The following is a 57,671-nucleotide window of genomic DNA, read 5'->3' as shown; positions in this document are numbered from 1 at the left end:
GGCCAGCGCGATGGTATCGCCGGGATGCAGGGGGCGTGCCCCGCCCGCACCTTCCTCGAGGGACATGAAGCGGCCCCGAATCAGGTTGTCGTACCGGATGACTGCCCGGCTTCCCTGGGTGAGGACAACCTCGGGGTCGACGCCGAAGGTGACCAACAGTCTCGAGTCACCGACGATCGTGATGTCGCGAATCTTGCCCACTTCGACGCCGGCGATTCTGACAAAGTTTCCCTTTTCCAGCCCGGATACGTTGCTGAACAGAGCCTTGTAGTCGGTCAACTTGTCGAACCGGAGCTGGCCGAAGACGGCGAACAGCCCGAAGATTCCGAAAACACAGATCGCGACGAACGCTCCCAGCCGCAGCATCGTTGCCGATAGGGATCGCTTCACGGGGTCCCCTGTGGGGTGTCCGCACCGACCGGGGGCGCCGGGGTGGCGCCGGCTGCCGGCGGCGGCGGCGGTACACCGGGGGCAAGCGGTGTCCCGTCGGGCCCGTACCAGGGCGCCCCGTAGGCAGGGCTACCGGGTGGGACCACCGGACCCGGTGCGGGTGGACCGAAGCCGCGCACGGGGGGTGGTTCGGGCACTGCTCTCGTGACGGGGAAATAGTTGATCCACCACGGATGTCCGATGCCCGGATTCGGTCGCAAGTCAAGGCCGGTACCCCAACCCGTGTTGGTGACCAGATAGCGCTGCGGCCAGTTGTTGTCGACGATCGGCAGTGAGCCGCAACCGGGTTTGCCGTCCGGGCCGCCCTTGGCGGCCACGATGGGCAGGTTCTCCGGGTAGCGATACATGTCGTCGCCGAACAGCAATGCGCTGTCCAGCTGGACGGCCCGTCCGTTTCCGCCGAGGGCTCCCGAGCCGTGGTCGTGGAAGAACTGGGCGCCCAGGATTGTGCAGGCGTATTCGGGGTTGTACTTCAGTAGCAGATCGGCGGTCGGGGCGAGGACGTTGAAACCGTTGACGAAGTTGCCCAGATTCGGTGCGAGTAGGTCGATTCCGCTGTTGGAGAACCCAATGACGCTGAGCAGCAGTGCGTCCATTGAGGACGCTTCGGCGGTGATCGTCTGGCTGGTTGTCGTCGCGGCGTCGAGGGTGGCGACGATATCTGATGCGGCAGCGGCGTAGGTATCGCCGAATCCCTTGAGCGCGCGCCAATCGGCGTCGATCGTCGTCTTACGGTCGTTGAGCGCGATCAGTACTTGGTTGGCCGCGGTGGTAGCCTCGCCCATCTTCTGGCCTTTGCCCCGGACTCCTTCGGCGAGAGCGCTCAGCACCGCGTTCAACTTCGAAGTGTCGACCTTGTGCAACAAGTTGACGAGGTTTTGGAAGATCGTGTTGACCTCGGTGCTGACGTTCTGGCTTTTGAGGACCTCGCCGGCGGAAATGTGTTGCGGGCTCGGATGTTCCGGGTACTCGAAGTCGACGTACTTGGCGCCGAACGCCGTTGTCGCGCGGATCTTCGCCCTGACATTGGACGGGATCAACGGAACCTGTTCGGGGAAGATCTCGAGCTGCAGCCGAACCCGCTTTGTGTCGTCGGTGATCTGGCTGACGCGCCCGACTTCGACGCCGCGCATCTTCACCTTGCCGCCGGGCTCCATTACCAGGCCGGCCCGGTCGGAAATCAGCGTGACGACGATGTAGGAGTTGAAGCTTCCGCGGTAGAGCGACGAGGTCAGGAATACCAGCCCAGCGACGGTGGCGATCAAAAACAGTGTCCACCACGCCGGGTGGAGTCGCCGGTCGTGGCCGGGCATTAGGCTGTCCATCGCTATCCCGACAGGTTGAAGTTGCCTGACTGCCCGTAGATCGCAAGCGAGACGAACAGCGTGACCAATACTGCTGATACCAAAGAACTTCGGACGGCGCGGCCGACCGCCTCACCGACGCCTGCCGGGCCTCCCGAGGCAGTGAATCCGTAGTAGGTGTGCACAAGCATGATGACGATCGCCATCGTGATGGCCTGAAAAAACGACCAGATGAGGTCGGTCGGGTTGAGGAACGTGTTGAAGTAATGGTCGTACACACCAGTCGATTGACCGTAGATGAAGGTCGTGCCGAATCGGGCGGCCAGGAACGACATCAGGACCGCGATACAGTACAGCGGGATCACCACGAGGACACCGGAAATCAGCCGCGTGGAAGCGAGGTAGGAAATCGATTGGATGCCCATGGCTTCCAGCGCGTCGATCTCCTCGTTGATCCGCATCGCGCCGATCTGCGCTGTCGCGCCCGCGCCGATCGTCGCGGCCAAACCGATGCCCGCGACCAGCGGTGCGATCAGGCGCACGTTGAAATAGGCGGAAATGAAGCCCGTCAGCGCTTCCACGCCCATCCCGGACAACGAGTTGTAGCCTTGCACCGCGATGAGCGCACCGGCTGAAAGGGTAAGAAAGCCAACGATTACGACGGTTCCGCCGATGATCGCGAGGGCCCCGGTTCCCCCGAGGCTCATCTGTGCGATCAGGCGCAGCAATTCGAACTTGTATCGTGTAGCCGCGTCGACAATGCCCCGCAACGTCTGCACGTGGAATTGAACCTGAACCCCAACGCGATTCCAACCGCCCGCATAGCGCTTGACGCTGTAGCTGGTGCGGGGAAACACCGACTGTGCTGTGAGAATCACGTTGTTGCCTTCACCCCGACTGCCGTCGCGATCACGTTGATGACGAACAGGGCGACGAAGGTGAACACGACGGTTTCGTTGACGGCATTGCCCACCCCGGCGGGACCGCGGACCACCGAGATGCCCTTGTAGCAGGCGATCAGACTCGCGGCCAAGCCAAACAGCGCGGCCTTGATCAGGCAGATGATCACCTCTGGCGCACCGACGAGCAGTGTCAGGCCGGCGACGAACGATCCGGGCGTCACGTGCTGGATGAACACCGAGAACGCGAACCCGCCCGTGATGCCGACGATCGTGACAAGCCCGGACAGCAGCAACGCGACCACCGTCGCGCCCAGCACTCGTGGAACGACCAGGGCCTGAACCGGATTCACGCCGAGCACCCTGAGTGCGTCGAGTTCTTCCCGGATGGTGCGTGCGCCGAGGTCGGCGCACATCGACGTCGCGCCCGCACCCGCGACGACAAGAACCGTTACGAGCGGGCCGATTTGGGTTACCGCACCCAAAGCTGTGCCGGTGCCGGAATAGTCGGCGGCACCGAACTCCACCAACAAGATGTTCAGCGTGAAGACGGTAAGTACGGTAAACGGAATCGAGAGCATCAGCGTCGGAACGAGCGATACGCGTGCCACGAACCACGCCTGCTCCAGCAGCTCTCGCCACGCGAACGGACGCCGGAACATCAGCACGATCGTGTCCAGGGCCATCGCAAAGAACCGGCCGATGTCGACCAGGGGCTTGATCGCGGCTAGCTGCATGGTCCGCACCCACCTCGACGAGGGGCCCTAGACGACATTGCGCTGTTGGCGCGGGGGCGAAGGCACACCGCCCGAACGTGGTCCGAGCGCAGCGGGTTAGCGAAAAGGCCTGCGGCATTACATGATAAGTAGGCACCCGCGCGCAGGTTGCGACTACGCCGACGTGATCTGACGAGCACGGCGGGCCGACCGCAGGTACCGAAGCGGGTCATCCTCAATTCGCTCCCTCCCGGTGGGCGTCGCGTTGCGCGGCTGGCTCTATATTGTACAGTAGTAACCAAAATAGCAAGGGGTTCCGATGGACTTCGAACTTTCCAAAAATCAGCAAGAGTTGCGAGCACGGGCGACCGAGGCGGCCAAGCCGTGGCGTGCGCACGTCGACGAGTGGGACCGCGCCGATGAGGCTCCCTATGGGGAGGTCGCCGCCGCGATGGCCGCGGCGGGCCTGTGCGGCTTGACGATGCCGGCCAAATACGGCGGGGCCGAACTGACCGTCGTCGACTATGTGGTGGTCGTGGAAGCTCTGATCAAGACGTCGCAGTCCTGGATCGTCGCCGAACCAACGTTCGGCTCGACCGGCCCCGGACCGGCAATCGTGCTGCGAGCAGAACATGAGGCGACCCGCGAGAAGTTCCTACCTGACATTGTCAGCGGGCACAAGGCGTGCGCGATCGCGCTCACCGAGCCGGAGCACGGCTCGGATCTCACCGCCCTGACGACGAGCGCGACGCCCGATGGCGACAACTACCTGATCAACGGGTCCAAACGCTTCATCACCGGCTCCCCCGTCAACGAGCTGTACGCGACATTTGTGCGGTTCGACGACGAACCGGGACACCGCGGCATCGGCGCGGTGGTGGTCGAAAAGGGAACCCCTGGACTCAGATTGGAAAGAGGCGCCCACTTTTCCGGCACGCGCGGACTCCCCCACGGCGAGGTGCACTTCGATAACTGCCTGATACCGAGCGAGAACGTCGTTCGCGGACCGGGCCACTTCGCGGACCTGATGATGGCGTTCAACATGGAACGCATACACAACGCGACGCTGAGCCTCGCGCTCGCCGAAGCCGCGTTCGAGGATGCGGTGAGCTACACGTCAGGTCGGCAGGCGTACGGCAAACCCATCATCGAGTTCCAGTCGGCCTACCACAGCCTGGTGGAGATGCGGATGGCAATCGACGCTCATCGGCTGCTGACCTACCGGGCGGCGTCGAGTTCCGTGGACGGTCGATTTCCCAATGCGAAGGATTCGACGTTCGCCAAGCTGTCTGGCTGCACGATGCTGCCCACAGTGACACACGAGGCGATGGTCCTGTGTGGTGGTGACGGAACAACGCTGGACTACGCCGCGCAGCGGCTGCACCGCGATGCCATGGCGGCGTTGGTGGCGGGAGGATCGCCGCCGGTGCTGAAAAATGTTCTCGCCACCCAGATTTTCCCAGAGCACCGGTTTCGCCAGTGACACCGACAATCGATCACGACGCCTTCGGGCGAAGATGCCGCGAGTTCCTCGATGCTCACGCCGACGGCCTCGGCGACGCGGCCGAGGACCCCGTCGAACTGCCCGACACCATACCGATCTTCGACAGCCCGGAACGCTCGGTCGAAGAGCAGCAACTCAAACGAGCGCGCGCGTGGCAACGAGCCTTGTTCGACGAGGGGTTGGCTTGGATCACGGGTCCTCGCGATTACGGTGGCGCCGAACTTGACCAACGCAGTCAAGAGATTTTCGACGAGACCTGCAAGCTCTACCGCTTACCCAAACTCAACACGCTGTTCGTGACGTTGCACATCATTCTTCCCGGACTGCTGGCCGCGGCGTCGGAAGAGCTCAAGCTGAAGTTGGTGCCCGCGATCTTGCGCGGTGACATCATCGCCTGTCAATTGTTCTCCGAACCTGGCGCGGGCTCCGACCTATCGGCGGTGTCCACCCGCGCGGTACGTGACGGCGGCGAATGGGTCGTCACCGGCCAGAAAGTGTGGACGACGGGGGGCCACTACAGCGACATCGGCTTGCTCCTGGCTCGTACCGGAGACGATGCGGTCCCCCATCGCCGACTCACGATGTTCGTCGCCGATATGCATGACCCCGCGATCGAGGTACGCCCGCTGCGCGAGATGAGCGGTGGAGCACACTTCAATGAAGTGTTCATCGACGCACTGCGCATACCCGACAGCCATCGGGTCGGAGATGTCAACAAGGGCTGGGGTGTGGCCATGGCGACACTCGGTGGCGAACGCAAAGCAGTCGGAAACAGTTCGGAAGACCCGAATTGGGTTGTCGTACAGCGTCTTGTCGACCTCGCCGCCGTGGCGGCCAGAAAAGGGCAATTGCCGGCGGCGATCCTTGACGCGGTCCTCGACTGCTACGTTCTCGGTGCAACCGTCGAACACACCGCCGCGAACCTGTTGGCCGCCGAACGCCGAGGTAATTTGGCGGGCCCCGAGATGTCCATCCTGAAACTGCTGCGCAATCGTCTGCTGCGAAACTGCATCAACACCGCCAGCCACATCCTCGGGATGAACATGTTGGCCGACACCGGCGAATGGGGCACCTTCGCGTGGGGACGTGCCTCGACCCTCGCGCCCGGTCTGAGGATCGGCGGTGGCACCGACGAAATCCAACGCAACGTGATCGGCGAGCGCCTGCTGGGCTTGCCGCGAGACCGCTGATGAGGGAACGAGAACCGTGGCGCTGGCGAAAAGTCGTTGCGAATTCGGCCGATCGGACCGCGGCCTGCCGGTCACCCGCATACTCTAATTGGTTTTGTAGCAAGGGAATTCCGTGATGTCGTCTACACCTACGCATCGGCGCAGCTGGGCGCGCAATCAGTCGGCGAAGCTATTGGTCGCTACTTTCGTGGCGGTGTGCGGTCTCTTTGATGCCGCACCGCAGCTCGCGCCTCGGGCGGGCGCTGCACCGGCGCCCGAGGTGGAGTATGTCTACGACGTGGCAGTGCGGCGGCACTACAACTTCCCGAACAACGATGCGATCGGGTACGGCCATGGAATCTGCGACAAAGTCACCCAAGGCGACAGCTACGCCCAAGTAATGGGCGACGTGAAGCGCGACGTGACCCCCAACGACGAATTCGCTGCCAACTACCTGGTTTCCTACGCCGTCAATCTGCTGTGCCCTGCCCAAATCTGGCAGCTGCGCAACTCCGCGGCGAACTATCAGTCAACGGCTGGGTAGTCGCTGCTGCATCCCTGGCGGTTACGGCGACTGCGGGTTCTCGGCTCTTCCGATGTCCGGATATATGACATTGGTCGGGCTGACAGGATTTGAACCTGCGACCACTTGACCCCCAGGCTAATCGAGTGTGTTCGCTGATATTCGTAGAATGCACGTTGTCACAGCTAGATGCCGATTCGTGTAGCTAGCGAACTTTGCCGGATAGGGGCGGATTCGAGGCTGGTTTGGGTACCACTTTGGGTAAGGACAGTGGTTGCTGCGCGTCTTCAAGCGCAGCGGCGATCGCTTGCCTTAACTCCGCGGGAAACCACGCCAGCGACGCGGTTCGCCTGCCCGAATCTCGGTGTCATACCACGTCACAACGATTTGCGGGCTCGCGTCATCGCCAGCTAAGACGTGGAACATTTCCGATTCGTCAGCCTCGATTAGCTCCCAGGCAAACCCTCCGGGTGCCCTCACTTGCTCACCGTCTGCGGTGACGTGGAAGCGCGGTTCGGGCGAATTGTTCATCAACAGCACGTTGAACTCACCTTGACGCATCAGGTCCCATGGCGGCTCGTCCGCGGCCGCCTCGCGCTCCGCAGCTCGAATGCGGGCCTCATTTTGGTAAGCGGCCGCGAACTCCTGTGCGGCGTCGGCTGCTTGGCGTTGGGCTTCTACCGACTGAACGGCTGCGTCGGCGGACCGAACGGCCGCCTCGGCAGCATCCTTGGCACGCCGGTCAGCCTCCGCGCGGGACTTACGTGATCGAATCGCAGCCAGCGCTGACACTGCCGCGGAAGCGAGAGCCACGCCGGCACTAACTGCTGCCGGTACGTTTCCCCAGTCCAACGACACAGGGTCACCGTTGCACCTGAGCACACGACTGGCAAGCAGAACACGCGGCCAGGCGGACACCTAATGCCGCTCGGCGAGCTTCTCCACGGCCTTGACCAAGTTGCGCCAATCGATGTCACTCAGCGGCGGAGTGAAAGGGGCCATTGGCGGGATTTCTGTCCACGTCATCGGTTCAGCTCCGGGGAGGTCCGGGGTCCACGTGATGCGTATTTCGCCGCCTTTGTCACCGAAAGCCTGTGCGACCATGAACAACCGAGACTCGCCAGCCGCAATGTCAGAGCCGGACCCGTCCGCGCTCATCACGATACGTAGGTAGTCCCCGGCCAACGTAACGTTGCGGGCATTCACTGTGCCGACGTTGCGCAACGTGTAGTTCCGAACAGCTGGATTGTTCGTCCGAGCTTCGATCCGCCAGCCGAAGTGCCTACCTCGCTCGACTATCTCGGCGATGTCGGCTGATCGAGTGGCCGCTTCTGCCGACGTGTGTGCGTGCTCAACGGCATCTTTCGCGACCCTCGCCTGGGCTCGTGCATACCAGACTGATCCGCCAGCAGCGAGCGCCGCAACGATCGAAACAATGAAGGCGGCAATAATCATGCGGGGACTTTAACGCCGCTGGCCGAGCTGTCGAAGTGTCCACCGCGGCGCGGCGTGGCTCCGCGAGCGCGAATTGCGCCGCCGTTAGGGTATGTCGTCCGCGGGGGTAGATATCGGAGGTAGTCATGGCGGTTGCAATCGGTGACGTAATCGAGGCCGTGGAACGGCTTGAGGGCACCCCAGCGCTCTCGGTCGACCAGGAGATACAGCTCAATATCCTGAAGGCGCTCGTGGTGATCGCTCGTCGACTGAACATGAAGTAGCGGCCCGGCCCGCCAGCGGATACCGCTTGCCTCAAGCGAATGACTGGCGGAACCGAGCCGCGTGCCGGCACGGTCGCCGCGGTGCTGAAGGCCGCCGAGGGTCTGCGCTATTACCGGGTGCTGGTGCTGATCGCCGCCACGGGATTGCGCCGCGGTGAAGCTCTCGGCCTGCACTGGCAGCACGTCAACCTCAAAGACGGGTCGCTGAAGGTGGCGGCCACCCTCGGCCGCGTCGGCAAGGAGCTCGTCGTCACCGAGCCCAAGACGGAACGATCGCGCCGCACAGTGCCGTTGTCAGCCCCCGTCGTCGCGCTGCTGAAGGCTCAGCGGGCCACCCAGGCGGCCGAACGGCTGCATGCAGGCGACCAGTGGACGGACAGCGGATTGGTTTTCACGACCGAATTCGGCGGCCCTGTCGACCCGCGCAATCTGTTGCGGGCTATCGAGATCGCCGCCGCGAAGGCAGGCGTCGAGGGCGCCGGGGTGCACACGCTGCGGCACTCGGCGGCCGTGGCATGGCTGGAATCGGGCGTGCATATCAAGGCGGTCGCGGACCTGCTCGGGCACAGCTCGATCAGCATCACCGGCGACATCTACGGGCACACCAGCGACGACACCGCCAGAACGGCAATTGACGGGCTGAGCGGGGCGCTGGGGCTCTGATCAGGGGCTCGGCAGCGCCAGACCGTTGGCCGGCAGCCACGCATCCCAGGCGGCTACGGCATCCCTAGCGACGTGGAGCGCGTAGTACTCGTCGCCGCTTGTGCGAACACGTATCGTCCAGTGGTTCCCTGAAAGATGGTGCGGAACGGGCGCCGGAATCGAGGCGCCTTTAGAGTGCTTCACGATTTCGGCTGGTCCGCCAGGCGTGTAGCACCCGTGCCTGTCGCGATCCACTCCGCCGTGTTTGAAACCGTTGGCAATGTCCGCACACATCGCCAGCTCAAGAGATGGCGGGTCCGGATGATTCTTCGGCAGGAACGCCCTCACCGCTTCCTGAATTTCGGGCTTTTGGTCGTCCGCGTGCAGGATCCAGTCTTTCAAATGGAATGCGTCGCAACAGAAGTGATAAAGGATATCGCGCGCACGATCCGAATTGTGAATCTCTTCGTACTTGTCAGAAGCGGCGGTTCTGGCCAGTAGGCCGTACTGCCGGTGCATTCGCAGGTACTGGTCTTCCCACGTTTCACCGAGCATCGCCGTCAGCCTGCCGCGTATTTGCTGGCCGATGGCCGGCGAAAGCTGGTTTGGGTACTACGTTTGGGTATTGCCCATACTGTTGGCATCTCAGTAACTCCAAAAACGCCGTCTGACCTTTTGTCGGGCTGACAGGATTTGAACCTGCGACCACTTGACCCCCAGTCAAGTGCGCTACCAAACTGCGCCACAGCCCGTGTGCTGATGAGTCCACCAGCAGCAGGTCGACAGCCTACCGTAGCCGCGGGCCCGGGCCGCCATTGCCTCGCTGACCTGCGTGTCTCCTAGTCGTCCGGCGTCGCGAACCAGGCGTCGACCTTTTCTACCCAGGCCAGCAGTGCCTGAGCGAGCTCGGCTTCGCGGCGGTAGAAGCGCTGCGCAGGGACGGGCACGCTGACCGCGACCATCTCGTCGCTCACACCCTTTAATACGGCGCCGACCGCGCAGACACCCTCGCTCTGCTCTTCGCGGTCATATGCGACGCCCCCGGTCCGGACGCCGTCCAGCTCCTTGCGCAGCGCCGCCGGCGCCGTGATCGTGTTCGCGGTGAGCCTGGCAAGCCGACTCGGCAGGGCTCGGGCCTGCTCGTCGGCCGACAGATTGGCCAGCAGGGCCTTGCCGTTGGCGCAACAGTGCAGCGGAAACGACTCGCCGACCGCGCTGATGGCCCGCAGGCGGTGCGGGGAGACGACCTGGTCGACGAAGGTCGCGCGATCACCGTCCAGGATCGACAGGTCAACGGTCTCCTCCAGTTCGCGGGACAGCTCCTCGATGAAGGGGTGCACGTCGAACACGACGCTGCGGCGCACGGTGGTAGCCATGCGGGCGATCTCGGGACCCAGTCGATAGCGGCCCCGCGCCGCGCGCGCGGCCACCAGGCCTTCGTCGTCGAGCGCATTGAGGATCCGGCTCACCGTTGAGCGCGCCATGCCCAGCCGCTCCCCGATCTCGGCCTGGCTCAGCCCGCCGGGATGCGCCTGCAGCAGGCGCAACATTTCCGCTGCGCGGGCGATGACCTGAATTCCGCTGCCGCGGGCCTCATCTGAGTCGACAGTCACCTCAGCCCCCGGTCTCGATGCGGTAGCTGCCCGTGGGATCGACGATCGCCACCAATCGCACGATACAGCCGTCGCCGCCGACCCACCGCCACGGGAACGCCGCGAAGGTGACCCGCTTGCCGGTGACCTTGTCCAAGTCGCCGCCCACATTCTCGAAGCCGTAGATGCCTTGAGACAAAATCGCCCGGTGGCACGGCTCCCACTCCGGGAAGTCGTCGAGCACATTCCGGCCGGTGTGATCCTCGTATTCCTTTACCGCCCAAGGCAATAACCCACCCGTATGCTCGGCCGGACCGTGCGGGGCGATCGCGGTGGCCATCGGATGGTCCAACGCTTGGGTGTCCGTGCCGACGGCTTTGACGCCCTTGGCGGCGAACCACTCCCCGGCTTCTTTGTAGAAACCCGGCGAATAGGCGTAATACTCGGCACCGTCGGCGTAGGTGTGGTGCCAGCCGGTATTGACGATCACGATGTCACCGGGCCGAATCTCGGGCGTGGCCTGCTCCAAGTCCTCGGCGGTGACGACCTCCCACTTCTTTTTCGGGATCGACACCACCACCCCGGTGCCGAAGAACGCGCTCAGCGGGATCTCGTGCAGCAGCGGCGTGCCTTCGATGACGTGGCCCGGAGCGTCGATGTGCGTGCCGGAATGCATGACAGTGGTGACCTTTTGGGTCAGCACCCGGCTTTTGGCCATGGTGTGCAGGCGTTCGATCTTGACGTCCTCGAAGTACGGCCAGGCCGGCACGCCATGACCCCACGGGTGCGACAGGTCGTAGAATTCCAGCTTCGATTCGGCTTCGCCCAGCGGCCAGGCCATGGTCACGACGGTTCCTTTCGGGTCAGCATGCGGTGTAGCCGCCGTCCAGGTACATGACCTGGCCGGTGTAGAAACTCGACGCGTCGCTGAGCAGATAGATCAGTGCGCCGACGAAGTCTTCCGGTTCGGCGAAGCGGCGCAACGGGATTCGGGCGAACATCGCCTCGCGGGTTTGACGCCCCTTTTCGTCGTCGGCGTACATCCACTCGGTCAGCTCCGACCGGAAAACGGTGGGCGCCAAAGCATTTACCCGAATGCCTTGTGGGCCCCACTCGGCGGCCAAGGATTTGGCCAACAAGTCGGTCGCCGCCTTCGACGGGCAGTAGGCGCTGTAGCCGGCGGCATGCCCGAGGCTGCCGCGCACCGAGGAGACGAGCACGACGCTGCCGCCCCCGCCCTGCCGCAGCAGCACCCGACCGGCGGCCTGACATACCAGCCAGGCGCCGCGCGCGTTCGCCTTCATCACGTCGTCGAAATCCTCGACGCCCATCTCGGTGATGGGTGCGACGTGATTCATGCCCGAAGCGACCAAGACGCCGTCGAGCCGACCGTGCTTGGCCACGGCCCCGTCGACCATGGCCTGCGCGTCGGCCGGGGTATCGGGCCGGCGGACCACGACCGCCAGGTCATGACGACCGGTCTCGTCGACGAGCTCGGCCAGCCGCTCGGTGTTGCCCCCGGTCAGCGTCAGCCGAGCCCCGGCTTCGGCCAGGGCCTTGGTCGCCGCGCTGCCCAGCGATCCGGTCGCCCCGGTGATCAGGATCGACTTGTCCCGCACGCTAAACCGCGCCGCGCTCACTAATCCTCCGATAAATTCCTGCGATACGGGTAGATTCTCCCGTTATATGAGAGAACGGTAGCACGAATGTGAGAGTTAGTACTCGGCCCAGCGCTGGGTGTGTACCCAGGGTGGCGAGTGTGAATGGAGGGCGGCCTAGGCTCACACTCGCCGCAAAAGCGGTGCGTTGAGGGCGGCCGACGCGCACACTCGACGCAAAAGCGAAAGTCAGCGGCGCTTGGCTGTCCCGCGCTTTTCGCGCACCCGCACATTGATGCGGATCGGGCTGCCGTCGAACCCGAACGTCTCGCGCAACCGCCGCTCCAGGAAGCGGCGGTAACCGGCCTCGAGAAAGCCGCTGGTGAACAGGACGAACGTCGGCGGCCGGGCGGCGGCCTGGGTAGCGAACAGAATTCGGGGCTGCTTGCCGCCGCGCACCGGGGGCGGCGTGGCCGCGACGACTTCCTTGAGCCAGGTATTCAGCGGGCCGGTCGCAATCCGGGCGTCCCACGACGCCAGCGCGGTCTCCATCGCCGGCACCAGCTTCTGCACGGCCCGCCCCGTCTTGGCCGAGATGTTCACCCGCGCCGCCCACTGCAGCTGCGACAGCTCACGGTCGATCTCGCGGTCCAGCAGCTCGCGCCGGTCCTCGTCGACCAGATCCCATTTGTTGAAGGCCAGCACCAGCGCCCGGCCGGCCTCGATCACCATGGACAGCACCCGCTGGTCCTGCTCGGTCAGCGTCTGCGAGGCGTCGATCAGCACCAGCACCACCTCGGCGGCATCGATGGCCGAGTGAGTGCGCACCGACGCGTAGAACTCGTGTCCACTGGCCTGTCCGACCTTGCGCCGCAGACCCGCGGTGTCGACGAAACGCCATATCTTGCCGCCCAATTCGATCAGCGAGTCCACGGGGTCCACGGTGGTTCCGGCGACGTCGTGCACCACCGAGCGCTCGTCGCCGGCCAGCTTGTTGAGCAGCGAGCTCTTCCCGACGTTGGGCTTGCCGACCAGCGCTACCCGGCGCGGCCCGCCGACCGCGGGTGCCGCCTCGGACACCTCGGGCAATACCGCCAGCACCTCGTCGAGCAGATCGGCAACGCCGCGACCGTGGATCGCGCTTATCGCATGTGGCTCGCCCAGACCCAGCGACCACAGCGCGGCCGCGTCGGATTCGACCTTCTCGCTGTCAACCTTGTTGGCGGCCAGGAAAACCGGCTTGCCCGAGCGCAGCAGGATGCGGGCGGCGGCCTCGTCGGCACTGGTCGCCCCGACCGTCGCGTCGACCACCAGGATGATCGCGTCGGCGGTGCGCATCGCCACCGACGCCTGTTCGGCGACCAGCTGCTGCAAGCCCTTGGCGTCGGGCTCCCATCCCCCGGTGTCCTGGACGACGAACCGGCGTCCGGTCCACAGCGCGTCGTAGGAGACCCGGTCGCGGGTCACGCCGGGAATGTCCTGCACGACCGCTTCACGCCGGCCCAGGATCCGGTTCACCAACGTCGACTTGCCGACGTTGGGACGGCCGACGATCGCGACCACCGGCGCGGGACCGGGCTCGTCGAAATCTCCCGAGTCGGAATCGACTACTTCCCAATCGCTTTCGTCGGCCCAGGTGCCGTCCTGAGTCACCGCATGGCCTCGCTTCGCTGCCGGACCACTTCCAGCAGGTGATCGATCACCTGGGCCTCGGTCATGTCGCTGGTGTCGACGGTCACCGCATCGGATGCTGGGCGCAGCGGCGACAGCGTGCGGGTGGAATCGAGATGATCGCGGCGGCGCACGTCGGCCAGCACGCCGTCGTAATCGTCGGGCAGGCCCGCGGCGACGTTCTGGTCGTTGCGGCGCCGGGCCCGGGTTTCGGCCGACGCGGTCAAGAAGATCTTCACCGGCGCGTCGGGCAAGACCACGGTCCCGATGTCGCGGCCCTCGACGACGACATTGCCCGGCCCCTTGGCCATTTCGCGCTGCAGAGCGACCAGCCGGGTCCGTACGGCGCCAACCGACGACACCGCCGACACCGCTCCGGTGACCTGGTCGCCGCGGATCTCTGCCGAGACATCCTCTCCGGCAAGGAAGTAACGGTCGCCGTCGGGGTGGTAGTCGACCGACATCTGCACCGTCTCGGCAACCCGTGCGACCGCGTCCGCGTCGCCCGGGTCGATACCGTCGCGCAAGACGGCCAGCGTCACCGTCCGGTACATGCCCCCGGTGTCCAGGTAGCGCGCACCCAACGCCGAGGCCAATCCCTTTGACACCGAGGACTTTCCGGTTCCCGCCGGGCCGTCGATCGCCACCACGATGCCGCCCGTCACAGGCCGATGGTTCGCTCTACTCCCGTCACTCACTGCGTTCGTTCCGCTCGTTCCGCTCACAGGCCCACCGCTTTGTACAGCTGGCCGATCTCACCCTGGCTCAACGCCCGGATGTGGCCCGGGCGCTGCTTGCCCAGCGAGACCCCGCCGATGTCGGTTCGCACCAGCGCCTCCACCGGGAAGCCCACGGCCGCCAGCATCCGGCGCACGATCCGATTGCGGCCTTCATGCAATGTCAATCGCACCAACGTCTTTCCGGGAATCGCGTCCACCACCGCAAAATCGTCGACCCGCGCCGGGCCGTCCTCCAACTCGACACCGGCCCGCAATTGCTTGCCCAGCCCGCGCGGGACGGTGCCGGAGACCGTCGCCAGATATGTCTTGGGCACTTCGTGAGAGGGGTGCATCAACCGGTGTGCCAGCTCGCCGTCGTTGGTCAGCAGGATCAGCCCCTCGGTGTCGGCGTCCAACCGTCCCACGTGAAAGAGCTTCTTGTTGCCCCGCACTCGCCGCTCGACCAGATCGCCGATGCACGGCCGGCCGCGGTCGTCGGACATCGTCGAATGCATTCCACGCGGCTTGTTCAGCGCCAGATACACCTGCGCCTCGTCGACGACGATTCGGGCTCCGTCCACGCGAATCACCGACGCATCGGGATCGACCCGGGTGCCCAGCTCGGTCACCACCTGACCGTCCACCTCGACGCGCCCGTCGACGATCAACTTCTCGGCCGCCCGACGCGACGCAATTCCGGCTTGGGACAACACTTTTTGCAGCCGAACCCCTTGATCTTCGGCCATCAATCCTGGTCCACGTCAAACGACAACGACTGTTCGGTCGTCTGTCCACCCGACAGCTTGATGAAACGTGGTTCGCTGTCCAGGGATTCGCTCAGATCCTCGATCGTGTCGACGTCGGGAAGCAGCGGTGCGATATCGGGCAGGTCGGCCAGCGACTCCAGGCCCAGGCGTTCCAGGAACAACTCGGTCGTCGCGAAAGTGGCCGCACCGCTGTCCTCGTCGACGCCGGCCTCGGTGATCAAGCCGCGCGCCAACAGGGTTCGGATGACGGCGTCCACGTTGACACCGCGGACCGCGCTGACCCGCGCGCGGGTCACCGGCTGGCGGTAGGCCACCACGGCCAGGGTCTCCAGCGCTGCCCGGGTGAGCTTGGAGCGCGCTCCATCCAACAGCAGCTTCTCCACGTAGGGGGCGTACCGGGCCCGGGTGTACATCCGCCACCCCTCGCCGGACTTACGCAGGTCGATGCCGCTGTCGCGTGCGGAGAGTTCCTCGGACATCGCCTGCAGCTTGGCGGCGATGCGGTAGACGGGTTGCTCGGTGGCCGCGGCCAGCGCTTCGTCGGTGACCGGGGCGTCGACCACCAACAGCAGCGCCTCCAGCACGGACCCGAGTTCCTCGGGATCCATCGGCACTACCTCGGCGATATCGGGGATGCCACCGTCGGGATCACCAAGATCGAGGTCGGGCAGGTCTTCAGTCATTACTCGTCCCGTATTTCGGTGCTCGGACGCTCGCCGGTCCACGAAATCTGGAGCACGCCGAGCGGCTCCGACTGGTCGAATGCTACCGCCCGGGACCGATACAGCTCGAGCAGCGCCAGGAAGCGTCCGACCACCTCCATCGGTACCTCGCAGTCGGCGACCAGCTCGGAAAATGTGGCCCATTGACCGGCGCCCCGCGCTTCGAGCATCGACAGCAGTTGCTGGGCCTGCTCGGGCACCGAGACCATGAGGTCGTGCAGGTGGCCGACCGCCACCGTCGGCACCGGCCGCGGGGTGAATGCGACCGCGGCGATCTCGGCGAAGCGCTGCGCGTCGACGCCGATCATCACCTCGGGGAGCAGTTCGGTGAACCGGTCCTCGAGCGACACCGCGCGCGGGTAGCTGCGCAGCGCGGTGGCTTCCAGCTCGGCGAACATCTCCGCGACGTGCTTGAACGCGCGGTACTGCAGCAGCCGGGCGAACAGCAGGTCGCGCACCTCGAGCAGCGCGAGGTCTTCCTCGTCGTCGATCTGCCCGGCTGGCAGCAGCCGCGCGGCCTTGAGATCCAGTAGGGTCGCGGCGACCACGAGGAACGCGGTGGTCTCCTCCAGATCCAGCTGGGCGCCGATCTCGCGGGTGTAGGCGATGAAGTCGTCGGTGACCTGGTGCAGCGCCACCTCCGTCACGTCGAGCCGATGCGCGAAGATCAGCTGCAGCAGCAGGTCGAACGGCCCCTCGAAGTTGGTGAGGCGGACCTGGAAACCGGTTGAGGAGCCGGTCTGCGGTGGCGCCTCACCATTAGCTGTGTCGTTCACGCGCCGAATCGGTCGATGAACTCGCGGGCCAGCGCGCGATAGGCGATGGCGCCCGTCGACTTCGGCGCCCAGGTGGTGATCGGTTCGCCCGCCACACTGGTCTCCGGGAAACGCACGGTCCGGGTGATCACGGTGTCGAACACCAGGTCACCGAAGCGCTCGACGACGCGGGCCATCACCTCGCGGGCGTTGACGGTGCGCGGGTCGTAGCGGGTCAGCAGGATGCCGCTGATCTCGAGCTTCGGGTTGAGCCGGTCACGCACCTTGTCGACGGTATCGGTGAGCAGCGCCAGGCCGCGCAGCGAGAAGAACTCGCACTCGGTGGGGATGACCACGCCGTCGGAGCAGGCCAGCCCGTTGACGGTGAGCAGGCCCAGCGACGGCTGGCAGTCGATCAACACGTAGTCGTAGCGGTCCAGCACCGGGTGCAGCGCCCGGCCCAGCGTCTGCTCCCGCCCCACCTCGTTGACCAGTTGAATCTCGGCGGCCGACAGGTCGATGTTGCTGGGCACCAGGTCCAGGTGCTTGACCCGGGTGGACAGCAGCACGTCCTCGATCGAGACCCGCGGCTCCACCAGCACGTTGTGAATGGTCTTCTCCAGGTCGTAGTGCGGGACGCCCAGGCCCGCCGACAGCGCGCCCTGCGGGTCCATGTCCACCAGCAGCACCCGCCTGCCGTACTCGGCGAGCGCGGCGCCCAGGTTGATCGTCGACGTGGTTTTCCCGACGCCACCCTTCTGGTTGCACATCGCAATCACCTTGGCCGGGCCGTGCGACGTGCGCGGCTGCGGTTCCGGGATCGCCCGCGGCGGACGCCCCGTCAAGCCGATCTCGACGGCGTCGTCCGGGTGCTCGGTCGTCATGCCCGGGGTGTTGCAGAGGTGAACATCGTCGGAAAGTCTAACGGGTAGGCGCGCGTAAACCGGGCGACCCGCAGGCGAGATAACCAGGGAATATGCGCAAACAGCGCGGTGAGCGCCCGGCGGGGCATCCAGAGTTAACTTCAGTCACACCAGCAACATTCGGCCCGCGGCTTGCCGGGTCTATCGTTAGGCCCATGGACCTCAAACGACGGGTACCGCTGCTGCGGTGGTCGGTGTGGCGGATGGCCGCCGGAATTCGCAACATCAGTACGACGGGCCAGATCGGCGACGGGCGCGAGGCGGCCGCGGTCGACTACGTCGTCAACAACGCCCGCGCCGGTGACATCGACGACGTGCTGGCCACCATCGACAAGTTCGCCTACGAGAAGTCGATCCTGATCAATGTCGGCGACGAGAAGGGCCTGCTGCTCGATGCCGCCGTGCGCCGGGCCGACCCCACGCTCGCGCTGGAGCTGGGTACCTACTGCGGCTATGGCGCGCTGCGGATCGCCCGGGCCGCGCCGAACGCCAAGGTGTTCTCCGTCGAACTCGCCGAGGCCAACGCGGTCAACGCTCGGCGGATCTGGGAGCATGCCGGTGTCGCCGACCGGGTGACCTGTGTGGTCGGCACCATCGGCGACGGCGGGCGCACGCTCGACGCGCTCGCGGGACACGGATTCGCTTCTGGCGCACTCGATTTCCTCTTCATTGACCACGACAAGGCCGCCTACCTCGACGACCTGCTGAGCATCATGGACCGGGGCTGGCTACACCAGGGCTCGATCGCGGTCGCCGACAACGTCCGGGTGCCGGGCGCACCGAAGTACCGCGAGTACATGCGCCAGCAGCAGGGCAAGCTGTGGAACACCGTCGAGCACAAGGCTCACCTGGAATACCAGTCGATGGTGTACGACCTGGTGCTCGAGTCCGACCTTTTGGGTTGACCACTGTCCGTCGAACGTCGACTTGTTGTGGGGATTTCCGCGTTTTCGGCCCGACAATTCGACGCTCGGCGCGAAGGATCAGGTGGCGCGCGGGTGGGCGCCGGCCCACACTTCGCGCAGGGCGTGCACGGTGACCAGGGTGTAGATCTGGGTGGTCGTCACCGAGGCGTGGCCGAGCAGCTCCTGCACGACGCGCACGTCGGCCCCGCCTTCCAGCAGGTGGGTGGCGAACGAGTGCCGCAGCATGTGCGGCGACACCCCGGAGGTGATCCCGGCGCGCTCGGCGGCGTCCTGCAACACCTGCCACGCGCTTTGCCGCGACAGCCGTCCGCCGCGGGCGTTGAGGAAGATCGCCGCCGTGCCGCGGCCGCGGCGAGCCAGCTCCGAGCGTCCCCGCACCAGGTAGGCGTCCAGCGCCGCCACGGCGGGCCGACCGATCGGGACCAGCCGCTGCTTGCCGCCCTTGCCGCGCAGCAGCACCGACCTGGCCTGGGTATCGATGTCGTCGACGTCGAGGCCGACGGCTTCGGAGATCCGTGCTCCGGTCGAGTACAACAACTCCAGCAGCGCGCGGTTGCGTAGCGTCAGCGGACCGTCGGACGGGCTGTCCCCGCCCGCGCCTTCCAGCAGCGCCAGTACCTCGTCGATGGTCAGGCTCTTGGGCAGTCGCCGGCCCGGCGTGGGCGGGCGCACCGCGCGTGCCACGTCCAGCTCGGCCAGCCCCTCGGCGGCGGCGAAGCGGTGCAGGCCGCGCACCGCGATCAGCGCCCGCGCCGCCGACACCGCCGACAAGCCCGCCGCCCCGGAATCGGGATCGCCGCGGCGCAGCGCCACCAGGAACTCGCTGACGTCGTCCTCGCCGACCTTGGCCAGGTCGTGAATTCCGCGTTCTTCCAAGTGCTTTGAATACCGGCGCAGATCGCGCCGATAGGAGCTGAGGGTGTTGGCCGCGACCCCGCGCTCGATCGTCAGGTGGTCGAGATAGCCCTGCAGTTGGGTCTCGAGCGTCAGCGCGGTCGTCATCGGTCGACCGCTTTCCGGGCGGCGAAAGCGCTGGGCTTGTCTTCCCACGGGATGTCCACCGGGCGCGGCTGCGCCACCCTGGTCGTCACGGCGTGCACGGCCAGAATCCCGGATACCGCAATGGAATTGACCACTTCCCCGCTGAAAACAAGGCGCACCGCGTCGTTCACCGGGACCCAGCGCATCGTCAGATCGGCTTCCTCGTCGTGCGCCTCGGGGCGGCCGATCTCGGTGAGCCCGGTGGCCAGAAAGACGCGTACCGATTCGTCGCTGTATCCGGGCGCGGTGTCGAGGTCGACGAGAACCTGCCAGGTGTCGGCGCGCAGACCGACTTCCTCCTCGAGCTCGCGGGCCGCGCTGAGGTGAGCCGGCTCGCCCGCGAGGTCGAGCAGACCCGCCGGCAACTCCCACAAGCGCCGGCCGAAGGTGTGCCGGTACTGGTAGACCATCGCGATGCTGTGATCGTCGCGCATCGCCACGATGGCTACCGCGCCGTAGTGCTCCAGCACCTCGCGTGCCGCGGTGTTGCCGCCGGGCATCCGCACCTCATCGCGGCGCAGAGTGAAAATCTTTCCGGTGTAGAGCGTTTCGCTCGACGCCGTCTCGAATACATGCTCAGCCACGAGTGGCGGGTTCGGGTATCGACCGCTCGGCAGTGTCTCGATGCTGGTTGCCGTTGGAGGTGTGCTCGGGGATCTCCACCGGCAGCAGCTCGCCCTTCTGATAGTCGATCGCCGCACCGACGAATGCCACGAACAGTGGGTGTGGCCGGGTGGGCCGGCTCTTCAGTTCGGGGTGCGCCTGGGTGCCGACGACGAATGGGTGGATGTCCGAGGGGTATTCGACGAACTCCACCAGGTGGCCGTCCGGCGAGGTCCCGGAGAACCGCAAGCCGCTTTCGGCGATCTTCTCCCGGTAGGCGTTGTTGACCTCGTAGCGGTGCCGATGCCGCTCGGACACCTGGGTGGCACCATATGCTTGCGCCACAATCGAATCCGGATCGAGTACTGCGGGGTAGGCGCCCAGTCGCATGGTGCCGCCCAGGTCGGCTTCGCCGGCCACGATGTGCTCCTGATCGGCCATCGTCGAGATGACGGGATCCGGTGTGGACGGTTCGAATTCGGCCGAGTTGGCCTCGGTCAGACCGACCGAGCGGGCGGCCTCGATCACGATGCATTGCAGCCCGAGGCACAGCCCGAACACCGGTAAACCGCGCGACCGTGCATATCGGATGGCGCCGATCTTGCCCTCGATGCCACGGATGCCGAACCCGCCGGGGATCAGCACCCCGTGCACGTCGGCCAGCGCCGACGCGGCACCAGCGGTGCTCTCGCAGTCGTCGGAGGGCACCCAGACCATCTCGACCTTGGCGTGATGCCTGAACCCGCCCGCGCGCAAGGCTTCGGTCACCGACAGGTAGGCGTCGGACAGATCAACGTACTTGCCCACCAACGCAATTCGCACGGTCTCGTGCGGCTCGTGCACGCGGCGCAGCAGGTCGTTCCACTGCGTCCAGTCCACGTCGCGGAACGGCAGGTTGAGCCGGCGCACCACGAACGCGTCGAGCTCCTCGCGGTGCAGCACCTTGGGGATGTCGTAGATCGACGGCGCGTCCGGAGTGGAGATGACACCGTCGATGTCGACGTCACACATCAGCGCGATCTTGTTCTTCAGCGGCTCGGGAACGGGACGGTCGCAGCGCAGGATCAAAGCGTCGGGGGTGATACCGATGCTGCGCAGCGCGGCCACCGAGTGCTGAGTCGGCTTGGTCTTGAGCTCACCGGACGGCGCCAGGTACGGCACCAGCGACACGTGCAGGAAGAAAACGTTCTCCCGGCCGACGTCGTGGCGGACCTGCCGCGCGGCCTCCAGGAATGGCTGCGACTCGATATCGCCGACGGTGCCGCCGATCTCGGTGATCACGACGTCCGGGCGGCGTCCGTCGGCGTCGGGTTCGGCCATGGCCAGGATGCGGCTCTTGATCTCGTCGGTGATGTGCGGGATCACCTGCACGGTGTCGCCGAGGTATTCGCCGCGGCGCTCCTTGGCGATGACCGTTGAATACACTTGCCCGGTAGTGACATTCGCCGAGCCGGACAGGTTGCGATCCAGAAACCGCTCGTAGTGGCCGACGTCGAGGTCGGTCTCGGCGCCGTCTTCGGTGACGAAGACTTCGCCGTGCTGGAACGGGTTCATCGTGCCGGGGTCCACGTTGAGATACGGGTCGAGCTTTTGCATCGTGACGTGGAGTCCGCGGGCGGTCAGTAGCTGGCCGAGGCTACTGGCGGTCAAACCCTTGCCGAGGGAAGAAGCGACCCCGCCGCTGACGAAGAGGTGCTTGGTGGTGGTTTGCGGATGCCTACGCACTTAAGCGACCTCCGTGAAGACGGGCAGGGCGTCGTTATGTCTCGCTTTTAACCAGCTGGGCCTGCCGACCCACGGAAATCCACCCTAACACCAGCGACCCCAGGGCGCGGCTAACACGCCCAGCGACAGACGGGTGGCGCGCGATTCGCTACTGCGCAACGGTGATCGACGTGGCGCCGTGACCGGTGCCGTATTGCCCGACATGGCCGCCGTTGAGCAGGTCATGCAGGCCGAGGATCGCGGTGATCCGCCCGGGTGCGGCGTCGACATCGTCGACGGTGCTGATCGCGGAGTTGATGCCGGAGTCGGCGCGCGCGACCGCGACCGCGGCGCCGCCCGTCGACGATCCGTCCCGCCCGGCCAGCAGCGTCCCCGAGCCGTGCGGCGCCAGCGCCGCCGCGAAGCGGGCCACGCTCACCCCCTGATTGCCGGCATCCTGGGGCAGCGCGCCGCCGGTGACGATCAGGGCGGCGTTGGCCGCCCCCATGTGATCGCTGGGCTGGTATGTGACGAATCCGCTCTCGCGCAGCGCCGCCAGCACGGTGTCGCGCGCAGTGTCATCGACGGGTGGGGCCGCCGGGTTGGCGTTGATCAGCAGGGTGATGCCCAACAGGTCACCGGCCTGGGATCCCTGGTCGACTAGCTTGGTGCTGAGCTGCTGGCCGGCGGGCAGCACCGACGAGTTCACCACGGTCCGCAGCTTCTCCGCGGAGTTGGCGTCGACGAACTCCTGGGTCAGTGCCACTGTCCCGGTGACGGTCCCACCGGCCTGCCCGACGATCTTGGAGACCGCGGCGACGTCGTCGTCCTTGGCGTCCGGGGTGCGGAAGACCACGACGGATTTGCCTGCCAGCCCGTCGCGCACGATCCGGCCCATCAGCTGGTTGTCGAAATTGTTTGCCGCGCTGAGCTTTTCATTCAGAACGTTCTTCTGGTCGTTGAGCCCGTTGATCTGCGTGTAGAGATCCCGCTTCTCGTCCCGCAGGCTGGACAGCAGGGTGTCGGACAAGAAGCCCGACCCCAGCACGACGCCGACGGCCAACGCGAGAAAGACCGCGGCCAGCGAGAAGGCATGTTGGCGTAACGAGATCATGAGCGCACGTCCTTACGGCTGACTACGTGACCAAGTGCTGAATCCACAGGGAGAAGTGATTCCAGTAGTCGGTGACCCAGTGCAGCACCACGCCGTCGGTGCGCGACACCCACAGCGCGACGATGACCGCGATCAGCATCGTCAGCGCCAGCAGCGCGATGGCACCGCCCGAGATGTGGTTGCGGTACAGCGTGGCGACCGCCTTGGCGTCGACCACCTTCTCCCCGACCCGAAGCCTGGTCAAAAACGTCGACGGGTTGCTCTGGGTCCGCGTCCGGTCGAAGAACGTCTCGATGTTGGCGGTGTGACCGGCCGTCACCAGCAGCGCCGCGCCGTGGTGGTCGGCCAGCAGCAGCGCCAGGTCGACGGCCGAGCCCGCGGCCGGGAAGGTCATCGCCCCGACTCCGAGGTCCTGAATCCGCTCCAGCCCGGGCGCGTGGCCGTCGGCGTCGGCCGGCAACACGACGTGGGCGCCGCACTTGAGGGCTTCGGTGCTGATCTGCTCCGGGTCGCCGACGATGAGCTGCGGCCGGTAACCCGCCTTGCGCAGCACGTCGGCGCCGCTGCCCACGCCGACGAGCACCGGCTGATACTCCTTGATGAACGGCTTGAGCGAGCGCAGGTCGTCGGCGGCGCTGTCCTCGTCGGCGACGATCACCACGTGGCGGCGACGCAGGTCGAGGTCGATGTCGGGAATGCCGATGCCGTCGATCAGCAGCGGGCTCTCGCTCTTGATGAACTCAATTGTGTTGCCGGCGAACGCCTCCAGATGGGCGGCCAGGCCGCTCTTGGCCTCGCGCATCAGGTCGGCGATGTCGTGGTCGGTGCGCTCGGTGCCGCGGATCAGCCGACGCTCGCCCGCGTACACCCCGCCTTCATGCAGGCGAATCTTGGCGCCGTCCTTGACCTTCTTGAAGATGTCCGGCCCGGTCTCGTCGATCAGCGTGACGCCGTTGTTGACCAGTACCTCCGGGCCCATGTTCGGGTAACGGCCGGAGACCGACGGCGAGGCGTTGACGACGGCGGCGATGTCGGCCTCCACCAGCGCCTCGGCGGTGATGCGGTCCAGGTCCAGGACGTCGAGCACCACGATGTCTCCCGGGCAGACCCTTCGCAGCAGGCGGTCGATATTGCGGTCCACCCGTGCGGTGCCGGTCAAACCCGGCCGGGAAGCATTTCGTGTGAGCAGCCCTGACATCTTCATGGGGGCGATTCTGGCCGCGATCACCGGCTCAGGCGTGGAGGCGCGCCGTAACATCAGCCCCAGAAGTTATCTAGAGTCACATCAGTAACAGGTGGGTGTCGATGCGGTCTCGAGTGTCGACTTGTTGGGCTCAAAGGGGCCGTTTTCCCGCAACAAGTCGACGCTGGGCGGGACGGGCGACGCTTAGATCTCGTCGTTCTGGGCGCCGTCGAGCAGTTCGCGGGCGTGGGCCCGGCCGCTGTCGGATTCGCCCAGCCCGGCCAGCATCCGCGCCAGCTCGGCGACCCGCTCGTCGCCGGTGACCCGGCGCACCACACTGGTGCCCCGCGGCCCGGCCGGATGCACCACCAGGTGCACGTCGGCGTAGGCCGCGACCTGAGGCAGATGGGTCACCACGATGACCTGGTGGGTGCGCGCCAACCGTGCCAACCGCCGCCCGATCTGGACGGCAGCCCTACCGCCGACGCCGGCGTCGACCTCGTCGAACACCATCGTGGTGCCCCTGGAAATCTTGCGCGACGCGGCCAGCACGACTTCCAGCGCCAGCATCACCCGGGACAGCTCGCCCCCGGAGGCGCTCTTGGCCAGCGGCAGCACCGTCATGCCCCGGTGGGCGGCGAAGCCGAACTCGACCTGGTCGACGCCATCGGCGCCGGCGTGGACCAGCTCGCCGGAGGGCAGCGTGAAGGTGGCCGGGTCGTCCTTGTCGACGGTGACGTCGGTGCTCACCTGGATGGTGAAGTCGGCGTCGGCCATCGCCAGCCCGGCCAGCTCCGCGGTCACCTCTTTGGCCAGCCGCTTGGCCGCCTTGCGCCGGCACTTGCTGAGATCGACTGCGGCTTGGGCTAGTTCACCGGCGAGCTCGTCGGCGCGGCGCTGCAGTGCGGCAAGCCCCTCCTCGGAGACGTCCAGCTGCGCGAGCCGCTCGCGGGATTCGGCCGCCCACTGCAACACCCCGTCGACATCGGCGGCGTACTTACGGGTCAGCGTGCGCAGTTCGGCTTGGCGGGCCAGCTTGGACTCCAGCGCGCTGGCATCGACCGGCAACTCGTCGAGGTAGCCGCCGAGCTCCTGGGCCGCGTCGTCGACCACCGTCTGCGCCTCACGGACCTGCTCGGCCAGCGCCCGCAGCTTGGCGTCGTCGGTGGATTCCAGTGCGGCCCTGGCCCGCCCGAGACTGTCGGCGGCGCTGGTCCCGGACAGGTCCTCGCTCGACAACGCCGCGCGGGCGGTGGCCGCGGCCTCGCGCAGGGTGTCCAGTTCGGACAGCCGCACGATGTCGGCGATAAGGGCGTCGTCCTCCCCGGGTTGCGGGTCGACGGCGTCGATCTCGCCCAGCGCGAAGCTCAGCCGGTCGGCCTCCAGCGCAAGCTCGCGCATCCGGTTGCGGCGGTCGAACAGGTCGCGCCGCGCCGTCAGCCAGGCGTCGCGCAGTTTGCGATAGCGCTCGAGGGCGGGGCCGGCCTTCGCGAAGCGGTCCAGCGCGCCGCGTTGCGCCTCGGGCTGCATCAACCGCAGCTGGTCGTTTTGCCCATGCAGGGTGAGCAACTCGGTCGTGAAGTCACCCAACGACTTCGCGGGCACGCTGCGCCCACCCAGATACGCCCGCGACGGCCCGTCCCGGCTGACCGAGCGCAACGCGATCACGCTGCCGTCCTCGTCGCGCTCCCCGCCCGACGCGTCCAGCAGTTCGTCCAGCTGCGCGATCGCGGCGTCGTCGAGATCGGTTGTGGTGAAACGGCCTTCGACAACCGCGCGGTCGGCGCCCGAGCGCACCCGGTTCGCGTCGGCGCGGGCACCGCCGAGCAGATGCAGGCCCGTCACCACCATGGTCTTGCCGGTGCCGGTCTCACCGGTCAGCACGGTCAGGCCGCGGTCGAACTCCCCGACCGCAGAGCTGATCGCACCCAATGACTCGATGCGGATTTCGGTCAGCATTGCATCAGCACCGCTGCGGGGCCGTTACTTTCCGCGCCAACCGGTCACGGGCAACCGGAACTTTCGCACCAGCCGGTCGGTGAACGGCGCACTGTCCAGCCGTGCCCATTTCACCGCGGTGCCACAGCGTTTCACCTCGAGGCGTCCTCCCGCGGGTAACAGCATTTCGCGGCGACCGTCGCAGAACACCAGGGCGTCGTTGCCGCTGGCCTCGATCTCGATCGCGATCGTGGCCTCCGGGCTGGTGACCATCGGCCGGCCGAACAGCGCGTGAGCGTTGTTGGGCACCACCAGGATCGCCTCGAGGTCCGGCCACAGCACCGGGCCGCCGGCGGAGAACGCGTAGGCGGTGGATCCGGTGGGTGTGGACACCAGTACGCCGTCGCAGCCGAACGTCGACACCGGCCGTCCCTCGATTTCGACGACCACACCCAGCACGCCCAGCCGGGGGCCCTTCTCCAGGCTGGCCTCGTTGAGCGCCCAGCCCTGATCGATCAGCTTCCCGCGGTGGCGCACCGCGATGTCGAGCGTCAGGCGCTCCTCGACCCGGTAGTCCTGGGAGACCACATGTTCCAGCACCCGATCGATGGCCTCGGCTTCGGCCTCGGCCAGAAAGCCGATGCGGCCCAGGTTGACGCCCAGCACCGGAATGCCCGCATTGCGGGCAAGTTCGGCCGCGCGCAGGAAGGTGCCGTCGCCGCCGAGAACCAGCACCAGTTCGCAGCCTGCCGCGGCGTCCGGCTCGGCGTCGACCACCTCGATTCCGACGCCCATCGCCCGCACGTCGTCGGCAGACAGTTGCAGCGGCCCCCGGTCGGCCGCCTCGGTGGACAAGACGCGAAGCGCAATGCCGTTGTCGCTCAACACTTTCTGGACACGGCGCGCGGTCTCGGTGGCTTCCTCGCGTCCGGTGTGCACGACCAGCAGAATGGTGCGTTCGGCGGTCATTGCGGGCCCTCGCCTATCGCGCGGTGCACCGCGTCGACGAGCCCGTCGCCGATCAGCGTGCGATCGGTGTCGGCGCGCAGCCACAGGAAGTACTCGACATTGCCCGACGGTCCCGGCAGCGGGCTGGCCGTGACGTCGACGGTGTGCCAGCCCAGCTCGCCGGCGCGTCGGGCAACCGCCAGCACCGCGTCGGCGCGCAGCACCGGGTCCTGTACCACGCCGCCGGCGCCGACCTGGCCCTTGCCCACCTCAAACTGCGGCTTCACCATGGGAACGATATCCGCGCCGGGGTCGGCGCAACCAGCCAGCGCGGGTAACACGGTGGACAGCGAGATGAACGACAGGTCGGCCACCACCAGGTCGACGCGTCCGCCGATCGCCTCGGGCGACAGGTCGCGAACGTTGGTCCGCTCGACGACGATCACCCGCGAATCCGCGCGCAGCGACCAGGCCAACTGCCCGTAGCCGACATCGGCGGCCACCACCTGCGCGGCGCCCCGGTCCAGCAGGACCTCGGTGAAGCCGCCGGTCGACGCGCCGGCGTCCAGGCAGCGACGGCCCTCGACCTCGATCCCGAAGGCGTCGAGCGCGCCGATCAGTTTGTGGGCTCCGCGCGAAACCCAGCGACGCTGGCCGTCGTCGGCGACGGTCAGGGCCGCGGTGGCCGCGACGGCGGTGCCGGGTTTGACCGCGGGCATGCCGTCGATGCTGACCTTCCCGGCGCCGATCAACTCGGCGGCCTGCTGACGGGATCGCGCCAGGCCGCGCCGCACCAGCTCGGCGTCAACGCGGGCGCGTCGTGCCATGCCCGCACCTCAGCCCTTCTCCGCCGACTCCAGCGCGGCCAGCAGCACGTCATGCGCCTCGGAAAGCCGGCGTGCGATGTCTTCGAGCTCGGCCAGCGACGGGCCGTTTTCCCGGTTCTCCGGGTCGGCCAGGTCGGGCAGCTGCGCCAACAACTCGTCGATGTCGGCGCGAATCTGTTCAGGATCGATATTCATTGCGGTTCTACGGTAGTCATCCGCTAGTCCCCGTGCACGAGAGACCAGCGTTCGAGCGCGTCGCGGGCCCGGTCGTCGCCGGCCCGGATGCGCGCCGGCCGGGCCTGGGAATCGGAGTACCCGGCGCCCCACACCGCGCTGGCGACCGCGCGCACGATCGACAGCCCGTCACCGTCCTCGTCGTCGGCGCCGTTGCCGCTGACCGTCACCACGCCATCGCCGACGTCGATCGCCCAGCCGGGCTGCGGTGCGACCGCGAGCAGGTTGCCGTCCCGGTGCAGCGCGCGCAGGTCGTGGCCGATGTAGGTGGGCCGCTGCGCGGGCACGGCGTACACCGCATCGCGCGCGCTGTTCACCCCGGTCAGCACCATCAGGCTGGGTAACTGGGCGGCGTTGGCGCCCTCGATGTCGGTGTCCAGCCGGTCGCCGATCACCAGTGGCGCGGAAAAGTCCCCGCGCGCGACCGCATCGTTGAGCAGTGTCGGAGCGGGCTTTCCGGCCACCTTGGGTTCGGCACCGGTGGCCGCTCGCAGCGCGGCCACCAGGGAACCGTTGCCGGGCAGCAGACCCCGCTCGGTCGGCAGCGTGGGGTCGACGTTGGCCGCCACCCACAACGCGCCGGCCCGGATGGCCAGTGCGGCCTCGGCGAGATCGGGCCAGCCGATCGTCATCGACAGGCCTTGGACGACGGCGACCGGGTTGTCGGCGAAGCGGCGCACCGGACGAAGTCCGACCGCGGCGATCTCGTTGGCCAGCGAGTCGGTTCCGACGATCAGCACGGGCGAATCCGGCGGCAGCTCAACCGAAAGCAGATGCGCGGCACTTTGGGCGCTGGTGACCACGTCGCCGCCGGTGGCGGTGAAGCCGAGGTCGCGCAGATGCGTGGCCACTTCGTCGGCGCTGCGGGAGGCGTTGTTGGTGACGAACAGCTTGCGGCTAGTTACCTCGTCGAGCGTCTGCACCGCCCCGTCGGTGGCACTGTGGCCACGAAACACGGTGCCGTCCAGATCGATGAGCAGGCAATCGTATTCCTGCGCAATGCTTTTCATTTTTCGTATCTCGAGCCCAGCTCGCTGACCCGGTCTTCGGCATCGGTGACACCGTCGACATCGGCGGCCGCGGAGTGCAGAAACCATTGCAGCGCTTCGTCGTTGCGGCCGAGCGCCAGCAACGTGTCGGCGTAGGCGTAGAACAACCGGGCGGGCGTCGTGCCGGAGCGGGTCGGGTCCAGTTGCGGCGTGGACAACACGGTCAGCGCCGCCTCGCGCTGCCCGAGATCGGAGCGGGCGCCGGCGACCACGATGCGCAGCTCGTCGGCGTCGTCGCCGCTGAGCTGAGCCGCCTCCTCGCCGCGCGCCAGTTCGATCGCCCGTTCCGGACGGCCAAGGCCGCGTTCGCAATCCGCGATCAACGCCAGCAACGAGGACTTGCTGCCCATCCGGCGGGCCGCACGCAATTCGGACAGTGCCTGGGCCCAATCACCGCAGCGGTAGGCGGCGATCCCGACGGCTTCGCGAATCGCGGCGATCCTGCTGGACCTGGCCCGCGCGGCACGGGCGTGATTCAGCGCGGCTTCGGGGTCTTCGTCCATCAACTCACCCGCCGCAACCAAATGCCGCGCCACCGCATCGGCGCTGGCGCGGTCCAAGGTGCTCAGCTCACCGCGGATCTCGGGCGCGAGCTGTTTGGCGTCGATGTCGGGCGGTATCGCGGGCCCGTCGTCGCCCGGGCGGTCACGGTCGGCGGTGTTCTGCGGCTGGGCCGCGCGCGCCCGGCCCGGTCCCGACCACCGGTCGCCGCGCTCGGTGCGCGGCCCGCGCCTCGGCGCGCCCCCGGACCCCGAGCGCGGACGTCGTTCGCCGTTGTGACGCTGCCTGTCGTCGCCCACTGGTGTCGTTCACCTCGATTGCTCCCGGTCTCCCCGAAAGGATACGGGCAGCCGGGTGAGGGACTCGCTACGCCTTGAACCGGTCCGGAATCAACGGCGCGATCATCGCAGGACAGAACGTGCCGATCGCGATGATCGTGAAAATGCCCGCATTCTTCTCGGTCATCCCGTTGCCGGTGGCCACTTCCGACACGACCGAATCGAACGACCCGCCCGGCTGGATCAACATCGGGCAGACCGATTGCCCCTGCGCCAAAGTGGTGGCCGGCTGGGTGACGGCAATGCCGGCATTGGTCAGCCTGGACAGGAAGGCATTGCCTGCGATGTCGGCGCGGATGGGCGCCGCCATCGTCGCGGCGGCGGCGATCAAGGCCGCGGTCAACGCCATGAACCCGAAGGCCTTCGCCTGTGCCCCGACCCCTAAGGTCCACTGGTACGTCATTGATTGCGCCGTCATCTCTCGCTTCTCGTCGATTGTCCGGTGGCTGCGCAAAACACTGTGACTACAGTGGCCAACGCGGGTCACGTTCAGGGCACGGCAAGGTAAAGGTTTGCACACCACCGCGTTTTGCTCCGAACGTCTTGACAAGTTCGGGTGCAATATGTTCCGCCGCCGGTCGCCCACCCTGGCCGTCGGTCGCGGTGGATTCGCATAATGCTTTGCAGCACAACCATTTTGATGGAAGCTGCGGCGCAGCTTCGAGCGGGCCTGTCCCCCGAATGGGGGACAGGCGATATCCACCGGTATTTCAGCCGGTTGTGGGATACCCGCGCAGCACGGAGTTGGGAAAACTGGTTCTCGCAGCGGGGATCTCGTCGCTCCTTCCAAACGAGGCCTCCCCTCCTCTCGTATCGGCTTCCCCTCCGATGGCGAGGTCCCCGCTGAATAACTTCTCTAGACCCTCTCGATGCCGGCGATGTTGCGCTTGCCGCGACGTAGCACCAGCCACCGGCCGTGAAGGAAATCCGAGTCCTGCGGCGACCATTCGTCGCTGTCGACCCGAATGTTGTTGACCGACACGCCGCCCTCGCCGATCGTGCGTCGCGCGGCGCCCTTGCTGGCCGACAGGCCGCTGGCCACCAACAGGTCGACAATCCCGTCGGGACCACCGGGTTTGAGCTCGGCGACCGATGTTTCGCGCAGCGCGGCGGCCAGCGTCGCCTCGTCGAGCCGGTCCAGCTCGCCCTGGCCGAACAGCGCCTTGCTGGCGTGCTCGACGGCCGCGGTGGCCGCCTCACCGTGCACCAAGACGGTGAGTTCGGTGGCGAGCCGACGTTGGGCGGCGCGTTGTTGCGGACGCTCGGCGGTGGCCTGTTCCAGCTCGGCCAGCTCCTCGGCGGACAGGAAGGTGAACCACCGCAGGTACCGGATCACGTCGGCGTCGGCGGTGTTGACGAAGTACTGGTACCAGGCGTACGGACTGGTCAGCTGCGGGTCCAGCCACAGGTTGCCGCCGCCGGTGGATTTGCCGAACTTGGTGCCGTCGGCCGCCGTGACCAGCGGGACGGTGAGGGCATGCACCGTCGCGCCGAGCTTCTGGCGCACCAGCCGGACCCCGGCGATGATGTTGCCCCATTGATCCGAGCCGCCGATCTGCAGCGAACAGCCGTGGCGCTGGTGCAATTCGACGTAGTCGTTGGCCTGCAGCAGCATGTAGCTGAACTCGGTGTAGGAGATGCCGTCGCCCTCCAGCCGCCGCCGGATGGTGTCGCGGTCCAGCATCACGTTGACCGAGAAGTGCTTGCCGAGATCCCGCAGGAACTCGATCGCCGACAGCCGGCCCGTCCACTCGAGGTTGTTGGCCACGATCGCGCCGGTGGGCGAGGCCCCGGAATCCGAGAAGTCGACGAAGCGTTCCAGCTGTCCGCGAATACGTTCGGTCCAGTCGGCGACGGTGCCGGCCTCGTGCAGACTACGCTCGCCGACCTCGCGCGGGTCCCCGATCATGCCGGTGGCCCCGCCCGCGAGCACGATCGGACGGTGCCCGGCGCGCTGAAAGCGCCGCAGTGCCAGCAGCGGCACCAGGTGGCCCGCGTGCAGGCTGGGCGCGGTGGGGTCGAAGCCGGCGTACACCGTCAGCGGTCCGCGCCGCGCTTCGGCGGCCAGGGCATCGAGGTCGGTGGACTGCGCGATCAGCCCACGCCAGCCCAGCTCGTCGAGGATCTCAGCACACATCCCGCAAGACTCTAGTCGCTGGCACCGGGCACGGATGCCCGGCGAGCGTCGACGTTGGGCGCGTATTCGATTAGTCGCTGGCGCCGGGGGCAGGCGCCCGCGGACTTCGCCGGTACGCCGAGACCTCGGGTCGACCGGCAAGCCACAGCCGCCACGGCCGGTCGGCGGCCTGGCTGACGCCGACGCGTGGGCCGGCCACCGCGCCGTCGACCGCATTCAACGTCAGCGTCACCGGGCTGTCCGGGTCGAACAGGTCAATCCCGTTGTCGGACATCGAAATTCCCAGCGCCGCGCACAGGTTACCCGGACCACGCGCCAGTGCGGCGGTGCGGACGCCCTCACCGCGGCGGCCCCGGGCGATCTCGATGCCGTCCTCGATCACGGCGGCGCGCAGCAGCACCGCGGCGGCCGTGCCGTCGGGTCCGCACGAGACGTTGGCGCAGGTGTGAATGCCGTGGCTGAGATAGGTATACAGGCGTCCCGGCGGTCCGAACATCACGCCGTTGCGGCCGCTGCGCCCCCGGTAGGAGTGCGCCGCCGCGTCCGGCCAGGGACCGTCCGGAACCCCGCCGTAGGCCTCGACCTCGACGACGAGCGCGCGCACGCCGCGCCCGGTGAGGGTGGCGCCGAGTAACCGGTGCGCGGCCGCGACCGGGTCGACCACCAGCTCGCCAGCACCCACCCACCGAACCTATCGAGAGCCCAAACATGGCAAACTCCCGGATGCCGCGAGGCGAAGGAGCCAAAGAATGCATGCAATCGACCCCGCCGCGACCGCGTGGCTGCTGGCCAGTACCGCCCTGGTCCTACTGATGACCCCCGGCCTGGCGATCTTCTACGGCGGCATGGTCCGCACCACCGGGGTGCTCAACATGATCATGATGAGCTTCGTCTCGATCCCGCTGGTCACGGTGGCGTGGCTGCTGATCGGCTACACGCTGGCGTTCTCCGAGGACGGGGCCGGCGGGTTCATCGGCAACCTCAGCCATCTCGGCATGCTCGGCATCACGCCCGACACCGCGCACGGCACGGTTCCCGAACTGCTCTATGCCACCTTCCAATTGACGTTTGCGATCATCACCGCGGCGCTGGTCAGTGGCGCGATCGCCGACCGCGCCCGCTTCGCCGCCTGGATGGTCTTCGTCCCGGTCTGGGCGATCGTGGTGTATTCGGTTGTCGCGCACTGGGTGTGGGGCCCCGGCGGCTGGCTGGCCAAGCTCGGCGTGCTCGACTATGCCGGCGGTCTGGTCGTCGAGATCGTCTCCGGTTCCTCGGCGCTGGCGCTGGCGCTGGTGCTCGGGCCGCGGATCGGCTTCAAGAAGGACGCGATGCGCCCGCACAATCTGCCGCTGCTGTTTGTCGGGGTCGGGCTGCTGTGGTTCGGCTGGTTCGGCTTCAACGCCGGATCCGCCTTGGCCGCCAACGGAACTGCCGCGGCCATCTTCCTCAACACACTCGTCGCCGGCTGTCTGGGCATGCTGGGCTGGCTCACGGTCGAGCAGATCCGCGACGGCAGACCCACGACGTTCGGCGCGGCATCCGGGGTGGTCGCCGGCCTGGTGGCGATCACCCCGTCCTGTGGCACCGTCAACACCCTCGGCGCCGCGGCCGTCGGCCTGGCCGCGGGCGTCGTCTGCGCGTTCGCGGTGACCGCGAAATTGCGCTTCAACTATGACGATTCGCTCGACGTCGTCGGTGTGCACTTCGTCGGCGGGGTGGTCGGGGTCTTTTTGATCGGGCTGCTGGCCACGGCCGTCATGACGTCGGGTCCGCAAGGACTGTTCTACGGGGGCGGCTTCGGGCAGCTCGGCAAGCAGACGCTGGCGATCGTCGTCGTCGCGATCTACGCATTCGTGGTGACGTTCGTCCTGGCGAAGGTGATCGAACGGGTGATGGGTTTTCGGCTCAGCCCCGAAGACGAAACCACCGGCGTCGACTTCACGCAGCACGCCGAGACCGCCTACGCCGAAGGCGTGCACGGCCATCTGCCGTTGCGCCGCCCCGGCTCCCCCGGCTGATCCCCGCCAGACTGCAACTACCGACGCATTTCGCGACTGCACCCGTCCGTAGTTGCAGTCTCGCGGTAGGTAGACCCACCCCTTGACACGTCCGCGCCGAAGGCGGATATTCATCAGATGATGATTTCATCTCATGATGAATTAGTCTCGAACGGCAACGAACCTGCCGTCGAGATCGACCAGCTGCGCGTCATCCGTGGCAAACGCCCAGCTCTGCACGATTTTTCGGTGCAGATCGGGAGGGGCAGCATCACCGGCCTGCTCGGCCCGTCCGGCTGCGGCAAGACCACGCTGATCCGCTGCATCGTCGGCACGCAGATCGTGACGTCGGGAACCGTGACCGTGCTCGGCAGACCCGCCGGCTCCCCGGAGCTGCGTCGCCGCGTCGGCTACCTGCCGCAAGACCCGACCATTTACAACGACCTGCGGGTCGTCGACAACGTTCGCTACTTCGCGGCGCTGTACGGCTTCGACGGCCGGGCCGCCGACGACGCGATCGAGCGGGTCGGGCTGACCGATCACCGGACCGCGTTCAGCGCGAACCTCTCCGGAGGCCAGCGCACCAGGGTGTCACTGGCGTGCGCACTGGTCTGCCAGCCCGAGCTGCTGGTGCTCGACGAGCCCACCGTCGGGCTGGACCCGGTGCTGCGCGCCGACCTCTGGGAGCAGTTCAACGACCTCGCCCGCGCCGGAACCACCCTGCTGGTCTCGAGCCACGTGATGGACGAGGCCGACCACTGCGGGGACCTGTTGCTGATGCGCGACGGGAACCTGGTCGCCCACACCACGCCGACCCAACTACGAGAGGACACCGGATGCACGTCACTGGAGGACGCGTTTCTGTCCATCATCAAGCGCACCATCATGCAGTCCGCCGGTCCCAAAGCAGGATGAGCCTCACGGGGTACGCCGCCACCACGACGCGGATTCTGCGCCAGCTGGCCTCCGATCACCGCAGTGTCGCGATGATCCTCGTGGTGCCGGTTGTGGTTATCACGTTGATGTACTTCATGTTTCACAATGCCCGGCACTTACCCGGCACGCCGTCGCCGTTCAACAACGCCTGCCTGATCCTGCTGGGCCTTTTCCCGCTGTTCGTGATGTTCATCATCACCGCGATCACCATGCAGCGCGAACGGGCTTCGGGAACGCTGGAGCGGATCCTGACCACCCCGCTACGCCGGCTCGATCTGCTGATCGCCTACGGCACCGCCTTCTCGATCGCCGCGGCCGCGCAGGCGTCGGTGGCCTGCACCGTGTCGTTCTGGTTCCTGGGCTTCGACACCGCGGGCGCCTGGTATTGGGTGTTCGTGATCGCGATCGTCAACGCGGTGCTCGGTGTCGGCCTGGGCCTGCTGTGTAGCGCGTTCGCCCGCACCGAGTTTCAGGCCGTGCAGTTCATCCCGCTGGTCATGGTGCCGCAGCTGTTGCTGGCCGGCATCATCGTCCCGCGCGCGCTGATGCCAGACTGGCTGCAATGGATCAGCAATGTCTTGCCGGCCAGCTACGCGCTGGAAGCTCTGCAACAGGTCAATTCGCATCCCGAACTGACCGGTACCGCGGTGCGCGACATCGCCGTGGTGGCGGGTTCTGCGTTCGCAGCGCTGTGCCTCGCCGCGGCGACGTTGCGGCGCCGGACGCCGTAACGTGACGGCCGCCAAGACCGGGCGGCGCCGACCCGGGCGGCCGCCCGGGAATTCCGACACCCGGGAGCGCATCCTGGCCAGCGCGCGAGAGTTGTTCGCGCGCAACGGCATTGATCGCACTTCGGTACGTGCTGTGGCCGCGGCGGCCGGTGTGGATGCCGCGCTGGTACACCACTACTTCGGCACCAAACAGCAGCTGTTCGCCGCCGCGATCCACCTGCCGATCGATCCGACGACGGTGCTGAAACCGATCCGCGAGACCCCGGTGGAAGAGCTCGGGTTGCGGCTGCCGTCGCTGCTGCTGCCGATCTGGGATTCCGAGCTGGGCGCCGGACTGATCGCGACATTGCGCTCACTGATTTCGGGCGCCGAGGTGAGTTTGGCGCGCTCCTTCCTGCAGGAGGTCATCGTCGCGGAAGTCGGTCCGCGCATCGACAATCCCCCGGGAACGGGCGCGATCCGCGTCCAGTTCGTCGCGTCGCAGTTGATGGGCGTGGTGATGGCGCGCTACATCGTCAAGCTCGAGCCGTTCGCGTCGCTGCCGGCCGAACAGATCGCGGCGACGATCGCGCCGAATCTGCAGCGCTATCTCACCGGGGAGTTGCCGGACGGCCTCGCGCCGTGAGGCGGCCGTGCTCGTCGTCGTCGACGTCGCGCGCCTCGTCGATCAGCAGCACCGGGATGCCGTCCTCGATGCGGTAGGCGCGACGCAGTCGCGGGTTGTAGAGCAGCTCGGATCCCCCGTCCAGGGACACGAGCAGCAACGGACCCCGGTCCTGCGGGCAGACGAGAATGCTCAGCAGCGTGTCGTCAAGCATCGCTGCCCTTGTAGGTTGCGCTCAGCTCGGCCCGCACCGCCGGTGTCAGCTTGCGGTATTGCTGGCCGGCGGTGTCGAAGTACCAGGCGTGGCGCCCGGATTTGGGAATCCCGGCGGCCCGCAGCGCGCTGACCGTCGGGCGGTAGGTGGCGCTCAACGTCATCTCGGGCACGACGTGCACGATGTCGGGTCCGAGCCCGACGGGCAGCTCGGCGAACGCTTCGGTCAAATCGGCCGCGGTGATGCTCGCTCCCGGCAACAGCGTCACCGCGGACAGTGCCACCTCCTGGTTACCGAACGGCACGTTGTAGGTCACCGCGAGGTCCACGCCGTTGATCAGGCCGAGCGCGTCGGTGACGGCGTCGGAATAGACCAACCCGCGCGCGGTGTGCACCACCGAGCCGCGCCTGCCCAGCAACCAGTAGTCGCCGTCTTCGTCGCGGCGGAACAGGTGCTCGGTGGAGATCCAGGTGTCGGCGGGCGCGAAGACCCCGCGCTTGACCGAGGCCGTGGGATCGATCGGTCCTCTGGATGCGGCGAGCAGGACACCGACCTGGTTCGTGTCGGCAACCTGCACGAAGCCCCGCTCGTCTTCCAGGATCAGGTCGTGTTCGGTGTCGTAGGCCCCGAGCTCGATACGCCCGACCCCGGGCAGCGGGCGGCCCTTGCTGCCGATCTTGGCTCCCGACACGTTGGCCAGCACCGCCTGCCCGTCGGTGGTCGCGAAGAACTCGACGACGTTGGCCGGCGCGAACGCGTCGACCACCCGCTGCCACAATCCGGTCGGCATACCCGAGCCGATGAACAGCCGAACCGGGTGATTGCCGTGCAGCACGAAGGCGGGATCGTCGACGACGTCGCGCAGCATCGCCCAGGTGTAGGACACCACGGTGACCCCGTACTGCCGTATCTCGTGGACGAAACGGTCGGCGTGCAGGCCGCGCGACAACGCGATGCGGGTTCCGCCGACGACCGCGCCGCCGAGGGCAACCAGCAGCGCGGACTCGTGATGCAGCGGCGTCAGGCAGTACACGGTGTCGCGGCCTCCCAGGCCGGCCGCCGAGGCGGTTCCGAACGCCGACACCGCCCACCGGTAGTTGGTGATCTGCTTGGCGACCAGTTCGCCGCCGGCCGCGCTGAGCGCGATGAACGCCAGGTCGCGGGCCAGCCCCGGGTTGGGCCGGTACCAGGCGGGCAGCTCGACCGCGTCCGGGTCGATCTGCTCCATGTCGATGATGCTGCCGTCGTCGGGCAGGTGCAGATCCCGCGTCTCACCGCCGCCGAGCACCAGCACCTGTCCCGGCCATTGCCGCGCGGCGTCCAGGTTGGTGGGGTCGGTCAGAATCTCGGTGACGCGCCCGAGCCGGACCGACGCGGCCAGGTCCGCCTCCGGGTGCATCACCACCGCGACCGCACCCAACCGGGACAGCGCGGCGATCGCGACCAGGGCGCTGGGCCGGGTTTCCATCAGCACGCCCACCCGGTCGCCCTGCCGGACGCCGACCTGGATCAGGCCGCGGACCACGTTGTTGATGCGCCGGTCGACCGCTTCATAGGTGTGGACCCGCCCGTCGAACAGCAGGAACTCACCGCGGGGTGCGCTGCCGGCCTGCTCGCTGATGATGCGGCCCAACGAGATTCGCGTGTGGTCGTTGATCTGTCCGAGCCGGGCCAGCCGGGGCAGCGTGCGTGCGGTCTCCACGGCCAGGGTCCGGATGGACTTGTTGGCCGCGACCGCCGCCCCGGTGGCGCCGCGGACCAACTCCAGCGCCGCCTCCGACGCCTCGCCGATGCCGTGCGTGATCCGCGAGCTCAGCGCGACGCCGCTGTCGGTGTGCTCTTCGGGCTGATCGGCCATCAGGTCGATGCCGGCCGGCTTGTCGCCGCCGGAGGAAAGCCACTCGATCCACGCGGCGACGGTCGGCCAACCCTGCTCTGCCGCTTTGGATCCGACGACCAGGCCGAAATGCCCGGTGCGGATGCGGGCCTCGTAGACCTCGGCGTCGGGCGCCGCCCGCCGGATGCCGCGCACCGACGCCGGCTGGCCGATGTCGTCGACCTCGCCGACGAAGGCCAGCACCGGGCAGGTGATGTCGGTGAGCGTTACCATCTGCCCGTTGACCGCGAAACCGCCGGTCATCATCCGGTTGTGGGCGATGAACTGCTTGAGCAGCTCCGAGATCGCCGGGCCGGACCAGGCGATCCACCCCTCGCGCTCGAGGAATCGGCGCTGTTGTTCGCGGGGCAGCAACGCCTCGCGGTCGTGCAGCTGCCGCACGAAGTCGACCCGGGCCTTGGCGGTCTTGAGCGGATCCAGCATCTGGAAGCCGGCGCGCGCCATCCAGCCGGGGATGGCCAGCCGGCTGAAGACGTGATCGGCCATGAAGTTCGCGACGGGCGGGGCAAAGTTTGCCGGAATGCCCATCGGCAACGCGGCCAGGGTGTCCACCGGCGAGCCGAAGGTGACGATGCTGGCCAGCGCTTTCGAACGCCGGTAGGCGGCGACCTGGTAGCACCACATCCCGCCCTGCGAATACCCGACCAGGTGCACGTCAGTGCCGGTCGCGTCCCGGACCGTGTCGATGGCCTGGCTGAGCGCGACGATGTGGTCGGCCAGGTTGCGGCGCATGCCGCCCTCGACCTTGTCGGGTGAGCCGAAGTCGATCACCCAGCAATCCAGCCCGTGCGCGTGCAGGATGCCGACCGCGCCGTCTTCGCGGGTCACGTCCCACATGTCGGCCGACATCATCATCGGGTGCACCATCAGCACCGGCGGACCGACCGGCCGCTGGCCGGGACGATTGTCGGGCGGGAAGTAGCGCCGAAGCTTGTACATCGGCACGCTCTCGACGATCTGCGACGGCGACGGAACGGTGCCGGTTTCGAGGCCGCCGAGGCGCAAGACCTCCAGACCGTTCTGGGCCGTCGCGACCAGTCGTTCCACCGGTCGCGTGATCATCGACAAATTCAGATCCACCGCTGCTCCCCACTCTCGACAGCTGAGACATCATGGCACATCTGCGTCCTTAGCGGTTCTGGTCAGCGCGTTTGCTCGCGGCGTCGTGCAGGCCTCGGCCCGCCGGGCCGCCGGCGCCTTGCTAGCGTCGGGCCGGTGGCGCACCTACTGGGGGCCGAGGCCGTTCACCTGGAATACCCGACTCAAGTGGTTTTCGAGTCGATCTCGCTCGGGGTCAACGACGGCGCGCGCATCGGCATCGTCGGGCGCAACGGCGACGGCAAGTCCAGCCTGCTGCGGCTGCTGTGCGGTCAGCTGCAGCCCAGTTCCGGCCGGGTCACCCGGCGCAGCGGATTGCGGGTGAGCGCGCTGAGCCAGGCCGACATCCTGGACCCGGCGCACACCGTCGGCTGGACCCTGGTCGGCGACCAGCCCGAGCATCAGTGGGCCGGCGACCCGCGCATCCGCGATGTGGTCGGCGGGCTGGTGTCCGATATCGATTGGGATGCAACGGTTTCCACGCTCAGCGGGGGACAGCGCCGCCGGGTGCAGCTGGCCCAACTGCTGATCGGCGAGTGGGACGTCATCGCCCTCGACGAGCCCACCAACCATCTCGACATCGAGGGCATCACCTGGCTGGCCGGCCATCTGCAGCAGCGCTGGGCACGCAACACCGGCGGGCTGCTGGTGGTGACGCACGACCGCTGGTTTCTCGACGAGGTCGCCACCACGACGTGGGAGGTGCACGACGGGATCGTCGAACCGTTCGAGGGCGGCTACGCGGCCTATGTGCTGCAGCGCGTCGAACGGGACCGGCAGGCCGCCGCGGTGGAGGCCAAGCGGCAGAACCTGATGCGCAAGGAGCTGGCGTGGCTGCGCCGGGGGCCGCCGGCGCGGACCTCCAAGCCGAAGTTCCGCATCGACGCCGCCAACCAGCTGATCGCCGATGTGCCGCCGCTGCGCAACACCGTCGAGCTGGCCAAGCTGGCGACGGCCCGGCTCGGCAAGGACGTGATCGATCTGCTGGACGTGTCGGTCTCGTTTGACGGGCGTCCGGTGCTGCGCGACGTCGAATGGCGGATCGGGCCGGGTGAACGGACCGGCATCGTCGGGGCCAACGGCGCGGGCAAGTCGACGCTGCTGGGGCTGATCGCGGGCACCGTCGCGCCGGACAGCGGGCGGGTCAAGCGCGGCAAGACGGTGCGGCTGGCGGTGCTCGACCAGCAGGGCGACCTGCTGTCCCAGTTCGCCGCCGACCGGATCGCCGACGTGCTGGGCGGGCTGCGCGGCGGCTACCAGGTCGAGGGCCGCGAGGTCACCCCGACCCAGCTGCTGGAGCGGCTCGGGTTCGGGCGCGGTCAGCTCTCCGCGCGCGTCGGCGAGCTGTCCGGCGGGCAGCGGCGGCGGCTGCAACTGATGCTCACGCTGCTGTCCGAGCCGAACGTGCTGCTGCTCGACGAGCCCACCAACGACGTCGACACCGACATGCTCACGGCCACCGAGGATCTGCTCGACTCCTGGCCGGGCACCCTGATCGTCGTCTCGCACGACCGCTATCTGCTGGAACGCGTCACCGACCAGCAGTACGCGATTCTCGACGGCCGGCTGCGCCATCTGCCCGGCGGCATCGACGAGTATCTGCGGCTGGCGGCCCGGTCGGCGGGCGCCCCGGAGCCGAGACCCGCTACCGCCGAGCCGGAGACGATGTCGGGCGCCCAACGCCGCGCCGCCGAAAAGGAGCTGGCCTCCGTCGACCGCCAGCTGGCCCGGCTCTCCGATCGCATCAAGGCCAAACACGTCGAGCTCGCCGACCACGACCAGTCCGACCACGTCGGCATCACCCGGCTGACCGGCGAGCTACGAGCCCTCGAAGATGAGGTCGGCACGCTGGAAAGCCGCTGGCTGGAGCTCTCGGAAATGGTCGAATAGTCGCCATGAGGAACCAACCGGTTCGCTATCTGCCCGGTGAGGGGTTGCTCGCCCTGTACCGGCTGCGGGGCCCGGTGATCAATTCCGGCGCCGGGCGGCGCGGCTACACCTATCTGCTCGGACCTGAGGCGAACAGGTTCGTGTTCGCCAACGCCGACGCATTCAGCTGGGCGCAGACGTTCGAAAGCCTCGCCTGGGTCGACGGGCCCACGGCGCTGATCGTCAGCGACGGGGACGACCACCGCCGTCGCCGCAGCGTCGTGGCTCCGGGGCTGCGCCACCGGCAGATCCAGGACTACGTGCAGACCATGGTGTCGAACATCGACGCGGTCATCGACGGCTGGCGGCCCGGGCAACGGTTGGACATCTACCGGCAGTGCCGCTCGGCGGTCCGGCGCGCCACCGCCGAGAGTCTGTTCGGCTCGCGGCTGGCGGCGCACTCCGACTTTCTCGGTGAGCAACTCCAACCCTTGCTGGACCTGACCCACCAGCTGCCCCAGGTGGTGGCGCTGCAGCGGCGCCTCAACTCCCCCGGATGGCGCCGGGCCATGGCCGCCCGCCAGCGTCTCAACGACTTCGTCGACGCCCTGGTCGCCGACGCCCGCACCGCGCCCAGACCCGACGACCACATGATGACCATGTTGATCGACGGTCGCGGCGACGAGGGATATGCGTTGAGCGACAATGAGATTCGCGACTCGATCATCTCGCTGATCACTGCCGGGTACGAGACCACGAGCGGTGCGCTGGCCTGGGCGATCTACACCCTGCTGACCCTGCCGGGCGCGTGGGACCACGCCGCCGACGAAGTTCGCCGGGTGTTGGGCGACGCGCCGCCGGGCGCGGCCGACCTCGACGCGCTGACCTACCTCAACGGCGTCGTCCACGAGACGCTGCGGCTGTACTCCCCCGGCGTGATCTCCGCCCGCCGGGTGATGCGCGACCTCACCTTCGACGGGCACCGCATCCGCGCCGGCCGACTGCTGATCTTCAGCGCGTATGTCACCCACCGGCTGCCGGAGGTGTGGCCGGACCCACGCGAGTTCCGGCCGGGCCGCTGGGACCCGGACGCACCGGATTACCGCAAGCCCGCACCACATGAGTTCATTCCGTTCAGCGGCGGGCTGCACCGCTGCATCGGGGCGGTGATGGCCACCACCGAGATGACGGTCATGCTGGCCCGGCTGGTGGCCCGAACGACGCTGCGGTTGCCTCCTCAGCGAATCCGCGCGGCCCACCTCGCCGCGCTGCGCCCCATACCGGGGCTGGTCGTCGATGTCGCCGACTCAGTGCCAGCGCAGTAGGACGAGCTCGGAGGAGAATCCGGGGCCGATCGCGACGATCAGGCCCGGGCTGCCGCTGGCCGGCGGCTTGGCGATGGTGTCGCGCAGCACGTGCAGCACGGAGGCCGACGACAGGTTGGCGATCTCGCCCAGCGAGCGCCAGGTCAGCTCCAGCGCCTCGGGCGGCAGCTCGAGACTCTTGCCGATCGCGCTGATCACCTTGGGGCCACCCGGATGGGCCACCCACGCCGCGATGTCGGCCCTGGTCAAGCCGTGTCCGCCAAGGAATCGATCGACGTCGCCGGCCAGGTGACGCTCGATGACCGCGGCCAGCTCCGGGGAGAACACCGGCTGCAGCCCGGCGGGGCCGACATTCCAGGCCATGATGTGCAGCGATTCCGGGTAGAGCCGGGTGCGCGAATCGACGATGTCGGGACCGCCGGGCCGGTCCTGTTCGGCCCGACGATCGCCGACGGCGACGACCGCGGCCGCCCCATCGCCGAACATCGCGGTCGAGACCAGCCCCGATACGGTCGGCTTGACCGTCGGGAAGGTCAGCGAGCACAGCTCGACGGACACCAGCGCCGCGACGCCGTCGGGCGCGCCCCGCAGGTAGTTCCGCAGCGACGCCACCCCGGCCGCACCGGCCGCACAGCCGAGGCCGAACAGCGGCAGCCGGCGCACGTCCGGGCGCAGACCGATCCGTCCGGCGATGCGGGCATCCAGCGAGGGCACCGCAACGCCGGTGACGGTCGTGGTGGCGATCATGTCGACGTCTCGCGGCTGCAGCCCCGCCTCGTCCAGAGCGCCGAGCAACGCCTCGCAGCCGAGGTCGACGGCGTTTTCGATGAAGATTTCGTTCGTTTCGGTGAAGTCGGTCAGCGACAGGTATCGCTCCAGGGGCAGCACCAGGTGGCGGCTGTTCACCTTCGCTCCGGCGTGCAGACGCCGGACGATCTCTTCGTGTTCCTTGAGGACCGGGAAGTTGACGAACTGGTCGGTAATCTCGCCCTGGGTGTAGCTGTGCGGTGGCAATGCACCGAACACGCCTGCGATGACGCTCATACCTAACCTCTACTGAAAGCGATTCCCCCCATTGCACGAAAGTTTATGTGGTCTGGTTCAGGGCCGCAAAGAGACGGCTATTCAACATGCGTCGGATACAAGTCGCGTAATCAGGTCCGCCAGCATGGATTTCGTTATTCGCCATCATCGGCCTTGTCGGACTCCAAGGCCATAGCGATCAACGCTTCGGGGCTCAACGAATCGATGTCGCTCTCCGGATCGGCAAGTGGCAGTTCGGACTCGCCGGCCAGCAGCAGGAGCTTGTCGAGCAGACCGGTTCGCCGAAGTTCGCGCAGCGGAATCTTCCTCAGCGCCGTCCAGGTCTTCTCGTCGTCGGAATCTTCGCGATCGCCGTGCAGCAGCTGCCGACGCAGTTGTTCGGCCAGCGCCGACGGAGTGGGAAAGTCGAAGATCAGCGTGCGCGACAAGGCCAACCCGGTGGTGGCCTTGAGCCGGTTGCGAAGTTCGACGCCGGTCAGCGACTCGAAGCCGATGTCGGAAAAGGCGCGTTCGACATCGATGTCACGACCGCTCGAATGCCCCAACACGGTTGCCGCGTGGGCACACACCAGTTCCAGCAGTTGCCGGTGCTGGTCTTCGGGGGCCAGCACTTGCAGCTGCTCGGCCAGATCCGCGGCCCGGTCCCGCAACGGCACCGGTGCGTCCGCGCGCGCGCCCAGCCAAAACCGTTGCCGGGCAAAGCCGTACGTCGGCAACTCGACACGACGGCCGCCGTTGAGCACCGACGACCAGTCAATCGTCACGCCGTTGACGAAGAGTTGCGCGGCCGCGGTGAGCAGAGCGTCGCTTTCGGGCCGCTCCTTGACCAACGTTGCCACCGCGGCGGCGTGCTCGGTGCTCAGCGACTGCTCCACCGCCGCGCTCAGCCCGGCGGCCGGGCCCAACTCGACAAACACGTTGACCCCCAACGATTCCGACAGCTGCACACCGTCGAGGAAACGCACCGGCCGGCGCACATGGTCCACCCAATACTGAGCCGACCCATAGTCGGCACCAGCCAACTGACCAGTCACATTGGACACCAAGGCAATTCGCGGCGCGTCGGGCTTGATGTCGGATATCAGGCGCGCGAACTCGTCGATCATGGGCTCTACCAACAGCGAATGAAACGCGTGCGACACCGCCAGCCGATGCGCCCGAGCCCCCTGCCGCGCCAACCGATCGGCCACCGCACTCACCGGCGCCTCGGCACCCGAAAGCACCACGGAGGTGGGCGCATTGACCGCCGCGATCGCCACACCGTCGGTGAGCAACGGCGTCACGTCGGCTTCGCCGGCTGCCACCGCGATCATCACGCCGCCGGCAGGCAGGTTCGCCATCAAGCGGCCCCGCGCCGCCACCAGCCGCGCGGCGTCGTCAAGCGTGAGCACGCCCGCGACGTGGGCCGCGGTGATCTCCCCCACCGAATGACCCATCACCAAGTCGGGTTCGGCTCCCCAGCTGTGCAGCAGGGCCGCCAATGCCACCTCGATGGCAAACAGTGCCGGCTGCGCGAACTCGGTATTTTCCAGCAGCTCCGGGTCGAGACCCCAAATCACCTCGCGCAAACCCGAACGCAGCTGGAGATCCAACGCGCCGACGGCCTCGTCGAAAGCCCCGGCGAACACCGGAAAGCGCTCGTAGAGTTGGCGCCCCATCCCGAGCCATTGTGAGCCTTGGCCGGGAAACACGAAGACGGTCTTGCCGGTTGCTCTCGTCTGGCCGGCGACCACGTCCGGATCTCCGGCGGCCAATCGCGTCAAACCCGCTGTGAGAGCTTGACGATCGTTGCCCAGCAGCACCGCGCGATGTTCGAAGGCCGAGCGGGTGGTGGCCAGCGACCAGGCCATGTCCGTCGCGGTCAGATCGTCGCGGGAGCTGACGTGGGCGGCCAGCCGGGTGGCCTGGTTGATCAGCGCCTGCTTCGAACGCGCCGTGAGCACCCACGGCAGCGGGGTGCGCTGTTGTGGTTCGGCCACAACGGTTTCCGGCTGGGTGGGGGCCTGCTCGACGATCGCGTGCGCGTTGGTTCCACCCATTCCGAACGACGACACCCCGGCCCGCCGCGGCCGATCTTGGTCCGGCCAGGCTGTCAATGCCGTGTTAACTTGCAGCCCATAGCTTTTCAGGTCATTGCCGCCAGCGGTGCTGTCGTAGTTGAGGCTTGGCGGCAGCATGCCGCTTTCGATCGCCAGTACTGCCTTGAGTAGTCCCGCGACTCCGGCGGCGCTGCCGGTGTGGCCGATATTGGTTTTGACCGATCCCACCAGGACCGGGCGCTGCCGCCGCCCGGCGAATATTTCGCCGAGTGCCCGCGCCTCGACCGGGTCGCCCACTTCGGTTCCGGTGCCGTGCGCCTCGACATAGTCGATGTCGTCGGCGGACAGCGCCGCGCGGGCGAGCGCCCGGCGGATGACGTCGGCTTGGCCGGGGACGGAGGGCACGGTCTGGCCGGCGGAGCTGTGTCCGGCATTGCCGACCGCACTGCCGCGGATCACGGCACGAATTCTGTTGCCGTCCCTGAGTGCGGCGGCCAACGGCTTCAGCAGGACCAGGCCGGCGCCCTCGGACCGCACGTAGCCGTCGGCGCGCCCGTCGAACGCGTAGGTGTGACCCGACGTCGACATCGCCCCGAATTCCGTTTCCAACATCGCGGTCTCGTCGGCCAGGTTGAGGTGAATCCCGCCGGCTATCGCCAGCGGCGCCTCGCCCGCGCGCAGGCTTTCGCAGGCGAGGTGCACCGCGACCAAAGAGGACGATTGACCGGAATCGACGATCATGCTGGAACCCTGCAAGCCGAGGGCATAGGAGATTCTGTTGGCGATCATGGCCCGGCTGACCCCGCCGAACGAGTGGTGATCCAGGTTGTCCGCACCGTCGCGCAGGGTCAGAACGGCGTAGTCGTCGGTCATCGCTCCCAGGAAGATGGAAACCTGTTCGCCCCGCAGGGTTTCGGGTACCAGAAACGCGTCTTCGAAGAGTTCCCATGCCAATTCGAGCGCAACGCGTTGCCGCGGGTCCATCGCGCTGGCCTCGCGCGGCGACAGGTTGAAGAAGTCCGCATCGAACTCGGCGACATCGCCGGGGAGCTGGGATTCCTCCAGCCCGTCGCGAACGACGCGCCAGAAGTCGCGCGGGCCGGCAGCGCCGGGAAATCGGCAGGAGAGGCCGATGATTGCGACGTCAGTGGGTGCCATCAGGGGCCGAGGTCGTCATCGAGGATCGCGAAGAGTTCGCGTTCGGTGGCGGTGGCGATGTCGTCGGCGTCAGCGTGCGATTCTTGCGGCAGCGGGGTTTCGAGCTCGCTCACGATGGCCTGGATGCGAGCGGCCAAGCGGGTTCTGTCCTCAGCCGTCCAATGGGGTTGGTTGACCAGCGTTTGCAGCTCGCGGGCGATGTCGTTGAAGCGCGCCAACTGGTCCGGCCCGCTCGCGGGCGCACTGGTGGTGGTCACCGAGCCGAGCTGTTCGTCGATGTGTTCGGCCAGCGCCGCCGGCGTCGGGAAGTCGAAGATCAGGCTCGGTGAAAGGGTAAGCCCGGTAGCCATTTTGATGCGGTTGCGCAGTTCCACCGCGGTCAACGAGTCGAAGCCAAGGTCCTGGAACGGCAGCTGGGCTTCGATGTCGGCGTTGGACCTGCCCAAAACGGTCGCGGCGTTGGTGCAGACCAATTCCACCAACTGGTGGTGACGCTGCTCGGGGCTGAGTCCCTGCAGGCGGCTCGCCAACCCCGACGTCGACGCCGCCGCGTCGGTATCGCTGATCAGTCGCCGCCCCGGCCGACGGACCAGGTCGCGCAGCACCGGCGGGACGGCACCGGCCCCACCCAGGCCCGCCGAGTCGATGCGAGCCGCCACCAGCAGCGGGCGGTCGGCGAGCATGGCCTCGTCGAACAGCTGTAGCGCGTGCGGGGTGGACAGCGGCGCCAACCCGCTGCGGGTCATCCGGGATTTGTCGCGATCGCTGAGGTGGCCGGTCATGCCGCTGGCCTGTTCCCACAGTCCCCAGGCCACCGACAAGGCGGCCAGGCCGTGGGCGCGGCGGTAGGCGGCCAGGCCGTCGAGGAAGCTGTTGGCCGCCGCGTAGTTGCCCTGTCCCGGTGAGCCCACGATGCCGGCCATCGAGGAGAACAGCACGAACGCCGACAGATCCATCTCCCGGGTGAGCTCGTGCAGGTGCCACGCGCCGTCGACCTTGCTGCGCAGCACCGCGTCCATCCGTTGCGGCGTCAGCGAGGCGATCAGCCCGTCGTCGAGCACCCCGGCGGCATGGAACACACCCTTGAGCGGATATTTCGTGGGCAATCCGGCGATCAACGCCGCCAAGGCCTCTCGATCGGCCACATCGCAGGCCGCCACCGACACCCCGGCCCCGGCATCTTCGAGCCGCTCCACCAGCTCGGCCACGCCCGCACCACCGGCGCCGCTGCGGCTGACCAACACCACATGGGCCACCCCATAGCGCGCCACCAGATGCGCGGCCACCGCCGAGCCCGCCATCCCGGTACCCCCGGTGATCAGCACGCTGCCACCGGCTAAGCCCGAACCCGCAAGTACCGGATCATCCGGTCCGTCCGGCAGCGTCAGCACCACCTTGCCGGTGTGGCGGGCCTGGCTGACAAACCGATACGCCGCCGACGCACACCGCACGTCAAACGCCTTGACCGGCAACGGCTTCAACGCTGCGGCGTCGAAAAGATCGATCAGATCGGACAACATCGATGCGATGTGGTCCGGGCCCGCCTCCATCAAATCGAACGCCCGGTAGTACACGCCCGCCGGCATCGAAGCGGGGTCGCGCAGATCGGTCTTGCCCATCTCGATGAAACGCCCACCCCCGACCAGGAGTCGCAGCGAGGCGTCGAGGAACTCTCCGGCCAGCGAGTTGAGCACCACGTCCACCCCGGCGCCGCCGGTGGTGGCCAGGAACTTCTGCTCGAAATCCACCGTCCGGGTGTCACCGATGTGATCGTCGTCAAAACCCATCGCCCGCAACGTATCCCACTTACCACGACTGGCCGTCGCGAACACCTCGGCACCCCAATGCCGGGCCAGCTGCACCGCCGCCATCCCCACCCCACCGGTGGCCGCGTGCACCAACACCTTCTCCCCGGCCTTGAGCCCCGCCAGCTCGGACAATCCGTACAGGGCGGTCAAAAACACCACCGGCACGCCGGCGGCCTGCGCCAGCGACCATCCGACCGGCACCGTCGTCACCAGCCGCGCGTCCACCACAGCCTCGGAACCCACCACCCCCAGCAAACCCAGCACGGCATCGCCGACGGCCAGCCCCTGAACGCCGGGCCCGACCTCGAGCACGACGCCGGCGCCCTCGGCGCCGAGTTCGCCGCCGCCGGGATACATCCCCAACGCCACCAACACATCCCGGAAGTTCACCCCGACCGCGGCCACCGCCACCCGCACCTGCCCGGCCGCCAGCTCCACCGGGCCGGCCGGCGCGACCACGACATCTTCCAGGGTGCCGCCACCGCCTGCGGCCAATCGCCAGCCGCCGGACGGCAACTCCAGCACCGCGCCGGCCCCGACCGCGCCCAGCCGCGCCGCGTGCGCGACGCCGGCGCGCACCACCAATTGCGGCTCACCGCAGGCGATTACCTCGCCCAGGTCCAATGATCCGTCCGAATCGACCAGCACCACCCGGCCCGGCTGCTCGGCCTGCGCCGAACGCACCAACCCCCACACCGCCGCGCCCGCCAGATCCGTCACCTCCGCACCGGCCACGTTCACCGCGCCACGCGTCAGCACCACGCACGGCCCGGGGTCGCTACCGGCCAGCCACGACTGCAACACCCCCAGCGCCTCATGAGCCGCCGCGTACACGGATTCGACCGTGTCACCGCGGCTCGGCTCCCACACCGTCATACCCTCGTGGCCAATGGCGTTGGGCTGCACGGAAACCGGCGACCATGCGACCTCATACAGACCGCCGCCTCCGCCGGCAGCGGCGGCCAATGCGGCCGACAACGCGCCGATCGAGATGGGCCGAACCACCAACTCGCGCACCGACAAAACCGGCAGGCCCGTCGCGTCGGCCAGGTCCACCGACACGGCCCCGGCGCCGGCCGGTGCGATGCGGACGCGAACCCGGGCGGCCCCGGCCGCGTGCAGGCAGACGCCTTGCCAGGAGAACGGCAGCATCGTCGAATCGCCGCCCTCGGCAATCCCCCAGGCGTGCAACGCGGCGTCCAGTACGACGGGGTGAATCCCGAAGCCGCCCATCGCCACGCCCTCGCCGGCGCTCACTTCGGCAAAGACCTCTTCGCCGCGCCGCCACAACGTTCGAAGACCGCGGAACGCGGGCCCGTAGTCGTAGCCCCGCGCTGCCAGCACCTCGTACACGTCGCCCGCCTCGACCACGGAAGCCCCGACCGGCGGCCACACCGACAAGTCCGCGACGGGTTCGGCCGCCACCGCACTGAGTGCGCCCTGCGCGTGCAGCACCCAAACCGAATCCGAGGCCGCACCACGGGAATACACCCATACGGCCCGAGAACCCGACTCGCCCGCGGCGTCCACGACGACTTGGACGCGCGCCGCGCCGCCCGGCGGCAACACCAACGGCGCCAACAGCGTCAGCTCGTCGACCACCGAACAGCCGACCTCGTCGCCGGCCCGCAACGCCAGCTCGACAAACCCGGCCCCGGGGAACAACACCACACCGTCGACGACATGATCGGCCAGCCAGGGCGATCCGCTCACCGACAACGAGCCCGTCAGCACCACGCCACCCGAGTCGGGCCGCTCCACCACCGCGCCCAGCAACGGGTGCGCGGCCCGGGCCAAGCCCACACTGCTCACATTGCCGGAGCCCACCGCACCCAGGGGAAGCCAGAACCGTTGCCGGACGAAGCCATACGTGGGCAGATCGACGCGACGCCCGTCTCCCAGCGCCGCGGGCCAATCGACCGCCAGGCCGGTGGTGAACAACTGCCCGAGCGCGGCGAGCGTCGACTCCGCTTCGGGGCGGTCCTTGGCCAGCGTGACCACCGATGCCGCCTGCTCGGTGGTCAACGACTGCTCCACGGCAGCGGTGAGACCGCGGCCCGGGCCGACCTCCAGGAAAACCCGGGCGCCCAACAACTCCGCGGCGCGCACCCCGTCGGCGAAACGTACCGGCCGGCGCACGTGCTCGACCCAGTATTGCGGCGATCCGTAGCCGGGCCCGGCCAGTTGCCCAGTCAGGTTGGACACCAGGTCTATTCGCGGTGGTTCGGGCGACACTTCGGCCACCAGCCGGGCGAACTCTTCGAGCATCGGCTCCATCAGCGCGGAGTGGAACGCGTGCGACACGGCCAGTCGGTGCACCCGCCGGCCCTGTCGCGCGAGTTCGTCGGCGACCGCGGTGACCGCGGCGTCGGGACCCGAAATCACCACGGCGTTCGGACCGTTGACCGCGGCGAGGTCCACTTCCGCGGTCAGCAACGGCGCGACGTCGTCCTCGCCGGCGGCCACCGCCACCATCGCGCCCCCGGGCGGCAACGCCGCCATCAACCGGCCGCGCCCCGCGACCACTTTGGCCGCGTCCGCCAGCGATAGCACGCCCGCCACATAGGCCGCGGTGATCTCACCCACGGAATGGCCGGTCACCACGTCGGGGAGCACGCCCCAATGCCGCAGCAGCGCCGCGACCGCCACCTCGACGGCAAACAGCGCCGACTGCGCGAACTCCGTGCTCTGCAGCAGTTCGGCGTCCTCGCCCCAGATCACTTGTCGCAGCGGCAATCGCAGGTGCGGGTCCAGCGCGGCGACCGCCTCGTCGAACGCTCGGGCGAATTCTTCGAAGCGCTCATAGAGCTGCTCGCCCATCCCCAGCCATTGCGCCCCTTGGCCGGGAAACACGAACACGGTCTTGCCCGCCGAGCGAACCCGGCCCGCCGTGACATCCGCGCTCGGCTCACCGGCGGCCCACTTGCTCAATCCGGTGATCAGGCGGTCCCGGTCCGCACCGACCACCACGGCCCGGTGGTCGAACACCGCGCGCGTCGTCACCAACGACCACGCCACGTCCACCGGGTTCAGCTTCGCATCGCCGGTCACGTGCGCGAGCAGCCGCTTGGCCTGATTAACCAGCGCCTGCTCGGAGCGGGCCGACAACACCCACGCCGTTTGGATCGAATCCGGTTCGGCGACAACATCTTCAGCCTCCGGCGCCGGCGGCTGCTCGATGATCACGTGGGCGTTGGTCCCGCTGATCCCGAACGAAGACACCCCCGCCCGGCGCGGCCCGTCCCCGCTCGGCCATGCCCGCGACTCCGTCAACAACGACACCGCGCCCGACGACCAATCCACATGCGGGGAAGGCACATCCACGTGCAGGCTCTGGGGCAGCACGCCGTGCTGGATCGCCTCGATCATCTTGATGACTCCGGCCACGCCGGCGGCCGCCGAGGTGTGCCCGATGTTCGATTTGATCGACCCCAACCACAGCGGGCGATCCGCCGGCCGATCCTGGCCGTAGGTCGCCAACAACGCTTGCGCCTCGATCGGATCCCCCAGCACGGTGCCCGTGCCGTGCCCCTCGACCACGTCGACGTCGGCCGCGGTCAGCCCCGCGCTGGCCAGCGCCGCCCGGATGACACGTTGCTGGGAGGGCCCGTTCGGGGCGGTCAGCCCGTTGGAGGCGCCGTCCTGGTTGACCGCGGTGCCGCGCACGATCGCCAGCACCGGGTGCCCGGCTCGGCGCGCGTCGGCCAGGCGCTCCACCACCAACACGCCGGCACCTTCCGACCAGGCGGTGCCGTCGGCGGCCCCGGCGTACACCTTGCAGCGACCATCGGGGGCCAGCGCTCGCTGGCGGCTGAATTCGACGAAAGCGGCGGGCGTGGCCATGACCGTGACGCCACCGACCAGTGCCAGGTCGCATTCGCCGGATCGCAGCGACTGGGCCGCCAAATGCAACGCCACCAGCGACGAGGAGCACGCCGTATCGACCGATACGGCCGGGCCTTCCAGGCCCAGCACATACGAGACCCGCCCCGAGGTCACGCTCAGCGTCGAGCCGGTGAGGCCATAACCTTCCAGCTCGCCTTCCACCTGCCCGCCGTAGCCGGCATGGATCACACCGGCGAACACACCCGTGGCCGAGCCCCGCAATCCCAGCGGGTCAACTCCCGCGCGCTCCAACGCTTCCCACGACAGCTCCAGCATCAGCCGCTGCTGCGGATCCATCGCCAGCGCCTCGCTGGGGCCGACCCCGAAGAACCCGGCGTCGAAATCGCCGGCGTCGGCGAGAAACGATCCCTGCCGGACGTACATCTTGCCCGGGACATCGGGATCCGGATCGAACAGCCCCGCGACGTCCCAGCCCCGATCCGAAGGAAACTCCGACACGGCGTCGCGACCCTCGACTACCATGTCCCACAACGCCTCTGGCGAATCCACTCCACCCGGGTACCGGCAGGCCATCCCGACCACTGCCACCGGCTCGGACAGCTTGCCCTCCAGCTCGGCCACCCGCCGCCGCGTGCGCCGCAGATCTGCGGTGAGCCGCTTCAGATAATCAAGGTGTTTGTCGGTGTCCGACACTGGCGCTCCTTGGCGTCTTACGAGCCGAGTTCTTCGTCGAGGATGGCGAACAGTTCGCTTTCGCTGGCACTGTGGATGTCCTCGTCGTCGGCTTCCTGCTGGTCGGGTGGATCCAGGTGTGCGCTGAGCGTGGTCAGCAGCGTCTGGATGCGGGTGGTCAAGTGCGACTTGTCTTCGGGGTGCCAATCGGGTTGGCTCAGCAGCGTTTGCAGCTCCCGGGTGATGTCGTTGAAACGGGCCATCAGGTTGGGCTGCTCGGCGGGGGTGGCGGGAACCACCAGCCGGGTGTCGAGATGTTCGGCCAGCACGATCGGCGTCGGGTAGTCGAAGATCAGCGTCGGCGAAAGGGTCAGTCCGGTCGCGGTTTTGAGCCGGTTGCGCAGTTCGACGGCGGTCAGCGAATCGAACCCGAGGTCTTGGAAGACGCTGCCCGCGTTGATGTCTCCGGCGTTGGGGCGGCCCAGCACGGTGGCGGCGTTGCGGCAGACCAGGTCCACCAGCTCGGAGTGTCGCTGTTCGCCGGACAGCCCCCGCAGGCGGGCCACGAGGCTGGTCATCGATGCCGACGTGGTGTCCGACTCGTCGATGACACGCCGGATGGGGCGAGCGACCAGCTGACTCAGCAGTGGGGGCAGCGTGGCACCACTGTCGGCACTGTCGGCCAGCGCGCCGGGGTCGATGCGCGCGGCGACCACCGCGGGACGCTCGGCCAGCATCGCGGTATCGAAGAGTCGCAGGGCCTGCTCGGTTGCCATGGGGGCGAGCCCGATTCGGCTCATCCGCGCCTTGTCGCGTTCGTCGAGGTGGCCGGTCATGCCGCTGGCCTGTTCCCACAGTCCCCAGGCCACCGACAAGGCGGCCAGGCCGTGGGCGCGGCGGTAGGCGGCCAGGCCGTCGAGGAAGCTGTTGGCCGCCGCGTAGTTGCCCTGTCCCGGTGAGCCCACGATGCCGGCCATCGAGGAGAACAGCACGAACGCCGACAGATCCATCTCCCGGGTGAGCTCGTGCAGGTGCCACGCGCCGTCGACCTTTGCCCGCAGCACCGTGTCCATCCGTTGCGGCGTCAGCGAGGCGATCAGCCCGTCGTCGAGCACCCCGGCGGCATGGAACACACCCTTGAGCGGATATTTCGTGGGCAATCCGGCGATCAACGCCGCCAAGGCCTCTCGATCGGCCACATCGCAGGCCGCCACCGACACCTCGGCCCCGGCATCTTCGAGCCGCTCGACCAGCTCGGCCACGCCCGCACCGCCGGCGCCGCTGCGGCTGACCAACACCACATGGGCCACCCCATAGCGCGCCACCAGATGCGCGGCCACCGCCGAGCCCGCCATCCCGGTACCCCCGGTGATCAGCACGCTGCCACCGGCTAAGCCCGAACCCGCGAGTACCGCGTCGGCGGGGCCGCCGGGGATGGTCAGCGCCACCTTGCCGGTGTGGCGGGCCTGGCTGACAAACCGATACGCCGCCGACGCACACCGCACGTCAAACGCCTTGACCGGCAACGGCTTCAGCACGCCGTTTGCGAACATCGCCATCAGGTCACCGAGCATGGTCGCGGTGAGATCCGGCCCGGCCTCCATCAAATCGAACGCCCGGTAGTACACGCCCGCCGGCATCGAAGCGGGGTCGCGCAGATCGGTCTTGCCCATCTCGATGAAACGCCCACCCCCGACCAGGAGTCGCAGCGAGGCGTCGAGGAACTCTCCGGCCAGCGAGTTGAGCACCACGTCCACCCCGGCGCCGCCGGTGGTGGCCAGGAACTTCTGCTCGAAATCCACCGTCCGGGTGTCACCGATGTGATCGTCGTCAAAACCCATCGCCCGCAACGTATCCCACTTACCACGGCTGGCCGTCGCGAACACCTCGGCACCCCAATGCCGGGCCAGCTGCACCGCCGCCATCCCGACACCCCCGGTGGCCGCGTGCACCAACACCTTCTCCCCGGCCTTGAGCCCCGCCAGCTCGGACAATCCGTACAGGGCGGTCAAAAACACCACCGGCACGCCGGCGGCCTGCGCCAGCGACCATCCGACCGGCACCGTCGTCACCAGCCGCGCGTCCACCACAGCCTCGGACCCCACCACGCCCAGCAAGCCCAGCACGGCATCGCCCACGGCCAGCCCCTGAACGCCGGGCCCGACCTCGAGCACGACGCCGGCGCCCTCGGCGCCGAGTTCGCCGCCGCCGGGATACATCCCCAACGCCACCAACACATCCCGGAAGTTCACCCCGACCGCGGCCACCGCCACCCGCACCTGCCCGGCCGCCAGCTCCGCGCGCGGAAGCGGCCGTACCACCAGATCCTCCAGGGTGCCGCCGCCACCGACGCTCATCCGCCACTGCCCGGCCGGCAACGTCGCAACCGACCGCGACGGAGTCAGTCGGGCCGCGTGCGCGACGCCGGCGCGCACCACCAATTGCGGCTCACCGCAGGCGATTACCTCGCCCAGGTCCAATGATCCGTCCGAATCGACCAGCACCACCCGGCCCGGCTGCTCGGCCTGCGCCGAACGCACCAACCCCCACACCGCCGCGCCCGCCAGATCCGTCACCTCCGCACCGGCCACGTTCACCGCGCCACGCGTCAGCACCACGCACGGCCCCGCATCGCTACCGGCCAGCCACGACTGCAACACCCCCAGCGCCTCATGAGCCGCCGCGTACACGGATTCGACCGTGTCACCGCGGCTCGGCTCCCACACCGTCATACCCTCGTGGCCAATGGCGTTGGGCTCCACGGAAACCGGCGACCATGCGACCTCATACAGACCGCCGCCTCCGCCGGCAGCGGCGGCCACCGCCGTGAGTTGGGCGGCCGAGACCGGCCGAACCACCAACTCCCGCACCGACAGAATCGGCAGGCCAGTCGCGTCGGCCAGGTCCACCGACACCGCGCTCACCCCCACCGGCGCGATCCGCACTCGCGCCCGGGACGCTCCGGCGGCGTGCAGGCAGACGCCTTGCCAGGAGAACGGCAGCATGGTCTCGGACTGGTCGCCGACCACACCCATCGCGTGCAGCGCGGCATCGACCAGCACCGGATGGATCCCGAAATCGTCGACCTTGATCCCGGCGACCTCGGGCACCGCGACCTCGGCGAAGACCTCATTTCCGCGACGCCACATGGCCTGCAGACCCTGAAACGCCGGACCGTACTCGTAGCCTCGCCCGGTCAGCTGCTGGTACGCGTCGGCGACGTCCATCGCGATCGCTCCGACCGGCGGCCACACCGACAAGTCCGCGACCGAATCGCCCGCGTCCGTGCTCAACGCGCCCTCGGCATGCAACAACCAGTCCGAATCGGATTGCGTGCCACACGAATACACCGACACCGAGCGCCGGCCCGCACCACCCCCCGAACTAGCTACTGCCCCGACCACGACCTGTACCTGGACCGCGTCGGCCGCCGGCAACAGCAGCGGAGCCGACAGCGTCAACTCGTCGACCACCGAACAGCCGACCTCGTCGCCGGCCCGCAACGCCAGCTCGACAAACCCGGCCCCGGGGAACAACACCACCCCGGCCACCGCGTGATCGCCCAGCCACGGCTGCGCCGCCAACGACAGCCGGCCGGTCAGCACCACCGCACCGGAATCGGGCCGCTGCACCACCGCGCCCAGCAAACCGTGCTCGGCCCCGGCCAGGCCGAGGCCACCGAGATCCGCACCACCAATGCCCATCGGCGGCAACCAGAATCGACGGCCCTGGAAGGCGTACGTCGGCAAGTCGACGCGGCGGGCACCGGAGAACACCGGGCGCCAATCCACCGTCACCCCCGCGGTGTGGGCCTGACCCACCGACAGCCAGAACCGGTCCAGCCCGCCCTCGTCGCGACCCAGCGACGGAATCACGATGGCATCGCCCGGGTTGCCGGCGGCCACCGTGTCTTCGATGCCGGCGACCAGCACCGGGTGCGGGCTGGACTCGATGAACACCCGATAGCCGGCGTCGCCCGCCGCGCGCACGGCCTGCTCGAATTGCACGGTCTGGCGGATGCTGCGGTACCAGTAGTCCGCGTCCAGGCCGGCGGTGTCGAGGGGTTCACCGGTGACGGTGGAGAAGAAGGTGAGCGAAGACGATTGGGGCTCAATGCCGTTCAGCGCCTGGGCAAGCGGCTCGCGAATCGCCTCGACCTGCGCCGAGTGCGAGGCATAGTCGACGTCGATTCTGCGGGCGCGCACCCCGGCGTCCTCG

The 57,671-nt window shown here is 67.8% G+C and carries 48 protein-coding genes and 1 tRNA gene (2 of these 49 cut by a window edge); 12 read left to right on the top strand and 37 right to left on the bottom strand.

Annotated features, from left to right (window positions below; all coding sequences use genetic code 11):
* The 4 genes in view from BN973_RS14360 to BN973_RS31690 are tightly spaced (at most 17 nt apart) and all read right to left on the bottom strand, a layout consistent with a single transcriptional unit that may run on beyond the window.
* On the bottom strand, positions 1–390 hold the beginning of the coding sequence (locus BN973_RS14360) for an MCE family protein (protein ID WP_407067603.1). It extends 639 nt beyond the left edge of the window; only the first 390 of its 1,029 coding nucleotides appear in the window; the start codon lies at positions 388–390; its stop codon lies beyond the left edge, outside the window.
* Positions 387–1,763, bottom strand: a complete 1,377-nt coding sequence (locus BN973_RS14355; RefSeq protein WP_232232082.1) for an MCE family protein — start codon at positions 1,761–1,763, stop codon at positions 387–389. Before BN973_RS14355 ends, BN973_RS14360 begins: the two co-directional genes overlap by 4 nt.
* Before the next feature lie 14 nt (positions 1,764–1,777).
* On the bottom strand, positions 1,778–2,611 hold the full coding sequence (locus tag BN973_RS31695; protein ID WP_036472420.1) for an ABC transporter permease: 834 nt from the start codon (positions 2,609–2,611) through the stop codon (positions 1,778–1,780).
* Positions 2,612–2,628: 17 nt separating this feature from the next.
* Positions 2,629–3,390 carry an MlaE family ABC transporter permease gene (locus tag BN973_RS31690; RefSeq protein ID WP_051641255.1) on the bottom strand — a complete coding sequence of 254 codons (762 nt, stop codon included), beginning with the start codon at positions 3,388–3,390 and terminating at the stop codon, positions 2,629–2,631.
* A 298-nt stretch (positions 3,391–3,688) separates the two neighbouring features.
* Between BN973_RS31690 and BN973_RS14340 the strand changes: the two genes are divergently transcribed.
* The 3 genes from BN973_RS14340 to BN973_RS14330 all read left to right on the top strand — a co-directional run bounded on the left by BN973_RS14340 (position 3,689) and on the right by BN973_RS14330 (position 6,586).
* Entirely contained in the window at positions 3,689–4,852 is a 1,164-nt protein-coding gene (locus BN973_RS14340; protein WP_036468929.1) for an acyl-CoA dehydrogenase family protein, read from the top strand.
* A complete protein-coding gene (locus tag BN973_RS14335; protein WP_084163398.1) occupies positions 4,849–6,063 on the top strand; it encodes an acyl-CoA dehydrogenase family protein in 1,215 nt (404 codons plus the stop codon). The genes BN973_RS14340 and BN973_RS14335 overlap by 4 nt, the downstream gene beginning before the upstream one ends.
* 193 nt (positions 6,064–6,256) lie before the next feature.
* Positions 6,257–6,586 carry a DUF732 domain-containing protein gene (locus BN973_RS14330; protein ID WP_232232081.1) on the top strand — a complete coding sequence of 110 codons (330 nt, stop codon included), beginning with the start codon at positions 6,257–6,259 and terminating at the stop codon, positions 6,584–6,586.
* A gap of 291 nt (positions 6,587–6,877) precedes the next feature.
* Here the strand turns inward: BN973_RS14330 and BN973_RS14325 are convergent, their stop codons facing one another.
* Positions 6,878–7,357 (bottom strand): hypothetical protein, encoded by a 480-nt coding sequence (locus tag BN973_RS14325; RefSeq protein ID WP_139830348.1) that lies wholly within the window; start codon positions 7,355–7,357, stop codon positions 6,878–6,880.
* Positions 7,358–7,483: 126 nt separating this feature from the next.
* On the bottom strand, positions 7,484–8,020 hold the full coding sequence (locus BN973_RS14320; protein WP_036468926.1) for a hypothetical protein: 537 nt from the start codon (positions 8,018–8,020) through the stop codon (positions 7,484–7,486).
* A 125-nt stretch (positions 8,021–8,145) separates the two neighbouring features.
* Here BN973_RS14320 and BN973_RS31045 point away from each other — a divergent pair, with 125 nt between their 5' ends.
* Both BN973_RS31045 and BN973_RS14315 read left to right on the top strand, forming a co-directional pair.
* Complete coding sequence (locus tag BN973_RS31045; RefSeq protein WP_156959176.1) at positions 8,146–8,283, top strand: hypothetical protein; 138 nt, start codon at positions 8,146–8,148, stop codon at positions 8,281–8,283.
* A 39-nt stretch (positions 8,284–8,322) separates the two neighbouring features.
* Positions 8,323–8,946 (top strand): site-specific integrase, encoded by a 624-nt coding sequence (locus BN973_RS14315; protein WP_051641254.1) that lies wholly within the window; start codon positions 8,323–8,325, stop codon positions 8,944–8,946.
* On the opposite strand, the gene BN973_RS14310 is transcribed toward BN973_RS14315, so the two are convergent.
* The 11 genes from BN973_RS14310 to BN973_RS14260 form a co-directional block, all read right to left on the bottom strand.
* Positions 8,947–9,480, bottom strand: a complete 534-nt coding sequence (locus BN973_RS14310) for a hypothetical protein (RefSeq protein WP_036468925.1) — start codon at positions 9,478–9,480, stop codon at positions 8,947–8,949.
* A gap of 123 nt (positions 9,481–9,603) precedes the next feature.
* Positions 9,604–9,677: transfer RNA gene (locus tag BN973_RS14305), tRNA-Pro, on the bottom strand.
* Between the two features lie 87 nt (positions 9,678–9,764).
* Complete coding sequence (locus tag BN973_RS14300) at positions 9,765–10,538, bottom strand: IclR family transcriptional regulator (protein ID WP_036468924.1); 774 nt, start codon at positions 10,536–10,538, stop codon at positions 9,765–9,767.
* A gap of 1 nt (position 10,539) precedes the next feature.
* Complete coding sequence (locus BN973_RS14295; RefSeq protein ID WP_036468923.1) at positions 10,540–11,364, bottom strand: cyclase family protein; 825 nt, start codon at positions 11,362–11,364, stop codon at positions 10,540–10,542.
* A 16-nt stretch (positions 11,365–11,380) separates the two neighbouring features.
* Positions 11,381–12,157 carry an SDR family NAD(P)-dependent oxidoreductase gene (locus BN973_RS14290; RefSeq protein ID WP_232232080.1) on the bottom strand — a complete coding sequence of 259 codons (777 nt, stop codon included), beginning with the start codon at positions 12,155–12,157 and terminating at the stop codon, positions 11,381–11,383.
* Positions 12,158–12,364: 207 nt separating this feature from the next.
* Positions 12,365–13,768 (bottom strand): ribosome biogenesis GTPase Der, encoded by a 1,404-nt coding sequence (gene der, locus BN973_RS14285; protein ID WP_036468921.1) that lies wholly within the window; start codon positions 13,766–13,768, stop codon positions 12,365–12,367.
* A complete protein-coding gene (gene cmk, locus BN973_RS14280; protein WP_036468920.1) occupies positions 13,765–14,451 on the bottom strand; it encodes a (d)CMP kinase in 687 nt (228 codons plus the stop codon). The genes der and cmk overlap by 4 nt, the downstream gene beginning before the upstream one ends.
* A 56-nt stretch (positions 14,452–14,507) precedes the next feature.
* A complete protein-coding gene (locus tag BN973_RS14275) occupies positions 14,508–15,251 on the bottom strand; it encodes a pseudouridine synthase (RefSeq protein WP_036468919.1) in 744 nt (247 codons plus the stop codon).
* Positions 15,251–15,955 (bottom strand): SMC-Scp complex subunit ScpB, encoded by a 705-nt coding sequence (gene scpB / locus BN973_RS14270; RefSeq protein ID WP_036468918.1) that lies wholly within the window; start codon positions 15,953–15,955, stop codon positions 15,251–15,253. Before scpB ends, BN973_RS14275 begins: the two co-directional genes overlap by 1 nt.
* Complete coding sequence (locus tag BN973_RS14265) at positions 15,955–16,770, bottom strand: segregation/condensation protein A (RefSeq protein ID WP_036468917.1); 816 nt, start codon at positions 16,768–16,770, stop codon at positions 15,955–15,957. The genes scpB and BN973_RS14265 overlap by 1 nt, the downstream gene beginning before the upstream one ends.
* Positions 16,767–17,633, bottom strand: a complete 867-nt coding sequence (locus BN973_RS14260) for a ParA family protein (RefSeq protein WP_025734920.1) — start codon at positions 17,631–17,633, stop codon at positions 16,767–16,769. The genes BN973_RS14265 and BN973_RS14260 overlap by 4 nt, the downstream gene beginning before the upstream one ends.
* Positions 17,634–17,827: 194 nt before the next feature.
* On the opposite strand from BN973_RS14260, the gene BN973_RS14255 reads away from it, so the two are divergent.
* Positions 17,828–18,577 (top strand): O-methyltransferase, encoded by a 750-nt coding sequence (locus tag BN973_RS14255; protein ID WP_036468916.1) that lies wholly within the window; start codon positions 17,828–17,830, stop codon positions 18,575–18,577.
* A gap of 78 nt (positions 18,578–18,655) precedes the next feature.
* Here BN973_RS14255 and xerD read toward each other — a convergent pair whose 3' ends face one another.
* The 14 genes from xerD to BN973_RS14185 form a co-directional block, all read right to left on the bottom strand.
* Positions 18,656–19,600 carry a site-specific tyrosine recombinase XerD gene (xerD, locus tag BN973_RS14250; RefSeq protein ID WP_036468915.1) on the bottom strand — a complete coding sequence of 315 codons (945 nt, stop codon included), beginning with the start codon at positions 19,598–19,600 and terminating at the stop codon, positions 18,656–18,658.
* On the bottom strand, positions 19,597–20,223 hold the full coding sequence (locus BN973_RS14245) for an NUDIX domain-containing protein (RefSeq protein ID WP_036468914.1): 627 nt from the start codon (positions 20,221–20,223) through the stop codon (positions 19,597–19,599). Before BN973_RS14245 ends, xerD begins: the two co-directional genes overlap by 4 nt.
* A complete protein-coding gene (locus tag BN973_RS14240; protein WP_036468913.1) occupies positions 20,216–21,967 on the bottom strand; it encodes a CTP synthase in 1,752 nt (583 codons plus the stop codon). The genes BN973_RS14245 and BN973_RS14240 overlap by 8 nt, the downstream gene beginning before the upstream one ends.
* Before the next feature lie 148 nt (positions 21,968–22,115).
* A complete protein-coding gene (locus BN973_RS14235) occupies positions 22,116–23,060 on the bottom strand; it encodes a copper transporter (protein ID WP_036468912.1) in 945 nt (314 codons plus the stop codon).
* 22 nt (positions 23,061–23,082) lie between these two features.
* Positions 23,083–24,264, bottom strand: coding sequence for a putative cytokinetic ring protein SteA (gene steA, locus BN973_RS14230; RefSeq protein ID WP_036468911.1), 1,182 nt, complete (start codon positions 24,262–24,264; stop codon positions 23,083–23,085).
* A gap of 183 nt (positions 24,265–24,447) precedes the next feature.
* Entirely contained in the window at positions 24,448–26,202 is a 1,755-nt protein-coding gene (gene recN / locus BN973_RS14225) for a DNA repair protein RecN (RefSeq protein ID WP_036468910.1), read from the bottom strand.
* Positions 26,203–26,226: 24 nt separating this feature from the next.
* On the bottom strand, positions 26,227–27,150 hold the full coding sequence (locus BN973_RS14220; RefSeq protein WP_036468909.1) for an NAD kinase: 924 nt from the start codon (positions 27,148–27,150) through the stop codon (positions 26,227–26,229).
* Positions 27,147–27,956 carry a TlyA family RNA methyltransferase gene (locus BN973_RS14215; protein WP_036468908.1) on the bottom strand — a complete coding sequence of 270 codons (810 nt, stop codon included), beginning with the start codon at positions 27,954–27,956 and terminating at the stop codon, positions 27,147–27,149. The genes BN973_RS14220 and BN973_RS14215 overlap by 4 nt, the downstream gene beginning before the upstream one ends.
* 9 nt (positions 27,957–27,965) lie before the next feature.
* Positions 27,966–28,151: a hypothetical protein gene (locus tag BN973_RS14210; RefSeq protein ID WP_036468907.1), complete on the bottom strand. Its 186-nt coding sequence runs from the start codon at positions 28,149–28,151 to the stop codon at positions 27,966–27,968.
* A gap of 23 nt (positions 28,152–28,174) precedes the next feature.
* Complete coding sequence (locus BN973_RS14205) at positions 28,175–29,200, bottom strand: HAD-IIA family hydrolase (protein WP_036468906.1); 1,026 nt, start codon at positions 29,198–29,200, stop codon at positions 28,175–28,177.
* Positions 29,197–30,039 (bottom strand): tetratricopeptide repeat protein, encoded by an 843-nt coding sequence (locus BN973_RS14200; protein WP_084163396.1) that lies wholly within the window; start codon positions 30,037–30,039, stop codon positions 29,197–29,199. The genes BN973_RS14205 and BN973_RS14200 overlap by 4 nt, the downstream gene beginning before the upstream one ends.
* A gap of 67 nt (positions 30,040–30,106) precedes the next feature.
* Positions 30,107–30,481: a DUF732 domain-containing protein gene (locus tag BN973_RS14195; protein ID WP_051641588.1), complete on the bottom strand. Its 375-nt coding sequence runs from the start codon at positions 30,479–30,481 to the stop codon at positions 30,107–30,109.
* 453 nt (positions 30,482–30,934) lie between these two features.
* Positions 30,935–32,215, bottom strand: coding sequence for a tyrosine--tRNA ligase (tyrS, locus tag BN973_RS14190; protein ID WP_036468904.1), 1,281 nt, complete (start codon positions 32,213–32,215; stop codon positions 30,935–30,937).
* A 70-nt stretch (positions 32,216–32,285) separates the two neighbouring features.
* Positions 32,286–32,897, bottom strand: a complete 612-nt coding sequence (locus tag BN973_RS14185; protein ID WP_036468903.1) for a DNA-3-methyladenine glycosylase — start codon at positions 32,895–32,897, stop codon at positions 32,286–32,288.
* A 67-nt stretch (positions 32,898–32,964) separates the two neighbouring features.
* Between BN973_RS14185 and BN973_RS14180 the strand changes: the two genes are divergently transcribed.
* The 4 genes from BN973_RS14180 (at position 32,965) to BN973_RS14165 (ending at position 36,504) form a co-directional block, all read left to right on the top strand.
* Positions 32,965–34,233: an ammonium transporter gene (locus tag BN973_RS14180; protein WP_036468902.1), complete on the top strand. Its 1,269-nt coding sequence runs from the start codon at positions 32,965–32,967 to the stop codon at positions 34,231–34,233.
* A gap of 117 nt (positions 34,234–34,350) precedes the next feature.
* Entirely contained in the window at positions 34,351–35,127 is a 777-nt protein-coding gene (locus BN973_RS14175; RefSeq protein WP_036468901.1) for an ABC transporter ATP-binding protein, read from the top strand.
* The gene (locus BN973_RS14170) at positions 35,124–35,879 is read left to right on the top strand and encodes an ABC transporter permease (protein ID WP_232232078.1); all 756 of its coding nucleotides are present in this window, start codon (positions 35,124–35,126) and stop codon (positions 35,877–35,879) included. The genes BN973_RS14175 and BN973_RS14170 overlap by 4 nt, the downstream gene beginning before the upstream one ends.
* 1 nt (position 35,880) lies before the next feature.
* The gene (locus tag BN973_RS14165; protein WP_036468900.1) at positions 35,881–36,504 is read left to right on the top strand and encodes a TetR/AcrR family transcriptional regulator; all 624 of its coding nucleotides are present in this window, start codon (positions 35,881–35,883) and stop codon (positions 36,502–36,504) included.
* Here BN973_RS14165 and BN973_RS14160 read toward each other — a convergent pair.
* Both BN973_RS14160 and BN973_RS14155 read right to left on the bottom strand, forming a co-directional pair.
* Positions 36,470–36,697, bottom strand: a complete 228-nt coding sequence (locus BN973_RS14160) for a Trm112 family protein (protein WP_036468899.1) — start codon at positions 36,695–36,697, stop codon at positions 36,470–36,472. The two genes, BN973_RS14165 and BN973_RS14160, sit on opposite strands and share 35 nt — an antisense overlap.
* Positions 36,690–39,656, bottom strand: a complete 2,967-nt coding sequence (locus tag BN973_RS14155; protein WP_232232207.1) for an acyl-CoA synthetase — start codon at positions 39,654–39,656, stop codon at positions 36,690–36,692. The genes BN973_RS14160 and BN973_RS14155 overlap by 8 nt, the downstream gene beginning before the upstream one ends.
* A gap of 153 nt (positions 39,657–39,809) precedes the next feature.
* On the opposite strand from BN973_RS14155, the gene BN973_RS14150 reads away from it, so the two are divergent.
* Both BN973_RS14150 and BN973_RS14145 read left to right on the top strand, forming a co-directional pair.
* Positions 39,810–41,582, top strand: coding sequence for an ABC-F family ATP-binding cassette domain-containing protein (locus BN973_RS14150; RefSeq protein ID WP_036468897.1), 1,773 nt, complete (start codon positions 39,810–39,812; stop codon positions 41,580–41,582).
* A 5-nt stretch (positions 41,583–41,587) separates the two neighbouring features.
* On the top strand, positions 41,588–42,886 hold the full coding sequence (locus BN973_RS14145; protein ID WP_036468896.1) for a cytochrome P450: 1,299 nt from the start codon (positions 41,588–41,590) through the stop codon (positions 42,884–42,886).
* On the opposite strand, the gene BN973_RS14140 is transcribed toward BN973_RS14145, so the two are convergent.
* The 4 genes from BN973_RS14140 to BN973_RS14125 form a co-directional block, all read right to left on the bottom strand.
* Entirely contained in the window at positions 42,869–43,930 is a 1,062-nt protein-coding gene (locus BN973_RS14140; protein WP_036468895.1) for a type III polyketide synthase, read from the bottom strand. The two genes, BN973_RS14145 and BN973_RS14140, sit on opposite strands and share 18 nt — an antisense overlap.
* A 134-nt stretch (positions 43,931–44,064) precedes the next feature.
* A complete protein-coding gene (locus BN973_RS14135; protein ID WP_036468894.1) occupies positions 44,065–47,127 on the bottom strand; it encodes a type I polyketide synthase in 3,063 nt (1,020 codons plus the stop codon).
* On the bottom strand, positions 47,127–53,474 hold the full coding sequence (locus BN973_RS14130; RefSeq protein ID WP_036468893.1) for a type I polyketide synthase: 6,348 nt from the start codon (positions 53,472–53,474) through the stop codon (positions 47,127–47,129). The genes BN973_RS14135 and BN973_RS14130 overlap by 1 nt, the downstream gene beginning before the upstream one ends.
* 17 nt (positions 53,475–53,491) lie before the next feature.
* A protein-coding gene (locus BN973_RS14125) for a type I polyketide synthase (RefSeq protein WP_036468892.1) crosses the window boundary here: on the bottom strand, positions 53,492–57,671 show its 3' portion. It continues 2,231 nt past the right edge of the window; only the last 4,180 of its 6,411 coding nucleotides appear in the window; its start codon lies off the right edge, out of view; the stop codon is at positions 53,492–53,494.

Source organism: Mycobacterium triplex (assembly GCF_000689255.1).
Taxonomy (GTDB): domain Bacteria; phylum Actinomycetota; class Actinomycetes; order Mycobacteriales; family Mycobacteriaceae; genus Mycobacterium; species Mycobacterium triplex.
Note: the sequence above shows the minus strand (reverse complement) of the source record. Positions and strands in the feature narration are given on the sequence as shown.

Excerpts from the sequence above, each read along its gene's own strand:
- BN973_RS14355 (WP_232232082.1), bottom strand. The coding sequence starts at position 1,763 with ATGCCCGGCCACGACCGGCGACTCCACCCGGCGTGGTGGACACTGTTT.
- BN973_RS31690 (WP_051641255.1), bottom strand. The coding sequence starts at position 3,390 with ATGCAGCTAGCCGCGATCAAGCCCCTGGTCGACATCGGCCGGTTCTTT.
- BN973_RS14340 (WP_036468929.1), top strand. The coding sequence starts at position 3,689 with ATGGACTTCGAACTTTCCAAAAATCAGCAAGAGTTGCGAGCACGGGCG.
- BN973_RS14320 (WP_036468926.1), bottom strand. The coding sequence starts at position 8,020 with ATGATTATTGCCGCCTTCATTGTTTCGATCGTTGCGGCGCTCGCTGCT.
- BN973_RS31045 (WP_156959176.1), top strand. The coding sequence starts at position 8,146 with ATGGCGGTTGCAATCGGTGACGTAATCGAGGCCGTGGAACGGCTTGAG.
- BN973_RS14315 (WP_051641254.1), top strand. The coding sequence starts at position 8,323 with ATGACTGGCGGAACCGAGCCGCGTGCCGGCACGGTCGCCGCGGTGCTG.
- BN973_RS14310 (WP_036468925.1), bottom strand. The coding sequence starts at position 9,480 with ATGCTCGGTGAAACGTGGGAAGACCAGTACCTGCGAATGCACCGGCAG.
- BN973_RS14275 (WP_036468919.1), bottom strand. The coding sequence starts at position 15,251 with ATGGCCGAAGATCAAGGGGTTCGGCTGCAAAAAGTGTTGTCCCAAGCC.
- scpB (WP_036468918.1), bottom strand. The coding sequence starts at position 15,955 with ATGACTGAAGACCTGCCCGACCTCGATCTTGGTGATCCCGACGGTGGC.
- BN973_RS14260 (WP_025734920.1), bottom strand. The coding sequence starts at position 17,633 with ATGACGACCGAGCACCCGGACGACGCCGTCGAGATCGGCTTGACGGGG.
- BN973_RS14255 (WP_036468916.1), top strand. The coding sequence starts at position 17,828 with ATGGACCTCAAACGACGGGTACCGCTGCTGCGGTGGTCGGTGTGGCGG.
- xerD (WP_036468915.1), bottom strand. The coding sequence starts at position 19,600 with ATGACGACCGCGCTGACGCTCGAGACCCAACTGCAGGGCTATCTCGAC.
- BN973_RS14235 (WP_036468912.1), bottom strand. The coding sequence starts at position 23,060 with ATGATCTCGTTACGCCAACATGCCTTCTCGCTGGCCGCGGTCTTTCTC.
- steA (WP_036468911.1), bottom strand. The coding sequence starts at position 24,264 with ATGAAGATGTCAGGGCTGCTCACACGAAATGCTTCCCGGCCGGGTTTG.
- recN (WP_036468910.1), bottom strand. The coding sequence starts at position 26,202 with ATGCTGACCGAAATCCGCATCGAGTCATTGGGTGCGATCAGCTCTGCG.
- BN973_RS14220 (WP_036468909.1), bottom strand. The coding sequence starts at position 27,150 with ATGACCGCCGAACGCACCATTCTGCTGGTCGTGCACACCGGACGCGAG.
- BN973_RS14215 (WP_036468908.1), bottom strand. The coding sequence starts at position 27,956 with ATGGCACGACGCGCCCGCGTTGACGCCGAGCTGGTGCGGCGCGGCCTG.
- BN973_RS14210 (WP_036468907.1), bottom strand. The coding sequence starts at position 28,151 with ATGAATATCGATCCTGAACAGATTCGCGCCGACATCGACGAGTTGTTG.
- BN973_RS14205 (WP_036468906.1), bottom strand. The coding sequence starts at position 29,200 with ATGAAAAGCATTGCGCAGGAATACGATTGCCTGCTCATCGATCTGGAC.
- BN973_RS14195 (WP_051641588.1), bottom strand. The coding sequence starts at position 30,481 with ATGACGTACCAGTGGACCTTAGGGGTCGGGGCACAGGCGAAGGCCTTC.
- tyrS (WP_036468904.1), bottom strand. The coding sequence starts at position 32,215 with ATGTGTGCTGAGATCCTCGACGAGCTGGGCTGGCGTGGGCTGATCGCG.
- BN973_RS14180 (WP_036468902.1), top strand. The coding sequence starts at position 32,965 with ATGCATGCAATCGACCCCGCCGCGACCGCGTGGCTGCTGGCCAGTACC.
- BN973_RS14175 (WP_036468901.1), top strand. The coding sequence starts at position 34,351 with ATGATGATTTCATCTCATGATGAATTAGTCTCGAACGGCAACGAACCT.
- BN973_RS14170 (WP_232232078.1), top strand. The coding sequence starts at position 35,124 with ATGAGCCTCACGGGGTACGCCGCCACCACGACGCGGATTCTGCGCCAG.
- BN973_RS14160 (WP_036468899.1), bottom strand. The coding sequence starts at position 36,697 with ATGCTTGACGACACGCTGCTGAGCATTCTCGTCTGCCCGCAGGACCGG.
- BN973_RS14155 (WP_232232207.1), bottom strand. The coding sequence starts at position 39,656 with ATGATCACGCGACCGGTGGAACGACTGGTCGCGACGGCCCAGAACGGT.
- BN973_RS14145 (WP_036468896.1), top strand. The coding sequence starts at position 41,588 with ATGAGGAACCAACCGGTTCGCTATCTGCCCGGTGAGGGGTTGCTCGCC.
- BN973_RS14140 (WP_036468895.1), bottom strand. The coding sequence starts at position 43,930 with ATGAGCGTCATCGCAGGCGTGTTCGGTGCATTGCCACCGCACAGCTAC.
- BN973_RS14135 (WP_036468894.1), bottom strand. The coding sequence starts at position 47,127 with ATGGCACCCACTGACGTCGCAATCATCGGCCTCTCCTGCCGATTTCCC.